The organism is Streptomyces sp. NPDC051243, assembly GCF_044455405.1.
GTDB lineage: Bacteria > Actinomycetota > Actinomycetes > Streptomycetales > Streptomycetaceae > Streptomyces.
In genome coordinates this window covers 136,964-193,864 of record NZ_JBITES010000003.1, presented here as the reverse complement: position 1 = coordinate 193,864, position 56,901 = coordinate 136,964, and the positions used below count along the sequence as shown (strand labels likewise).

General features: G+C 70.9%; 48 protein-coding genes (1 of these 48 running past the window's edge). 24 read left to right on the top strand and 24 right to left on the bottom strand.

Going from position 1 to position 56,901, the window contains the following annotated elements; translation table 11 throughout:
- A protein-coding gene (locus ACIBAG_RS08195) for a serine/threonine-protein kinase (protein WP_399102327.1) crosses the window boundary here: on the bottom strand, nucleotides 1-2,009 show its 5' portion. It extends 118 nt beyond the left edge of the window; only the first 2,009 of its 2,127 coding nucleotides appear in the window; it begins with the start codon at nucleotides 2,007-2,009; the stop codon falls past the left edge of the window.
- A gap of 90 nt (nucleotides 2,010-2,099) precedes the next feature.
- Complete coding sequence (locus tag ACIBAG_RS08190) at nucleotides 2,100-2,294, bottom strand: hypothetical protein (protein ID WP_004001285.1); 195 nt, start codon at nucleotides 2,292-2,294, stop codon at nucleotides 2,100-2,102.
- 550 nt (nucleotides 2,295-2,844) lie between these two features.
- Here ACIBAG_RS08190 and ACIBAG_RS08185 point away from each other — a divergent pair.
- Nucleotides 2,845-4,047, top strand: a complete 1,203-nt coding sequence (locus ACIBAG_RS08185) for an acyltransferase family protein (protein WP_399102325.1) — start codon at nucleotides 2,845-2,847, stop codon at nucleotides 4,045-4,047.
- Between the two features lie 30 nt (nucleotides 4,048-4,077).
- On the opposite strand, the gene ACIBAG_RS08180 is transcribed toward ACIBAG_RS08185, so the two are convergent.
- Complete coding sequence (locus ACIBAG_RS08180) at nucleotides 4,078-4,542, bottom strand: HD domain-containing protein (protein WP_399102323.1); 465 nt, start codon at nucleotides 4,540-4,542, stop codon at nucleotides 4,078-4,080.
- Nucleotides 4,543-5,023: 481 nt separating this feature from the next.
- On the bottom strand, nucleotides 5,024-6,202 hold the full coding sequence (locus ACIBAG_RS08175) for a PP2C family protein-serine/threonine phosphatase (protein ID WP_399102321.1): 1,179 nt from the start codon (nucleotides 6,200-6,202) through the stop codon (nucleotides 5,024-5,026).
- Nucleotides 6,203-6,365: 163 nt separating this feature from the next.
- Between ACIBAG_RS08175 and ACIBAG_RS08170 the strand changes: the two genes are divergently transcribed.
- Nucleotides 6,366-7,622: a GNAT family N-acetyltransferase gene (locus tag ACIBAG_RS08170; protein ID WP_399102319.1), complete on the top strand. Its 1,257-nt coding sequence runs from the start codon at nucleotides 6,366-6,368 to the stop codon at nucleotides 7,620-7,622.
- Between the two features lie 67 nt (nucleotides 7,623-7,689).
- On the opposite strand, the gene ACIBAG_RS08165 is transcribed toward ACIBAG_RS08170, so the two are convergent.
- Both ACIBAG_RS08165 and ACIBAG_RS08160 read right to left on the bottom strand, forming a co-directional pair.
- Nucleotides 7,690-8,505, bottom strand: a complete 816-nt coding sequence (locus ACIBAG_RS08165; RefSeq protein WP_399102317.1) for an Fpg/Nei family DNA glycosylase — start codon at nucleotides 8,503-8,505, stop codon at nucleotides 7,690-7,692.
- A gap of 258 nt (nucleotides 8,506-8,763) precedes the next feature.
- A complete protein-coding gene (locus tag ACIBAG_RS08160; protein WP_399102315.1) occupies nucleotides 8,764-9,249 on the bottom strand; it encodes a ribose-5-phosphate isomerase in 486 nt (161 codons plus the stop codon).
- 217 nt (nucleotides 9,250-9,466) lie between these two features.
- Here ACIBAG_RS08160 and ACIBAG_RS08155 point away from each other — a divergent pair, with 217 nt between their 5' ends.
- Nucleotides 9,467-10,960, top strand: coding sequence for an amino acid permease (locus ACIBAG_RS08155; RefSeq protein ID WP_399102313.1), 1,494 nt, complete (start codon nucleotides 9,467-9,469; stop codon nucleotides 10,958-10,960).
- Nucleotides 10,961-11,084: 124 nt separating this feature from the next.
- Here ACIBAG_RS08155 and ACIBAG_RS08150 read toward each other — a convergent pair whose 3' ends face one another.
- A complete protein-coding gene (locus ACIBAG_RS08150; protein ID WP_399102310.1) occupies nucleotides 11,085-12,929 on the bottom strand; it encodes a protein kinase in 1,845 nt (614 codons plus the stop codon).
- Nucleotides 12,930-13,187: 258 nt separating this feature from the next.
- Here ACIBAG_RS08150 and ACIBAG_RS08145 point away from each other — a divergent pair, with 258 nt between their 5' ends.
- Entirely contained in the window at nucleotides 13,188-13,916 is a 729-nt protein-coding gene (locus tag ACIBAG_RS08145) for a hypothetical protein (protein ID WP_399102308.1), read from the top strand.
- A 100-nt stretch (nucleotides 13,917-14,016) separates the two neighbouring features.
- Here the strand turns inward: ACIBAG_RS08145 and ACIBAG_RS08140 are convergent, their stop codons facing one another.
- Nucleotides 14,017-14,598 carry a biotin transporter BioY gene (locus ACIBAG_RS08140; protein WP_399102306.1) on the bottom strand — a complete coding sequence of 194 codons (582 nt, stop codon included), beginning with the start codon at nucleotides 14,596-14,598 and terminating at the stop codon, nucleotides 14,017-14,019.
- A 314-nt stretch (nucleotides 14,599-14,912) separates the two neighbouring features.
- Here ACIBAG_RS08140 and ACIBAG_RS08135 point away from each other — a divergent pair, with 314 nt between their 5' ends.
- Entirely contained in the window at nucleotides 14,913-16,307 is a 1,395-nt protein-coding gene (locus ACIBAG_RS08135; RefSeq protein ID WP_399102304.1) for an amino acid permease, read from the top strand.
- A 116-nt stretch (nucleotides 16,308-16,423) separates the two neighbouring features.
- A complete protein-coding gene (locus ACIBAG_RS08130) occupies nucleotides 16,424-17,065 on the top strand; it encodes a superoxide dismutase (RefSeq protein ID WP_399102302.1) in 642 nt (213 codons plus the stop codon).
- A gap of 133 nt (nucleotides 17,066-17,198) precedes the next feature.
- On the opposite strand, the gene ACIBAG_RS08125 is transcribed toward ACIBAG_RS08130, so the two are convergent.
- The 3 genes from ACIBAG_RS08125 to ACIBAG_RS08115 all read right to left on the bottom strand — a co-directional run bounded on the left by ACIBAG_RS08125 (nucleotide 17,199) and on the right by ACIBAG_RS08115 (nucleotide 20,327).
- Nucleotides 17,199-17,978, bottom strand: coding sequence for an SAM-dependent methyltransferase (locus ACIBAG_RS08125; protein WP_399102300.1), 780 nt, complete (start codon nucleotides 17,976-17,978; stop codon nucleotides 17,199-17,201).
- A gap of 12 nt (nucleotides 17,979-17,990) precedes the next feature.
- Complete coding sequence (locus ACIBAG_RS08120) at nucleotides 17,991-18,620, bottom strand: histidine phosphatase family protein (protein ID WP_399102298.1); 630 nt, start codon at nucleotides 18,618-18,620, stop codon at nucleotides 17,991-17,993.
- Nucleotides 18,621-18,866: 246 nt separating this feature from the next.
- Nucleotides 18,867-20,327, bottom strand: a complete 1,461-nt coding sequence (locus tag ACIBAG_RS08115) for an FGGY-family carbohydrate kinase (protein WP_399102296.1) — start codon at nucleotides 20,325-20,327, stop codon at nucleotides 18,867-18,869.
- A 165-nt stretch (nucleotides 20,328-20,492) separates the two neighbouring features.
- On the opposite strand from ACIBAG_RS08115, the gene ACIBAG_RS08110 reads away from it, so the two are divergent.
- The 10 genes from ACIBAG_RS08110 to ACIBAG_RS08065 are packed head-to-tail and all read left to right on the top strand — an operon-like array spanning nucleotide 20,493 to nucleotide 30,418.
- Nucleotides 20,493-21,914, top strand: a complete 1,422-nt coding sequence (locus ACIBAG_RS08110) for an ABC transporter substrate-binding protein (protein WP_399102294.1) — start codon at nucleotides 20,493-20,495, stop codon at nucleotides 21,912-21,914.
- A gap of 4 nt (nucleotides 21,915-21,918) precedes the next feature.
- Nucleotides 21,919-22,806, top strand: coding sequence for a carbohydrate ABC transporter permease (locus ACIBAG_RS08105; RefSeq protein ID WP_399102292.1), 888 nt, complete (start codon nucleotides 21,919-21,921; stop codon nucleotides 22,804-22,806).
- Nucleotides 22,803-23,633, top strand: coding sequence for a carbohydrate ABC transporter permease (locus tag ACIBAG_RS08100; protein ID WP_399102290.1), 831 nt, complete (start codon nucleotides 22,803-22,805; stop codon nucleotides 23,631-23,633). The genes ACIBAG_RS08105 and ACIBAG_RS08100 overlap by 4 nt, the downstream gene beginning before the upstream one ends.
- On the top strand, nucleotides 23,630-24,715 hold the full coding sequence (locus ACIBAG_RS08095; protein ID WP_399102288.1) for an ABC transporter ATP-binding protein: 1,086 nt from the start codon (nucleotides 23,630-23,632) through the stop codon (nucleotides 24,713-24,715). Before ACIBAG_RS08100 ends, ACIBAG_RS08095 begins: the two co-directional genes overlap by 4 nt.
- 8 nt (nucleotides 24,716-24,723) lie before the next feature.
- Nucleotides 24,724-25,539, top strand: a complete 816-nt coding sequence (locus ACIBAG_RS08090) for a DeoR/GlpR family DNA-binding transcription regulator (protein WP_399102286.1) — start codon at nucleotides 24,724-24,726, stop codon at nucleotides 25,537-25,539.
- The gene (locus ACIBAG_RS08085; RefSeq protein WP_399102284.1) at nucleotides 25,517-26,599 is read left to right on the top strand and encodes an ABC transporter ATP-binding protein; all 1,083 of its coding nucleotides are present in this window, start codon (nucleotides 25,517-25,519) and stop codon (nucleotides 26,597-26,599) included. The genes ACIBAG_RS08090 and ACIBAG_RS08085 overlap by 23 nt, the downstream gene beginning before the upstream one ends.
- On the top strand, nucleotides 26,596-27,624 hold the full coding sequence (locus ACIBAG_RS08080) for a 2-hydroxyacid dehydrogenase (protein WP_399102282.1): 1,029 nt from the start codon (nucleotides 26,596-26,598) through the stop codon (nucleotides 27,622-27,624). The genes ACIBAG_RS08085 and ACIBAG_RS08080 overlap by 4 nt, the downstream gene beginning before the upstream one ends.
- Nucleotides 27,625-27,643: 19 nt before the next feature.
- Nucleotides 27,644-29,068 carry an FGGY family carbohydrate kinase gene (locus ACIBAG_RS08075; protein ID WP_399102280.1) on the top strand — a complete coding sequence of 475 codons (1,425 nt, stop codon included), beginning with the start codon at nucleotides 27,644-27,646 and terminating at the stop codon, nucleotides 29,066-29,068.
- Between the two features lie 58 nt (nucleotides 29,069-29,126).
- On the top strand, nucleotides 29,127-30,185 hold the full coding sequence (locus tag ACIBAG_RS08070) for a glycerophosphodiester phosphodiesterase family protein (protein ID WP_399102278.1): 1,059 nt from the start codon (nucleotides 29,127-29,129) through the stop codon (nucleotides 30,183-30,185).
- Nucleotides 30,185-30,418, top strand: coding sequence for a hypothetical protein (locus ACIBAG_RS08065; RefSeq protein ID WP_399102276.1), 234 nt, complete (start codon nucleotides 30,185-30,187; stop codon nucleotides 30,416-30,418). Before ACIBAG_RS08070 ends, ACIBAG_RS08065 begins: the two co-directional genes overlap by 1 nt.
- 3 nt (nucleotides 30,419-30,421) lie before the next feature.
- On the opposite strand, the gene ACIBAG_RS08060 is transcribed toward ACIBAG_RS08065, so the two are convergent.
- A complete protein-coding gene (locus tag ACIBAG_RS08060; protein ID WP_399102274.1) occupies nucleotides 30,422-31,078 on the bottom strand; it encodes a DsbA family protein in 657 nt (218 codons plus the stop codon).
- A gap of 138 nt (nucleotides 31,079-31,216) precedes the next feature.
- On the opposite strand from ACIBAG_RS08060, the gene pepN (ACIBAG_RS08055) reads away from it, so the two are divergent.
- A complete protein-coding gene (gene pepN, locus ACIBAG_RS08055; protein WP_399102272.1) occupies nucleotides 31,217-33,799 on the top strand; it encodes an aminopeptidase N in 2,583 nt (860 codons plus the stop codon).
- A gap of 209 nt (nucleotides 33,800-34,008) precedes the next feature.
- A complete protein-coding gene (locus tag ACIBAG_RS08050; RefSeq protein ID WP_399102270.1) occupies nucleotides 34,009-35,070 on the top strand; it encodes a hypothetical protein in 1,062 nt (353 codons plus the stop codon).
- Between the two features lie 93 nt (nucleotides 35,071-35,163).
- On the opposite strand, the gene ACIBAG_RS08045 is transcribed toward ACIBAG_RS08050, so the two are convergent.
- The gene (locus ACIBAG_RS08045; protein WP_399102268.1) at nucleotides 35,164-35,391 is read right to left on the bottom strand and encodes a hypothetical protein; all 228 of its coding nucleotides are present in this window, start codon (nucleotides 35,389-35,391) and stop codon (nucleotides 35,164-35,166) included.
- 99 nt (nucleotides 35,392-35,490) lie between these two features.
- Here ACIBAG_RS08045 and ACIBAG_RS08040 point away from each other — a divergent pair, with 99 nt between their 5' ends.
- Nucleotides 35,491-36,900: a PLP-dependent aminotransferase family protein gene (locus tag ACIBAG_RS08040; protein ID WP_399102266.1), complete on the top strand. Its 1,410-nt coding sequence runs from the start codon at nucleotides 35,491-35,493 to the stop codon at nucleotides 36,898-36,900.
- 100 nt (nucleotides 36,901-37,000) lie between these two features.
- Here the strand turns inward: ACIBAG_RS08040 and ACIBAG_RS08035 are convergent, their stop codons facing one another.
- The 5 genes from ACIBAG_RS08035 to ACIBAG_RS08015 form a co-directional block, all read right to left on the bottom strand.
- Nucleotides 37,001-38,173: a glycosyltransferase gene (locus ACIBAG_RS08035; protein WP_399103271.1), complete on the bottom strand. Its 1,173-nt coding sequence runs from the start codon at nucleotides 38,171-38,173 to the stop codon at nucleotides 37,001-37,003.
- A 100-nt stretch (nucleotides 38,174-38,273) separates the two neighbouring features.
- Nucleotides 38,274-39,467 carry a serine hydrolase domain-containing protein gene (locus ACIBAG_RS08030; RefSeq protein WP_399102264.1) on the bottom strand — a complete coding sequence of 398 codons (1,194 nt, stop codon included), beginning with the start codon at nucleotides 39,465-39,467 and terminating at the stop codon, nucleotides 38,274-38,276.
- A 102-nt stretch (nucleotides 39,468-39,569) separates the two neighbouring features.
- Nucleotides 39,570-39,791, bottom strand: coding sequence for a hypothetical protein (locus ACIBAG_RS08025; protein ID WP_399102262.1), 222 nt, complete (start codon nucleotides 39,789-39,791; stop codon nucleotides 39,570-39,572).
- 49 nt (nucleotides 39,792-39,840) lie between these two features.
- On the bottom strand, nucleotides 39,841-42,351 hold the full coding sequence (locus ACIBAG_RS08020) for an ATP-binding protein (protein ID WP_399102260.1): 2,511 nt from the start codon (nucleotides 42,349-42,351) through the stop codon (nucleotides 39,841-39,843).
- A gap of 173 nt (nucleotides 42,352-42,524) precedes the next feature.
- A complete protein-coding gene (locus ACIBAG_RS08015) occupies nucleotides 42,525-43,253 on the bottom strand; it encodes a Crp/Fnr family transcriptional regulator (protein ID WP_399102258.1) in 729 nt (242 codons plus the stop codon).
- Nucleotides 43,254-43,488: 235 nt separating this feature from the next.
- On the opposite strand from ACIBAG_RS08015, the gene ACIBAG_RS08010 reads away from it, so the two are divergent.
- Together ACIBAG_RS08010 and ACIBAG_RS08005 are read left to right on the top strand one after the other, a co-directional pair.
- Nucleotides 43,489-44,232 (top strand): hypothetical protein, encoded by a 744-nt coding sequence (locus tag ACIBAG_RS08010; RefSeq protein WP_399102256.1) that lies wholly within the window; start codon nucleotides 43,489-43,491, stop codon nucleotides 44,230-44,232.
- A gap of 10 nt (nucleotides 44,233-44,242) precedes the next feature.
- Nucleotides 44,243-44,671 carry a hypothetical protein gene (locus ACIBAG_RS08005; RefSeq protein ID WP_399102254.1) on the top strand — a complete coding sequence of 143 codons (429 nt, stop codon included), beginning with the start codon at nucleotides 44,243-44,245 and terminating at the stop codon, nucleotides 44,669-44,671.
- A gap of 22 nt (nucleotides 44,672-44,693) precedes the next feature.
- Here ACIBAG_RS08005 and ACIBAG_RS08000 read toward each other — a convergent pair whose 3' ends face one another.
- Together ACIBAG_RS08000 and ACIBAG_RS07995 are read right to left on the bottom strand one after the other, a co-directional pair.
- A complete protein-coding gene (locus ACIBAG_RS08000; RefSeq protein ID WP_399102252.1) occupies nucleotides 44,694-46,484 on the bottom strand; it encodes a TIGR03767 family metallophosphoesterase in 1,791 nt (596 codons plus the stop codon).
- A gap of 226 nt (nucleotides 46,485-46,710) precedes the next feature.
- Entirely contained in the window at nucleotides 46,711-47,175 is a 465-nt protein-coding gene (locus tag ACIBAG_RS07995; RefSeq protein ID WP_399102250.1) for an NUDIX hydrolase, read from the bottom strand.
- Between the two features lie 227 nt (nucleotides 47,176-47,402).
- Here ACIBAG_RS07995 and ACIBAG_RS07990 point away from each other — a divergent pair, with 227 nt between their 5' ends.
- Nucleotides 47,403-50,687, top strand: coding sequence for a S8 family serine peptidase (locus ACIBAG_RS07990; RefSeq protein WP_399102248.1), 3,285 nt, complete (start codon nucleotides 47,403-47,405; stop codon nucleotides 50,685-50,687).
- Nucleotides 50,688-50,740: 53 nt separating this feature from the next.
- On the opposite strand, the gene ACIBAG_RS07985 is transcribed toward ACIBAG_RS07990, so the two are convergent.
- Together ACIBAG_RS07985 and ACIBAG_RS07980 are read right to left on the bottom strand one after the other, a co-directional pair.
- A complete protein-coding gene (locus ACIBAG_RS07985; RefSeq protein WP_399102246.1) occupies nucleotides 50,741-51,481 on the bottom strand; it encodes a hypothetical protein in 741 nt (246 codons plus the stop codon).
- Nucleotide 51,482: 1 nt separating this feature from the next.
- The gene (locus ACIBAG_RS07980; RefSeq protein ID WP_399102244.1) at nucleotides 51,483-52,031 is read right to left on the bottom strand and encodes an RNA polymerase sigma factor; all 549 of its coding nucleotides are present in this window, start codon (nucleotides 52,029-52,031) and stop codon (nucleotides 51,483-51,485) included.
- Between the two features lie 340 nt (nucleotides 52,032-52,371).
- Here ACIBAG_RS07980 and ACIBAG_RS07975 point away from each other — a divergent pair, with 340 nt between their 5' ends.
- On the top strand, nucleotides 52,372-53,388 hold the full coding sequence (locus tag ACIBAG_RS07975) for an aspartate-semialdehyde dehydrogenase (protein WP_399102242.1): 1,017 nt from the start codon (nucleotides 52,372-52,374) through the stop codon (nucleotides 53,386-53,388).
- Nucleotides 53,389-53,449: 61 nt separating this feature from the next.
- Here ACIBAG_RS07975 and ACIBAG_RS07970 read toward each other — a convergent pair whose 3' ends face one another.
- Complete coding sequence (locus tag ACIBAG_RS07970) at nucleotides 53,450-53,797, bottom strand: type II toxin-antitoxin system PemK/MazF family toxin (RefSeq protein ID WP_399102239.1); 348 nt, start codon at nucleotides 53,795-53,797, stop codon at nucleotides 53,450-53,452.
- On the bottom strand, nucleotides 53,784-54,014 hold the full coding sequence (locus ACIBAG_RS07965; RefSeq protein ID WP_399102237.1) for a ribbon-helix-helix domain-containing protein: 231 nt from the start codon (nucleotides 54,012-54,014) through the stop codon (nucleotides 53,784-53,786). The genes ACIBAG_RS07970 and ACIBAG_RS07965 overlap by 14 nt, the downstream gene beginning before the upstream one ends.
- Before the next feature lie 199 nt (nucleotides 54,015-54,213).
- Between ACIBAG_RS07965 and pepN (ACIBAG_RS07960) the strand changes: the two genes are divergently transcribed.
- Complete coding sequence (gene pepN, locus ACIBAG_RS07960; RefSeq protein WP_399102235.1) at nucleotides 54,214-56,790, top strand: aminopeptidase N; 2,577 nt, start codon at nucleotides 54,214-54,216, stop codon at nucleotides 56,788-56,790.
- Nucleotides 56,791-56,901 lie beyond the last annotated feature (111 nt).

Sequence of the window (56,901 nt, the reverse complement as noted above, 5' to 3'; positions counted from 1 at the left end):
GGGCGGGCGTCGCGTTCCGTGCCGGTGGCGCGGTCCAGGGCGGCCAGGCGGCCGCCGGGTGAGGCGATGAAGACGTGGGTGCCGAAGGCGAGCGGGGGGCCGGGACTCTCGACGGAGGAACGGGAGTCCCACAGGCGGCGGCCGGTGCGCGGATCCACCGCCTGGACGCGTCCGCTGGGATTGGTGAAGAAGACCGTGCCGCCGCTGACGATGCCCGTGTTCTCGCCGGACACCGGGCGGGCCAGGCGCACGGTGCTCCGGGTGTGGTCGGCGATGTCGATCGTGGTGAGGGTGCGGTACTCCTCGCCGCCGTCGTCGACGAACAGCAGGCGGCCGTAGGCCTGCCCCACCAGCGTCAGCGTGCTGGGAACGGCGACCGTCCAGCGAAGTGCGCCGGTGGCGGGGTCGATACGCATGACCCTGACCTTCTCGTCGCCGGCGTCGGAGCACAGGAGGTAGCCGTTCCCGCCGAGGGCGCGCAGGTCGCACATGTCGGCCTTGGGCAGCGCGCGCCGCCAGAGCGGCTTGCCGGTGTAGGCGCCGAGGAGGGTGTACGACGACCACTTGACCTGGTCGAGGGTCAGGACCCCCTGCGGGACCACCCCGACGTTCGCCTGGACGCCGCCCCTGCCGGTGCTGGGGGCGCTCACCTCGGCGCCCTGCCACACACGCCGCGACCAGACGACGGAGCCTGTGCGGGCGTCGAGGGCCTGGATCGAGTAGTCGTGGATCATCGAGTCCGCGTTCTTCTTGTCCGGGACCTCGTTGTTCTCGTAGACGAAGACGCGGTCACCCTTGGTGCCGAGCACCTCGCCGTCGGAGTTGCCCGATTCGTCCGGGGTGGGATCCACGGAGTGGCTCCACGTGACCTTGCCGGTGGCGAGCTCGAAGCGCGCCGCCTTGATGTCGTCGCCCGCACAGACGAGGCCGCCGCCGACGACGGCGCAGTTCGCGAAGGAGCCCGCTTCGAGGCCGTCGGCGTTGTGGGTGTCCTTGGCCTGCCAGGCGCGCCAGCCGGCGGGGAGGTCTCGGGCGGCGGGGGTCGGCTCGGCGTTGACCGCCACGACGGTGACCGTCGTCGCGGCGGCCAGCAGCAGGGCGCTCACCGCGGAGGCGATCAGCAGTCGGCGGCGCCGGCGCGGCCTGGGCCGCTCGTCGGCCGCGGTTGCGTGGTCCGGTTCCGGGCGCGGGGCGGGCAGACGGCCGTCGCGCAGGAGGGTGAGGAGTTCGCCTGTCGTGGGGCGGGACTTCGGGTGCTTTTCCAGGCAGAGGCGGATGAAAGGGAGCAATTCGTCCGGTACGCCGTCGAGTTCCGCGTCGCCGTCGACGACCCGTACGGCCGTCTCGTAGGGGCTCGGGCTGTCGAAGGGGCCGCGACCGGTGGCGGCGTAGGCGAGGACGGAGCCGAGGGAGAAGACGTCGGCCGCGGGCCCGACGTCCTGCGGGCAGGAGAACTGCTCGGGGGACATGAAGGGCGGGGTGCCCATCACGCGGCCGGTCTGGGTGAGGACGTCGGAGGCCGCGAACTCGGCGGCGCGGGAGATGCCGAAGTCGATGACGCGGGGGCCGTCCTCGGCGAGCATCACATTGGCCGGTTTCAGGTCCCGGTGGACCATTCCGGCACGGTGGATGTCGCGCAGCGCCTCCGAGAGCCCTGCGGCGAGTTCGCGCAACTTCGGCAGCGGCAACGGGCCGTGGCGGCGGACGTGGGTGCCGAGGTCCTCGCCCGGGATGTAGAGCGTGGCCATCCAGGGGCGCGGCGCGTCGGCGTCGGCGTCCACGACGGGGGCTGTGAAGGCGCCGCTGACCTGACGGGCGGCGGCCACCTCGCGGCGGAAGCGGATGCGGAACTCGTCGTCGTCGGCGTACTGCGCGTGCACGACCTTGAGGGCGAGGCGGCGGCCGGAGGCGGAGCGGGCCAGGTACACCACACCCATGCCGCCGGAGCCGAGGCGGTCCTCGATCCGGTAGCCGCCCACTTCCGCCGGGTCGGTCTCGCGCAGCGCCATCCCGTACGTCCCCCGTTCCGCACCGCCGTTTCGCATGTTCGACGATCACGAACGAGGGTATCCGTACCCTTCCGGGCGGCCCAGCGGGCCCTAGAACTGGATCGAGTTGATGGTCTCGGCTATCGAGTTGAGGAACCGCTGGATGTCGTCGGCCATCCCGGTCGAGGCCAGGAAGAAGCCGAACAGCACGGCGACGACGGCGGGGCCGGCCTTCAGGGATCCGCCACGGATCAGCACCACCAAGACGATCGCCAACAGCAGCACCACTGACAGCGAAATGGCCACAACAGATCACACCCTCGGTCGGTCCGCTCTCCCGGCCCGGGGACGCGACCCCGCGCACCCCCGCCAGAACCATCGTGCCACCAACCGGGCCCCGCTATGCGGCACGTGACGTTTCGTTCGCCACACCTGTGCCGGATCTGTGCGGGTCGCGAGCGCTCCGGACCATGCGTCATGCGCCCGTACCGCTTTTCGACCGGACACCCGCACAGGGAATTCGACGGGATCGTTTCCATCGGCACACAACGTGTTCGCGGGCATTTCGAATTCTCGACGCGATGATCATTCAATGATCATTGAGCCCGAGGCAATTCCTGACCATATGCACCTTTTAGTCAGGATGAATCCGGACAAGACAGGTGGCCAACAGGTGTCCGACAGGTACATGTTCGCTGTACATGCGTCATCGAGCGCAATAACCACGAACGACCTCGGGGGTTTTACGAAATCACACAGACAACGCTAGGGTGCCTCAGATGTTCCACGCTGTCTCGTCCCCCGCATGCGCAGCGAGGTCCTGGATCGACTCCCCCGGATTCCCGCGGGAGGGTCTGTGACGAACTCGCTGCGACCGCACGGCCACAACAGGGCGCCCCTTCCCCCGGCACAGTCGTCGGCGGACGGCGTGCCGAGTCCGCGCTCACCGCAGAGCCGGCAGGCTCAGGCGGACAACAGACCCGCGTCCGGCGGTGCCAAGCAGCGCGACGCGTTCTTCGACAACGCCAAGTACCTGGCGATCGTCCTGGTCGCCATAGGACACGCCTGGGAGCCGATCAAGGGCGACAGCCGGATCCTGGAGGCCGTGTACACCGTCGTGTACACCTTCCACATGCCGGCGTTCATCATCATCTCCGGCTTCTTCTCGCGCAGTTTCGACGCGACCCCCAGCCGGCTCAAGCGGCTGATCACCGGTGTCGCCGTGCCGTACATCGTCTTCGAGACGGCCTATCCGCTCTTCAAGCGCTGGATCGACGAGGACCCGAGCCAGGAGATCAGCCTCCTGGACCCGTGGTACCTGACCTGGTTCCTGTGCGCGCTGTTCATCTGGCGGATGACGACCCCCATCTGGAAGATGGTGCGCTGGCCGCTGCCGGTCGCGCTCGGCCTCGCCATGGCGGCCACGGTCACCCCGGAGATCGGCGACGACCTGGACCTGCAGCGGGTGCTGCAGTTCCTGCCGTACTTCGTGCTGGGTCTGGTCATGAAGCCCGAGCACTTCCACATGGTGCGTACGCGTACGGTGCGGATCCTGTCCGTGCCGGTGTTCGCGGTGGCGCTGGCCTTCGGGTGGTGGGCGGTGCCGCGGATGAACACCGCGTGGTTCTACCACCGGGACGCCGCGCAGGAGCTGGCCGCGCCGTGGTGGACCGGGCCGGTGATGGTGCTGGCGATGTTCGGCTGCTCGCTGCTGTTGACGGCCTGCTTCTTCGCCTGGGTGCCGCGCCGCCACATGTGGTTCACGGCGCTCGGCGCGGGCACGCTGTACGGCTATCTGCTGCACGGCTTCGTCGTGAAGGCCGGTGACTACCAGGGCTGGTTCGACCACGCGTGGCTGCAGCGCCCGCTCGGCGAGATCTTCGTCACTGTCTGCGCGGCGATCGGCGTCACGCTGCTGTGCACCAAGCCGGTGCAGCGGGTGTTCCGGTTCGCGATGGAGCCCAAGATGGAGTGGGCGTTCAAGCGGGATGCGGCGCAGCTGGCGCGTGAGCGCGAGAAGCGCGAAGGCTCGGCCGCTCGGGAGAAGGTCAACGCCTGACCGGAATGCCCCGGTTCCCTTGAGGGGCCGTCACTCGCCGACCAGACCGAGAAGTGCGCGCATCCGTGCGTACTTCTCGGTCAGTCGTTTCCGGGTCTGCTCGTCGAGGAGGGCGAGGCGTGCGGGGTCCGCGTTGTGGGCCAGGTCGGACTGTTTGACCAGGAGCGCGCCGTCGGTGGTGAGGACGCGTTGTGCGTACGTCTCCGGGGGTTCTCCGTCCCGCTTGGTGAGCGCGAGCACGATGGCCTTGGTACGGGGGCTCAGGGCGGCCTGTGCCAGCCAGCGTTCGTCGAGGGCGTCGTCCTCGACGGCGTCGTGGAGCCAGGCCGCGGCGATCTGCTCGTCGTCGCCGCCGCGGGTGCGTACGCCGTCGGCTACGGCCCTCAGGTGCTCGGCGTAGGGGCGTCCGGCCTTGTCGGTCTGGCCCTGGTGGGCGGCGCGGGCGATGGCCTCCACGTCGGCGAGGGACAGCTGGGTGCGGGGTGTCTCGGTCACCGGTCCAGTGTCCCGCCCCCGCCGCCCCTACCCGTCCCATCCCCAGGGGCGCCGCCCCTTCGACCCCGACCCGCCCTGGGGGCTGCCGCCCCCAGACCCCCGCTTCGGCCCTTAAGGGGCCTCGTCCTCAAACGCCGGACGGGCTGGAAGTACGCCGGCCGGCGCCGAGAAGTCATCCCTGCCCGAAGAAGCCGCCCCTGCGGGTGGGTGGGGGCTTGGGATGGCAACGGCCTCGTCCGCAAACGCCGGACGGACAGAAAGGACGCCGGCCAGCGCCCAGAAGTCACCCCCGCCCGAACAAGCCACCCCTGCCGGTGGATGAGGGCCAGGGATGGCAACGGCCCCCTCCTCAAACACCGGACGGACAAAAAGAACGCCAGCCAGCGCCTTCTCCAGTGAAGGACCAGCCGAAAGACGCCGGCCGGCGCCGCGAAGTCGCCGCCGTCCGAAGAAGACGTCCCACGCGTGCGTGGCGCGAGGGTCAGCGGGGCGTCGTCGTTGTCGGGCCCTCGCGGCAGATCAGGAGGAGCGCCCGGTCGTCGTTGACGTCCTTTGCCACTGCCTCGATGAGGTGCCAGGCGGCGCCGTGGAAGCCGCCTGCGACGTAGCGGTCGGCCTCGCCGGTGAGGCGGTCTATGCCCTCGACGATGTCGCGGTCGGAGGTTTCCACCAGGCCGTCGGTGAAGAGCATGAGGACGTCGCCGGGGCGCAGGGAGCCCTTGACCGGGTCGAACTGGGCGCCGTCGTAGACGCCGAGCAGGGGGCCCTCGGCCGCCTTCTCCTCCCAGCGGCCGCTGCCCGCACTGAGCTGGAGACCCGGTGGGTGGCCCGCCGAGTACAGCTCGTAGTCGCCCGAGTCCAGGTCCAGGACCAGGTGGATCGAGGTCGCGAAGCCCTCGTCCCAGTCCTGGCGGAGCAGGTAGCCGTTCGCCGCCGGCAGGAACGCGTGCGGGGGCAGGCTGCCCAGGAGGCCGCCGAAGGCGCCCGAGAGGAGCAGGGCGCGTGAGCCCGCGTCCATGCCCTTGCCCGACACGTCCGTCAGGACGACCTCCAGTGTGCGGCCGCCGTTCGTGCGGGCCGCGACGACGAAGTCGCCGGAGAAGGACTGGCCGCCGGCCGGGCGCAGGGCCATCTCGCGATGCCAACCGTGCGGCAGCTGCGGCAGCTTGCTCTGCACGCGGATGCGTTCGCGCAGGTCGAAGAGCATCGTGCCGCCACGCCGCCAGGGCACGCCCACGCGGCTGCGGAACTGGGCGATGAGGAGTCCGAAGAAGCCGCACGCCGCCACCACCAGGACCACGCCGGGGGTCACGCGGGACGGGCCCTCCGTGTACGGCCCGAGCTGCACCGACTCCACGATCAGTGCGGTGGCCGCCGCCGCGTACAGGCCCAGCAGGCTCGCCGGGCGCAGCAGAAGACCGCCGGCGACGATGGGGAGGACCAGCGCGGCCGGTGAGAACCAGACCGGGTTGGCCATCGTCACGGCGCAGATGAGCGGCACGGTCAGGAGCAGGCCGGCCAGTGCGATCCAGTCCGAGCCGTCGCCGCGGAAGTAGTCCACGGCGCTTCTGCGCACGCCGACGCGGGCCCGGTGCCACTGCATCCTCAACCGGGCCGTGAACGTCTCGGCCGCCGTGCGCCGCTCTCGTCCTGCTGCCATTAGTTCGGGACCCTATCCATCGGACCAGCTGCTTGGCACGGGAGGTCCCACTTGTCCCCCGTCCGAGGTTCAACTTCACAGTGAACTTCACGAAAAGCCGTCTCGCCGCCGCCAACGAGAAATTCCCTCGCTCGTCCCGCAATGCCCTGGTAGGGATTGGTTCATGGCGAAAGACAGTGCTAGTGAGACCGGTCGTCCCGAGCTTCGGGTACTGCGGCAGGACAAGTGGGACGTCTGGTACGACACGCTCGTCCGCGCCTTCGGCGGCGTCCCGGAGGCGGCCGAGGAGCGGGAGTTGTGGAACGCGCTCACCGAGATCGACCGTTCCATCGGCGCCTGGGACGGGGACGCGTGCGTGGGGACGGCCGGTGCGTTCAGCTTCCGGCTCACCGTGCCCGGCGGGGCCGCCGTACCCGCCGCCGGGGTCACGATGGTCAGCGTCGCCGCCACCCACCGCCGGCGCGGGGTGCTGACGTCGATGATGCGGCGGCAGCTGGACGATGTGCGCGAGTGGGGTTGGCCGCTGGCGGTGCTCACCGCCTCCGAGCCGGAGATCTACGGCCGGTTCGGCTACGGCGTCGGCACCTTCCAGGTGAGCACCGAGATCGACACGACACGGGTGCGGCTGTCGGTGCCGCCCGGCACCGATGACGTACGGCTGCGCTACGCCGTACCGGCCGACGTCCTCGACGTCTGCGAGGCCCTGTACGCGCGCAAGGTGACCGAGCGGCCGGGGATGATCGCCCGGCTGCCCGGCTGGGAGCGGCTCGGGGTGCACGATCCGGAGAGCGAGCGGGAGGGGGCTTCGCCGCTGCAGTGCGTGCTGGCGGAACGCGATGGTGAGGTCGTCGGGTACGCGCGCTTCCATGTCAAGCCGGAGTGGGACGGCAACGGGCCCAAGGGCGCGGTGCGGTTGCGGGACGTGCAGGCCCTCGACCCCGCGGCGCAGGCGGCACTGTGGCGGTTCCTGTTCGGCATCGACCTGACGTCCACGGTGAAGGCGTACGCGCGGCCGGTCGACGAGGCGTGGCAGTACCAGGTGTCCGACATCCGGCGGTGTGCCGTGCGGGTGCGGGACGCGCTTCATGTACGGCTGGTGGACGTCGGGGCCGCTCTGGCGGCGCGGACGTATCAGGCGCCGGTGGATGTGGTGTTCGACGTGGAGGACGCCTTCTGCCCCTGGAACACCGGGCGTTGGCGGCTGAGCGGGGATGCCAAGGGTGCGTCGTGCGAGCGTACGGCGGATGCGGCCGATCTTTCGTTGTCCATACGGGAGTTGGGGGCGGCCTACCTCGGTGGCGTGAGCCTCGCGGCGCTGGGGGCGGCCGGGCGGGTACGGGAGTTGCGGCAGGGAGCGCTGGGTGAGGCGTCGGTGGGGTTCGCCTCGGCTGTGGCGCCGTGGCTGCCGCACGGGTTCTGAGGCGGGGTGAATTGCCCTGGGGCGGCGGCGTCCGATCCCCCTGGGGCGGCGTCCGAATGCCCTGGCGCTATGGCGTCTGGCAGTCCGGGCACCAGAACAGATTGCGGGCGGCGAGGTCGGCGGTGCGGATTTCGCCGCCACAGATGTGGCAGGGCAGGTTGGCCCGGCGGTAGACGTAGACCTCGCCGCCGTGGTCGTCGACGCGCGGCGGGCGGCCCATCGCCTCGGGGGTGTGCTCGGGGCGGACGGTGTCGATGCGGTTGTTGCGGACGCCCTCGCGCATCAGCTCGACGAGGTCCGTCCAGATCGCGTCCCACTGCACGGGGGTGATGTCCCTGCCCGCGCGGTACGGGTCGATGCGGTGCCGGAAGAGGACCTCGGCACGGTAGACGTTGCCCACACCCGCGATGACCTTCTGGTCCATGAGCAGCGCGGCGATGGTCGTACGGCTGCGGGAGATCCGTCGGTATGCCAGGTGCGGGTCGGCGTCGGTGTCCGCGCGGAGGGGGTCGGGGCCCAGGCGGTCGTGTATCGCCTGCTTCTCGGAGTGCGTGATCAGGGCGCACGTGGTGGGGCCGCGGAGGTCGACGTATGCGGTGGCGTTGGCCAGGCGGAGGCGGACGGTGTCCGTGGGTGGGGGTGCGGGGGCGTCGCCGAAGTTGACCTTGCCGAAGAGGCCGAGGTGGATGTGGATCCAGTCGGTGTCGCGGAACCCGAGGAAGAGGTGTTTGCCGTGGGCCTCGGTGTGGGTGAGTTCGGCGCCGTCGAGGAGGGCCGCGGCGTCGGAGAACTTGCCCTGGGGGCTGGTGACGTGCACTGCCGTGCCGGCGAACCGGCTCGCGTAGTCCTGGGCGAGCCGGTGGATCGTGTGCCCTTCCGGCACGGTTGCGGTCCCTTCGTGTGCCTCTGCTGCGTCGGCTGACGCCGGGAGATTCTCGCCCCCGCCGCCCCTACCCGTCCCGTCCCGTCCCCCCAGGGGCGCTGCCCCTTCGACCCTCGGTCATTCTGGGGGCTGCCGCCCCCAGACCCCGCTTCGGCCCCTAAAGGGCCTCGTCCTCAAACTCCCCCAAGCTCTTCGAGCAGGGGGGACCCCCAGACGGGCTGAAAGACCGGACCGGCGTTCAGAGGTGACCTGCGGAAGCTACTGCTGCGGGTGGTGCGCCGGGATCGGGGGCAGGTCGCCTGTCGTCTCGTAGGACGCGAGCATGTCGATGCGGCGGGTGTGACGCTCGTCACCGGAGTACGGCGTACCCAGGAACGTCTCGACGAACTTCGTCGCCTCCTCCGTCGTGTGCATGCGCGCACCCACCGCGACGACGTTGGCGTTGTTGTGCTGGCGGCCCAGCGCGGCCGTCTCCTCGCTCCAGGCCAGCGCCGCGCGGACGCCCTTCACCTTGTTCGCGGCGATCTGCTCGCCGTTGCCGGAGCCGCCGATCACGATGCCGAGGGAGTCGGCGTCCGCGGCCGTCCGCTCCGCCGCGCGGAGGCAGAAGGGCGGGTAGTCGTCCTGGGCGTCGTAGATGTGAGGGCCGCAGTCGACCGGCTCGTGGCCGGCCGCTTTCAGCCACTCGACGAGGTGGTTCTTGAGTTCGAAGCCCGCATGGTCGGAGCCGAGATACACGCGCATGGAACGAGTGTGACACGGCTGTTTCCGGGCAGCAGCGTCGGGTGTCGATCGCGTCAAATGTGACGCACGCAATGGAAGCTCAAGGAAACCTCAAGTAACAATCCCGAATCAAAGGTTCCCGAATCAGTTCTCCTCCGATTCACTGGTCCGACTCGTACACCGCTCGTTCACCACCCGTACGAGAACCGCTCCCCACGGCGCAAAGGAAATCCGTTCCATGACTTCGCAGCCGACCCAGAAGACGGCCGGATCGGCCGGACCGGCCGGATCCGCTCCCGGCGGTCACGGTGGTCACGGCCTACAGGCCGGGCTCAAGAACCGCCATCTCTCCATGATCGCCATCGGCGGTGTCATCGGCGCCGGACTCTTCGTCGGGTCCAGCTCCGGTATCGCCACCGCCGGCCCCGGCATCCTCCTCTCCTACGCCCTCGTCGGCACGCTCGTGGTGCTGGTGATGCGGATGCTGGGTGAGATGTCCGCGGCCAACCCGACCTCCGGGTCGTTCTCCGCCCACGCCGACCGGGCGCTCGGGCGCTGGGCCGGGTTCTCCATCGGCTGGCTGTACTGGTTCTTCTGGGTCGTCGTGCTGGCGGTCGAGGCGACCGCCGGTGCGGTGATCCTGGAGGGCTGGATTCCGGCCGTGCCGCAGTGGGCCTGGGCGCTCATCGTGATGGTGGTGCTGACCGCCACCAACCTCGTCTCCGTCGGGTCCTACGGCGAGTTCGAGTTCTGGTTCGCCGGGATCAAGGTCGTCGCGATCGCCGCGTTCATCGTCATCGGCGGTCTGGCCGTCTTCGGGCTGCTGCCGGGCGTCGACAGCGACCAGGCCGGAATCAGCAACCTCACCGAACACGGCGGCTTCCTGCCGAACGGCGCCGGAGCCATCCTCACCGGTGTACTGCTCGTCGTCTTCTCCTTCATGGGCAGCGAGATCGCCACCCTGGCCGCCGGTGAGTCCGAGAACCCGCAGCAGGCCGTCACCAAGGCCACCAACAGCATCATCTGGCGAGTCGCCGTCTTCTACCTCGGCTCGATCTTCGTCGTGGTGTCCCTGCTGCCGTGGGACAGCAAGTCCATCGCCAAGGACGGCTCGTACGTCGCCGCGCTCGACTCCCTCGGTATCCCGCACGCCGGTCAGATCATGAACTTCATCGTGCTGACCTCGGTGCTGTCCTGCCTGAACTCCGGCCTCTACACCGCCTCCCGCATGGCCTTCTCCCTCGGCGAGCGCGGTGACGCCCCGAAGGCCTTCGCCCGCACGACCGGCAACGGCGTACCGCGCACGGCGATCCTGGCCTCCGTCGTCTTCGGGTTCGTGGCGGTGTTCTTCAACTACGCCTACCCGGACTCCGTCTTCCTCTTCCTCGTCAACTCCTCCGGCGCGGTCGCCCTGTTCGTCTGGCTGGTCATCTGCTTCTCGCAGCTGCGCATGCGCAAGATCATCCAGGCCGAGGCGCCGGAGAAGCTGGTCGTGAAGATGTGGCTGTACCCGTACCTGACCTGGGCCACGGCCGCGCTGATCGTCTTCGTCCTCGGCTACATGCTCACCGACACCGAGCACGACGGCCGCAAGACCGTACTGCTGTCGCTTCTCGTGGCGGCGCTCGTGCTGGTGACCGCCTTCGTGAAGGAGAAGGTCGGCCGTGGGCGCGCGGCGCAGGTCGAGGTGACCGCCTCGGCCGCACCGCGCGACGAGGTCAAGACCGGCTGAGTCCCGGCTCAGGCCGCGGCTGAGGCCGTCGACTGCCTGTGGAGGGGGGGGGGGGGGGGGGGGGGGGGGGGGGGGGGGCGCCGCCCCCCCCCCCCCCCCCTCCCTTTTTCCCCTACGGTTACGGTCACAGCACCGTGAAGCCGTCCTTCACCTTCTCGTAGGTCCGCAGGGCCTCGGTCTCGATGTCCGGCTGGTACCAGGTGTTGATCTGGTACGACGTGGCGTCCACGGTGAAGCCCAGCAGCCGGGCGTGCCAGGGGACGCCCTGCAGCGTGAAGGTGTACTCCCAGACGACCGCCGGATGCCCGCGGAACGTCGTCCGCTCCAGACGGATCTTGCGGTACTGCTGCCCCTGCTGGGCGTTCTTCTCCGACTTCTGCCAGGAGTCCATCAGGTCGTCGCGGGCCAGGGACGACTTGGCGGCGAGTTCCTGCTTGGCGTCCGGTGACGTGTAGTGCACCTCCGACCCGGTCTTGACGTCCCGCCGCCAGCCCTCGGGCGGCACCCACGCGAACCCGCCCGCCTCCCGGCGCGACCCCGGCGGCAGGCTCTGCGGCCTGGACGTGCCCTCGACCGTGGACGACGGGCCGGCGCCCGGGGAGGACTCCGCCGAGGCGGACGCCGAGGATCCGGCTTCCTTGCCTCCCGGCGACCCCAAGTCGGTCGCCAGGACGACCGCCACGACAGCGCCCGCCGCGACGACACCGACGGCGATACGGCCCGTATGACGCCGCCCACGCCGGGGTGCGGCCGGCACCGGCGGGCCGGGGAGCTCTCCGGGCGGCATCGGGTTGTACGGCCGTGCGGCGCCGGGCGAGAACTCCGGCTCCGGGGCCGGCCGCCGCTCGGTCACCGCTTCGGCTCGGGACAGGGAAACACCGGCACGGCGGGGGATGGGAGTCCCGGGCGGAGCGAGGGCGGACGAGGCAGATGTGGCTGAGGAGGAAGCTGTGGCCGAAGAAGAGTCGGTGGGCGTTGGGGCCGGCTCGGTGCTCGAGGGCTGCGGGGGTATCGCGTCCTGTACGGCGGCGTCCGGTACGGCGGCGGCGTCCGGTCCCCGGGGGTCGCGCGGGATGGCATCCGGCGTCGGCTCGGGTTCGACCACCGGCATCACCGGCATCACCGGCATCACCGCCATCGTCGGCACGGGCGGCGTCGGAAAGGCCACCGGCTGCAGTGCCGTCTCCAGATCGTCCAGGCCGGGCCGGGCCGACGGGTCCTTCTCCAGGAGGGCGGCGAGTATGTCCCTCAACGGCCCCGCCGTCGGTGGCAGTTCGGGCTCCTCGTACAGGACCGCGTGCAGGGTTGCCAGGGTCGTGTCGCGGGAGAACGGGGAGCGTCCGGCCAGGGCCGCGCTCAGCGTGGCGCCCAGGGACCAGATGTCGGACGGTGGGCCCTGGGGGCGGCCGGAGACCCGCTCGGGGGCCATGTAGTCCGGCGATCCGACCAGCATGCCGACCATGGTGAGGGCCTTCGCGTCCTGGATCGCCGCGATGCCGAAGTCCGTCAGCACCACCCGCCCCCGCCCGCTCGGCCCCTGCGCCTCGGCCTCCACCAGGACGTTGCCCGGCTTGATGTCCCGGTGCAGGACGCCGCGGGCGTGGACCTGGCGCAGTGCCGCCACCAGGCCCACGCCGAGCCGGGCCGTTTCGCAGGCGCCGAGAGGGCCCTCCTCCGCCACGATCCGTTCCAGGGAGCGGCCGGCCACCAACTCCATGACGATCCACAGGCGTTCGCCCTCGTCGACCACGTCGTAGACCCGCACGACGTTGGGGTGGTCGATCCGCGCCGTCGCCCGCGCCTCGCGCAGGGTGCGTTCACGGCGGGTGCGGGTGTCCTCCGGGTCGAGGCCGTCGATGCGCATCTCCTTGACGGCGACCAGCCGATCGAGCATTTCGTCGACGGCTCGCCACACACGCCCCATTCCCCCCTGGCCGATACTCTCGACCAACCGGTAGCGCCCGGTCACCAATAACCCCGGAAGCCCGCCGCTTCTCGTATTCCCCGAGGTTCCCGCATCACCCGCGTCACCCGCATTACCCGCGGCTCCCGCGTTTCCCGCATTTCCCGTGTTCCCCGGCAATCCACTGCACCCCCTCGAAGCCGCATCGGACTTCCGCCATTGAAACACAATGGTCACACTTCGTGCCGTACCAGCATAGTGCGGAGAAATCTTGTGGTAGCTCTTCAAGTACTGCGAATTCAGGCGCAGGCAAGGGGGGCGAACATGAGTTCTCGTCGCACGACGGCCATCGCGGGATCGCTGGTCGTGGCATCTTTCTCGGCAGTGCTGATTCTTTCCGCCACTGCCGGCGCGGACGACCAGGGACCCGGCAGCAGCAAGGGCGGAAAGGTCATCGACGAGGCGCCGGCCGGTGTGGAACTGACCACTGAGCTGCCCGAAAAAATCTCGGTGGACAACAGTTCGCAAGAAACCGACATCACCGCCACGGTGAAGAACGAAGGGACCAAGGACAGCGGAGAGATCAGGCTTCTGGTCGTCGGATTCGACGGCCTCACCGTCAAGAATGTCGAGGGCTGTTCAGCGATCGAGGAAAGCGGTCTTCCGGAGGGCTCGAACAGCGGATTCAGCTGCCCCATCGACAATCTCCCCGCCGGTGAGTCGAAGTCGTACGCCGTCGACGCGACGTACGACCTGAGCAAGACCGGCAAGATCTGCCTTCCCGTCCAGACCGGTGACGGCAAGAAGACGTACTGGCAGCAGGGCCCGGTGCCGTTCGGTACGACGAACCCGTCGCCCGACGCCCCGGCCACCCCGCTGCTCCTCGGCACCGACAACAAGCCGGTCGCGCCGGGCGCCGACGAGCTGCCCAAGACCGGCCTCGGCCGTGACGTCCTGCCACTGGGCGCGGCCGGAGCGGCGCTGATCGCGGCGGGCGCGGCCGGACTGTGGTGGTCGCAGCTGCGGCGGCCGAGGAAGCCGCAGGAAGGCTGAGCGGCAGCACCACCGCAACACCAAGAGGCTCGCCGGGGCTGCGGCAGCAGCGGAACCGGCGAGCCTCTTGGGCGAGAACCAGGCGAGAACCAGGCGAGAACTAGCGGTTGGCCAGCTTCCACGCGGTGGGCAGCGCGCCCATCGCCAGAGCCGCCTTCAGGGCGTCGCCGATCAGGAACGGGGTGAGGCCTGCCGCGACGGCCGCGGAGGCCGACATGCCGGTGGCGAGGGCCAGGTAGGGGACGCCGACGGCGTAGATGATCGCCTCGCCGAGCAGCATCGCGCCGGCCGTGCGCAGCACCGTGCGGTCGGCGCCGCGGCGGGCCAGGGCGCCGACGACGGTGGAGGCGAGGATCATGCCGAGGATGTAGCCGAAGGACGGGGCCGTGGCGCCGGAGGTGCCGTCCGCGAACCACGGCACGCCCGCGATGCCCGCCAGCGCGTACAGCGCGAGGGAGAGGAAGCCGCGGCCGGCGCCGAGGGCCGTACCGACCAGCAGCACCGCGAGGGTCTGGCCGGTCACCGGCACCGGGGAGCCCGGCACGGGCACGGAGATCTGGGCGGCGAGGCCGGTGAGCGCGGCACCGCCGACGACCAGCGCGATGTCGCGGACTCGGGAGGCCGGGAGCAGGTCGGCGAGGACCTGCCCGGTGCGGGCGGGGGCGGCGGCAGCGGTGCTCATGGGGACTCCGCGGATCGGTGATGTGGGCAGGCTGGGACCCGTTGACGCTATCCCAGGCCGTTGCGCCCGATCACCGTCAGTAGTCAACAAAGGGGGAGTCGCGCACTTGGTGTGCTCCGTACAAAGACTGCCGGTAACACCGAGCCCGGGGTGATACCGGTCACGGCGACAGGGAGGCCTGACTCACGCCCGACAGGGCCGTCACACAGCGTATGCGCAGTGTCCGGATAGTGGACGTCCGCCGCCTCTGAGCGGGGAGGACAACCAGACTGTGGGCGTTTTTGCCCATCTCACGCATTGGACGAGCCGCGCCCATGCAGAACAGCTCCACAGAGACGCCCCCCGAGGCGGAAGCCGTCTCCCCCGGACTGAACCACGGCCTCAAGCAGCGCCATCTGTCGATGATCGCCCTGGGCGGTGTCATCGGCGCGGGCCTGTTCGTGGGGTCCGGTGCCGGAATCGCCGCCGCCGGGCCCTCGATCGTCGTCGCCTACATCCTCTCCGGCCTCCTGGTGATGCTGGTGATGCGGATGCTCGGCGAGATGTCGGCCGCGTACCCCTCGTCCGGTTCCTTCTCGGCGCATGCCGAGCGGGCCATCGGCCCCTGGGCGGGCTTCACGGCCGGCTGGTCGTTCTGGGTACTGCTCTGTACGGCCGTCGGCCTGGAGGGCATCGGCGCCGCGAAGATCGTCACGACCTGGCTGCCGCACACGCCGGAGTGGGCGTGGGTGGCGCTGTTCATGGTCGTCTTCTGCGGCGCGAACCTGGCCGCCGTCAAGAACTTCGGCGAGTTCGAGTTCTGGTTCGCCGCGCTGAAGGTCGGCGCGATCACGCTGTTCCTGGTGCTGGGCGGGCTGGCGATCGCCGGTGTGCTGCCGGGCACGGACGCGCCGGGGGTCACGAACCTCACCGGTGAGGGCGGTTTCCTGCCCAATGGCAGCGAGGGCCTGATCATCGGCTTGCTGGCCTCCGTCTTCGCCTACGGCGGCATGGAGACGGTCACCATCGCGGCGGCCGAGTCGGAGAATCCGGTCAGCGGTGTGGCGAGCGCGGTGCGCACGGCCATGTGGCGCATCGCCCTCTTCTACATCGGCTCGATGGCGGTGGTCGTCACCCTCGTCCCCTGGGACTCGAAGGAGATCGTCGAGAAGGGCCCGTACGTCGCCGCCCTCGACCACCTCGGCATCCCCGGCGCCGGCCAGCTCATGAACGTGGTGGTCCTGGTGGCCCTGCTGAGCGCCATGAACGCCAACATCTACGGCTCCTCGCGCATCGCGTACTCCCTCGTCCAGCGCGGGCAGGGGCCGAAGGCGCTGGGCCGGGTGTCGGGCGGGGTGCCGCGGATCGCCGTCCTCGCGTCCTCGGTGTTCGGCTTCGTGTGCGTGGTGCTGAGCTACTGGCGGCCGGACGACGTCTTCCCCTGGCTGCTGAACATGATCGGCGCGGTGATCCTGGTCGTCTGGATCTTCATCGCCGTCTCCCAGCTGCGGCTGCGCCGCCGGCTGGAGCGGGAGGCACCGGAGAAGCTGGTCGTGCGGATGTGGGCGTTCCCGGTGCTGACGTGGGTCGCGCTGGCGGGGATGGTGGCGATCTTCGTCCTCATGGCCCGGGAGCCGGACACCCGGGTGCAGCTGTACTCGACGGGTGGGATGACGCTGTTCCTGGCGGTCGTCGGGTACGCCTGGCAGAAGACGCGCGCCAAGAGCTGAGGCGCCGCGACGCCGCTCCTACGGCACCAAAGCCCCCGTGTGATCCACACGGGGGCTTTTTGCTGTTAGCTTGTTGTTGCAAGTTACTTGCAATAAGAGCTCTGAGGGGACCCTTCATGCCCGTCTACACACTCCCTGAACTGCCCTACGACTACTCCGCGCTCGCGCCCGTGATCAGCCCCGAGATCATCGAGCTGCACCACGACAAGCACCACGCGGCCTATGTGAAGGGCGCCAACGACACCCTGGAGCAGCTCGCGGAGGCGCGGGACAAGGAGCAGTGGGGCGCGATCAACGGCCTGGAGAAGAACCTGGCCTTCCATCTGTCCGGGCACATCCTGCACAGCATCTACTGGCACAACATGACCGGTGACGGCGGCGGCGAGCCGCTCGCCGCGGACGGGGTGGGCGAGCTGGCGGACGCCATCGCCGAGTCCTTCGGGTCGTACGCCCATTTCAAGGCGCAGCTGTCCAAGGCCGCCGCGACCACGCAGGGTTCGGGCTGGGGTGTACTCGCGTACGAGCCGCTGAGCGGGCGGCTGATCGTCGAGCAGGTCTACGACCACCAGGGCAACGTCGGGCAGGGCGCCACCCCGATCCTCGTCTTCGACGCCTGGGAGCACGCCTTCTACCTGCAGTACCGCAACCAGAAGGTCGACTTCATCGAGGCCATGTGGCAGGTCGTCAACTGGCAGGACGTCGCCCGTCGTTACGAGGCCGCCAAGTCCCGTACCGATGTGCTGCTGCTCGCCCCTTGAGCCGCCCTTGAGCCGTCCGTGAGTCGTCCTGCCTCGTGATCGTCTTCTCACCCTTCACGAACGGCAGGCGGAAAGAAGGAAGCCCCCGCGAGGACCTGACTCGCGGGGGCTTCCCGTTGCCGGGAGGCGGGTGTCAGGGCTTGCGGCCCAGGCCGCCGTGCTGGCCGATCGGGCGGGGCTCCTCGTCGCCCGCCTCGGGATGCCAGAGGGGGACGGAGACGATGCCCGGGTCCACCAGCTCCAGGCCCTCGAAGTAACCGGCGATCTGGTCGACCGGGCGCAGGAAGTACGGGACGGCGCCGGTCTCGTTGTAGGCGTCCTGGGCCTGCTCGTAGGCCGGGTCGGTGCCTCGGGAGCCCTCGTTGAGGGAGAGGTAGCTGCCCGCGGGCAGGCCGGCCAGGAGGCCGCGGACGATGTCGCGGGCCTGGTCGTAGTCGGCGACGTGGCCGAGGATGCCGCTGAGGATCAGGGCCGTGGGGCGGGAGAGGTCGAGGGTGCGCGAGGCCGCTTCCAGGATCTTCTCCGGCTCGTAGAGGCTCAGGTCCTCGTACGCCGTCACGCCCTCCGGCGTGGAGGTGAGCAGGGCGCGGGCGTGCGCCAGGACCAGGGGGTCGTTGTCGACGTAGACGATCCTCGACTCGGGGGCGATGCGCTGGGCCACCTCGTGCGTGTTGTCGACGGTCGGCAGGCCCGTGCCGACGTCGAGGAACTGCCGTACGCCCGCCTCCGACACCAGGTACCGGATGCTGCGGCCCAGGAAGGCCCGGCTGCTGCGGGCGATGGTGACGATGCCGGGGAAGACGGCGGTGTAGGCGTCGCCCGCCGCCTCGTCCACGGGGTAGTTGTCCTTGCCGCCCAGCCAGTAGTTCCAGATGCGGGCCGAGTGCGGTACCGAGGTGTCGATCTCCGTCATGCGCCCATGGTGCTACGGCAGATCGGGCTCGCAGGGCACATTGAGGGAGAGAAGTGCGGCGGATCCATCGGTTTTTACGAGGAGTTCGCTGATCGCGGCGTTGCGCAACCGGGGGAACACTCTGCGGTACTCCCCGGCGGGGATCGACAGCAGCGTGCACAGCACCAGGCGGAAGAGGGTGTTGTGGGCGACCACGAGGACGCGCTCACCCGGGTGGGCGGCGGCGATGCGACGCAGGGCGGCGGCACCGCGTTCGGCGGCGGCGACGGGGTTCTCGGCCGCCGGGAACGGGTTGGCCACCGGGTCCGCGCGGAACGCCTCCGCGGCCGCCGGGTTCTCGGCCTCGAACTCCGCGAGCGTACGGCCCTCCAGCACGCCGAAGTCGCATTCGCGGAGGTCGGGTTCGCGGTGCGGGGTGAGGCCGAGGGCCCGGCAGGCGGGTTCTGCGGTGGCGACGGCACGGGAGAGGGGCGAGGTCCAGATCGCGTCGACCGGGTGGGCGGCGGCCCAGCGGGCGAGGGCGTCGGCCTGGGCTCGGCCGGTGGCGGTGAGGGGGATGTCGCTGATGCCGGCGTAGCGGTTCTCGGCGTGCCAGGTGGTTTGGCCGTGGCGGGCGAGGAGGAGGGTCGTGGCTGTGGTCATGGGCGGTCCAGAGGTGCTCGGTGGGTGGGGCTGAGGTCGGGGGGTGCGCAGCCCGGCGCGACGGGGTGCCGCCTGCGCCCACCCGTGTCGCCCCAGCGGCACGACTGCCCGCAGGCTGGGCGGGACGCCTGGCTGAAGGCTGGCGGCACTGCAACCCCCTAGGGGCGCGGGGAACTGCGCGACCGGCCACAACGAGCCCGCAGCCGCCGTCGAACCCAAGGCCCCGAGCTCGTGGGCTGGGTACGTTCATGAAGCAGAAGTATCCACCTCCAGGCGCGCGTGGGCGTGCGCGGCGACCAGTGGCGGCAGCCAGCCCCGAGCCGTCAGTTCGTCGATCAGGCGGGCGTACGGTTCCGCGAAGCGGGCGGTGCGGTCGGGGCGGGGTTCGACCGTCGTGCCGACGCGGACCATACCTTCCGCGGCCTCCGCGAGATGCGGCGCCGCGCCCGTGCCGTACGCCGCCAGCGCGGCCATCCCCAGGGCCGGTTCCGTCTGCTGCGGTACGCGGGCCGGGCGGCCCAGGACGTCGGCGCGCAGTTGGTTCCAGTACGGGCTGCGGGCGGCGCCGCCCGTGAAGGTGAGGGAGCCGTCGAGGGGGGCGCCGAGGTGGTGCAGGTAGTCCAGGCACAGGCGTTCGGTGAAGGCGACGCCCTGCAGGAGCGCGGCCCACAGGTCGGCGTCCGACTCCGGTTCGCCCAGGACGAGTGCGCAGGCATCGGGGGCCAGGAACGGGAAGCGTTCCCCGGGTGACACCAGGGGGTACGCGATCGCGCCCGACGGCTCGTACGCGGCGGCCCGCGCGTCCATGGCCGAAGGATCCGCGCCCGGGAACGCCGCCGTGAGCACGCCCGCGCCCACGCTGGAGGCGCCGCCGGGCAGCCAACTGCCGTCCGGGGCACGGTGGTTGTAGACCACGCCGGTCGGGTCCCGGACCGGGGCCGGGGCCGCGCCCTTGAGGACCAGCGTGGTGCCGAGCACCGAGTTCCAGGAGCCGGGGCGCAGGGCGGCGGAGGCGATCTGGGCCGCGCAGCCGTCGGTCATGCCGGCGATGACGGGGGTGCCGGCGGGGATGCCGGTGGCCTCGGCGGCGGTCGCGGAGACCTCGCCGAGCGGGGTGCCGGGGCGGACGACGTCCGGGATCGCCGTGTCGGACAGGCCGAGGCGGGGCAGCATGGCAGGCCAGGCGTCGCGCTCCAGGTCGTAGCCGGTCTTGAGGGCGTGGCTGGAGTCGGCCGGGGGCAGCTCGCCGGTGAGGAGGGAGACGATCAGGTCCGGCTGGTGGGTGACCCGGCCGTGGCCGAAGTTCTCGGTCAGCCAGAGCAGCTTGGGCAGCGCCCAGGTGTCCTGCACGCCGATCCCCGCCATCCGCGCCCGCGCCGCCTGAGCCGTCGCGCGCCCGTCGTCGTACATCAACGCGGGGCTCATCGGCCGCCCCGCCCCGTCCGTCAGCAGCACGGTCCCGGACGTCCCGCACACCGCGAGCCCGCCGACCCGCACGCCCCGCAAGGAGCCGAGAGCGGACCGGGACGCCGCGCACAGCCCGTCCCACCACTCGGCCGGATCCTGCTCGTGCCGCACGCCGTCCCGCCGCCCGCCGAGGGGCGCCGAGCCGCTGCCGAGGACCGTGCCGTCCTCGGTGACCAGCAGTACGCGGACGCTCTGGGTGCCCAGGTCGATCCCGAGCCATGCCTCCTGCTCCTGCTCCATCCGGACCTCCCGCACATCTCGATCCGTGAACTTCACACTCTGCCCTGAGATTTTCCCCTGCGCGAGGGATTGACGCCCAACTTCCGCCGTTCCACCCTCTGTTAGCGAGTCGACTCGCCGTGTTAACCCCCGAGCACCGGACCCAGCCCCACGTGGAGGTCACGGATGGACACGCACGTGCACGACCGCCGACGTTTCCTGGCACTGAGCGCCGCCCTGGCCGCCACGCCCGTCCTCTCCGCCTGCGGTGCCGGGTTCGGCGGTGACGACGGCAAGAGCGACGGCTCGGCCGCGGACGACGTCACCGGCTCCTTCGACTGGAAGCGCGAGAAGGGCACGACCGTCAAGGCACTGCTCAACAAGCACCCGTACACGGACGCCCTGGTCGCCGACCTGAAGGCCTTCACCGAGAAGACCGGCATCAAGGTCGAGTACGACGTCTTCCCCGAGGACAACTACTTCGACAAACTCACCGTCGACCTGTCCAGCGGACGCGCCTCGTACGACGTCTTCATGCTCGGCGCGTACATGGTCTGGCAGTACGGACCGCCGGGCTGGCTCGAGGACCTCGGGCCCTGGATGCGCAACTCCTCGGCCACCGGCGCCGAATGGGACCAGGCCGACTTCTTCCCGAACCTCCTCCAGGCCGACCAGTGGTCCCTCAAGGCCGGCGCACCACTCGGGCAGGGCGGGCAGTACGCGCTGCCGTGGGGCTGGGAGACCAACGTCGTCGCCTACAACACGGACGTCTTCAAGCGGCTCGGGCTGAAGCCCGCCGAGACCTTCGACGAGCTGCGCGACATCGCCGGCGTCATCAAGCGGAAAGCTACCGGTGCCGGTTTCGACGGCATGTACGGGATCGCCGTACGGGGATCGAGGAGCTGGGCCACCATCCACCCCGGCTTCATGACCATGTACGCCCGCAACGGGCTCAAGGACTTCACGGTCTCCGGCGGGAAGCTCACACCCGCCATGAACACCCCGGAGGCCGTCGCCTTCACCGAGGACTGGGCCGGCATGGTCAAGCAGGGCGGGCCGCCGTCCTGGACGTCGTACACCTGGTACCAGTGCTCCAGCGACCTCGGCGCGAAGAAGGCCGGGATGCTGTTCGACGCGGACACGGCGGCCTACTTCCAGGCGGTGGAGGGGGCGAGTCCCGCCTCCGGGAAGATCGCCTTCCATCCCGGGCCGAAGGGGCCCGACGGGTCGCTCGCCACCAACATGTGGATCTGGTCGCTCGGCATGAACGCCAAGAGCAAGAAGAAGAGCGCCAGTTGGCTGTTCCTGCAGTGGGCGACCGGCAAGGAGCACCTGCGCAGGAGCGCGATCACGCACAACCACATCGACCCGGTGCGCAAGTCGATCGCCGACGACGCCGCCTACAAGGACAAGATGAGGAACCTGCCCGGCTTCATCGAGACCTTCGAGACCGTCGTCGACCAGACGAAGATCCAGTTCACCCCGCAGGCGCAGTTCTTCGACGCGACCACCAGCTGGGCGGCGGCCCTGCAGGAGATCTACGGCGGCAAGGGCGCCGAGTCGGTCCTCGACGGGCTGGCGGGCGACCTCGCCGACAAGGTGGGCTAGCGCGATGGGATGGCGGCTCGCCCTGCGCCCGTACGTCCTGATCGTCCCCGCCCTGCTTCTGACCTGCGGGATCCTCTATCCCTTCGGGCTCGGCCTCTACTACACCCTGTTCGACTTCTCGGCGAGCAAGCCGCAGCCGGACATGGTGCGGTTCGAGAACTACGAGGCCGTCTTCACACAGGAGGCCTTCTGGAACTCGGCGTGGGTGACGGTGCTGTACGCGGTGGGGGCGGCCGTCGTGGAGACGGTGCTGGGTGTGGCCGTGGCGCTGCTGCTGCACCGGTCGACGATCGTGGGGCGGGTGCTGGAGAAGATCCTGATCCTGCCGCTGATGATCGCGCCGGTGATCGCGGCGATCATCTGGAAGCTGATGCTCCAGCCGTCGGTGGGGGTGGTGAACTACCTGCTCAAGCCCCTCGGGCTCGGTGGCGTGCAGTGGACGGACACCCCGACCGGCGCCCTGCTGTCGTCCATCGCCGTGGACGTGTGGGTCTACACGCCGTTCGTGGCGATCCTCGCCCTCGCCGGGCTGCGTTCGCTGCCCATCTCGCCCTTCGAGGCGGCGGCCGTCGACGGGGCGGGCTGGTGGTACACCTTCCGGCGGCTGACGCTGCCCATGCTGTGGCCGTACGTCCTCGTCGCGGTGATCTTCCGGTTCATGGACTCGCTGAAGGTGTTCGACATCATCTACGCCCTGACGGAGGGCGGCCCGGGGGACTCGACCGTCGTCCTGCAGATCCGGGCCTATCTGGAGGCGATCCGCTTCCAGCGGTACTCGTTCGGCATCAGCTACACGATCGTGCTCTGGGCCGTCGTGTATCTCGCCGCGATGGTGCTGGTGAAGCACCTGGGGAAGATCCAGCGGAAGGCGGCGGAGGTGGCTGCCAAGTGACCGTCAGGAAGCGTCTGCTGGGGTGGCTGGCCGATGCCGCCCTCATCCTCTACTTCGTCTTCGCGCTGTTCCCGATCGCCTGGATGGTGATCCTGTCGCTGAAGCCGGCGAACGAACTCTTCTCCACCTACTTCTCCTTCTCCCCCACCCTCGACGGCTACCGCACCGTCCTCGGCGACAGCGAGGGCATCCCGTTCGTGCGGTTCTTCGTCAACAGCCTGGTGGTGTCGCTGGGCGCGGTGGCCCTGTCGCTCCTCGTGGGGCTGCCGGCGGCGTACGCCTCGGCGCGCTGGCGGTTCAAGGGCTCGGAGAACCTGATGTTCACGCTCCTGTCGTTCCGGTTCGCGCCCGAACTGACCGTGATCATCCCGCTGTTCGTGCTGTACCAGAAGCTGGGGCTCTTCGACACGTACGTCGGCATGGTCTGGGTGCTCCAGCTGGTGACCCTCCCGCTGATCGTGTGGATCATGCGGTCGTACTTCGCCGACCTCACGCCGGAGCTGGAGCAGGCGGCGCTCCTTGACGGCTACACCCGCAAGCAGGCGTTCGTGAGGGTGGCGCTGCCGCTGGTCAAGCCGGGGGTGGCGGCCGTGTCGCTGCTCGCCTTCATCTTCGCCTGGAACAACTTCGTCTTCCCCCTCATCCTGACCTCCAACGAGGCCCAGACCGTGACCGTGGGCGCGCTGTCCTTCCTCGGCGGGGACCGGCCCAAGTACAACCTGACGGCGGCCGCCGCGCTGGTCTCCGTCGTACCGCCGCTGCTGCTGGCCCTCACCATCCAGCGGTATCTGGTGCGGGGCCTGTCGTTCGGGGCGGTGAAGTCATGATCCGTCTGTCGGGCGTCCGCAAGACCTACGGCAAGGTCACCGCACTCGACGACCTGGAACTGGACGTCCGGGAAGGCGAGTTCTTCTGCCTGCTCGGTCCCTCGGGCGCCGGCAAGACCACCACCCTGAAGACCGTCGCCGGGCTGGAGACCCCAGACGCCGGCACGGTCGAACTCGGCGGAAAGGACATGCGCGGCGTCGAGCCGTACGACCGTGGCGTCGCGATGTGCTTCGAGAGCTACGCCCTCTATCCGCACAAGTCGGCCTACGACAACCTGGCCTCGCCGCTGCGCTCCCCACGCCACCGCCTCCCCGCCGCGCAGGCGCGGGAGCGGATCGGCGAGATCGCCGAACTCCTCGGCATCTCGGCCCTGCTGGACCGCCCGGTCGGCCGGCTGTCCAACGGCCAGCGCCAGCGCGTCGCCCTCGGCCGGGTCCTGGTCCGCCCCGCCCGCGCCTTCCTCCTCGACGAACCCCTCTCCCACCTGGACGCCAAACTGCGCCAGCAGATGCGGGCCGAGCTGAAGGCGATCGGCGCGGTGCGGCGCACGACCACCCTCTACGTCACCCACGACTCCGTGGAGGCACTGGCGCTCGGCGACCGGATCGGGGTGATCCGGGACGGGCGGATCGTGCAGACGGGAACGCGGGAGGAGATCTGGTACCGGCCGTACGACACGGAGGTGGCGCGGGCCTTCGGGCGGCCCCGGATCAACCTGCTCCCGGGGACGATCGCGCCCGACGGCGGCTTCCGCTCCTCGGACGGCGAGGTCGAGCTGCCGATCCGTGCCGAGGCGGCCCCCGGTACGCAGGTCCTGATCGGCGTACGGCCCCGCGACCTCACCCTCGGCGAGAGCTCCGGCCACGAACTCACCGGGACCGTCTACGTCACCGAGGTGCTCGGCCGGTCCGTCGAGGTCACCGTCCGGCTCGGTGAGCGGCAGGTGTCCCTGGTCGCCCCGCGCGGCGACACGGCGGGGCTGCGTCCCGACGATCCGGTACGGCTGTCGGTCCGGCCTGAGAGCCTGCTCCTGTTCGAGGCCGACCGGCCGGAGCGTCCAGGACGAAGGATCGGACAGTGAACCGGGCAATGAACAGCGCACAGCAGGGCCCCGCCGCCCGCCAGGCCGCCATGGCCGAACAGGTCCTCGCCGAGGGGTCGGCGACGGCCGCCGAGCTGGCCGAGCGGTTCGGGGTGAGCCTGATGACCATCCACCGGGATCTCGACGAGCTCGAACGGCAGGGCATCGTCAGGAAGTTCAGGGGCGGGGTGACGGCACAGCCCTCCGGGGTCTTCGAGTCGAACGTGCAGTACCGGCTGAAGACCATGCGCGCCGAGAAGGCCGCCGTCGCCGACCGCGCCCTGAAGCTGATCGAGCCCGGCATGGCGATCATGCTGGACGACTCCACCTCCACCCTGGAGATAGCCCGCAGGCTGCGGCTCGGCGAGGTGACCCCCCTGACGGTCGTCACCAACTTCCTGGAGGCGATCAATCTCCTCTCCGACCAGCGCGGCATCCACCTCATGGCCCTCGGCGGCGACTACGACCCGCTGCACTCCTCCTTCCTCGGTGTGTCCTGTGTGGAGGCGATAGAGCAGCTGCGGGTGGATGTGTGCTTCGCGTCCACGTCGGCCGTGCGCGGGGGTTACGCCTACCACCAGGAGCAGCACATCGTGTCGGTGAAGCGGGCCATGCTCGACGCGGCCGCCCGCAACATCCTGCTGATCGACCACACCAAGCTCGCCCGGGTCGCCCTGCACCGGGTGGTCCCGCTCTCCCGCTTCGACCTGCTCCTGGTGGACGACGGGGCCTCGGCGGAGGCGCTGCGGGACCTGGACGAGCACAAGGTCCGTTATGAGGTTTGCTCGACGAAGGGCAGCGATGACCGAGCTGGAGCTACGTGATCTGCGCAAGACCTATCGTGCGCGGGGCCGCCCGGCGGTGGACGCGGTGCGCGGTATCGACCTGGCCCTGCGCTCAGGGGAGTTGCTGGGGCTGCTGGGGCCCTCGGGCTGCGGGAAGTCCACCACCCTGCGGCTGATCGCGGGGCTGGAGACGGTGACCGGCGGGGACATCCTCGTGGACGGCTCATCGGTGATCGCACGACCGGCCCAGCAGCGCAACATCGGGGTCGCCTTCGAGAACTACGCCCTGTACCCGCCGCTGACGGTGGCGGAGAACCTGGCGTTCGGGCTGAGGGCGCGCAGCCGGGCCGACCGGGGCGACGTCGACCGCAAGGTCAAGGAGATCGCCGAACGGGTCGACCTCACCGCCATCCTCGACGCCCGCCCGGCCGGCCTCTCCAGCGGCCAGAAGCAGCGCGTCTCCCTCGCCCGCGCCCTGATCCGGGAACCGGACGTCCTCCTCCTCGACGAGCCCCTCTCCCACCTGGACGCGGCCCAGCGCGACACGACCCGCCGCGAACTCAAACGCATCCAGCGCGACCTGGGCCACACGACCATCCTCGTCACCCACGACCAGGAGGAGGCCCTCTCCCTCGCCGACCGGATCGCCGTGATGAAGGACGGCGTGATCCAGCAGCTCGGCACCCCGTACGAGATCTACGACAGCCCCGCCAACGTCTTCGTCGCGGACTTCGTGGGCGAGCCCGCGATCAACCTCCTCCCCGGCACCGCGGACGCGGACGGCCACGCCCGGCTCTCCCCCACCGTGCGGATCGCGCTGCCGGTGCCGGTGACGGCGGGCCGGGAGGTGGTGGTCGGCATCCGCCCGGAGGACCTGACGCTGACCGGCGAGGACGGCGGCCTCGCCGCCCGCGTGGTGGCCCACGAACCGCTCCTGGAGTCGGGCATCGCCACCCTCGCCCTCGACGGCGTCGAGCGCCCCCTCGTCGTCCTCACGGACCCCGAGGTCCGCCTCGCCCACGACGACCGCGTCCACGTCACCGCCGACCCTGACCTCACCCATGTCTTCGACGCCGAAACGGGAGACTCCCTCAGATGACCAACGGGAACCGCGTGCGTGTGGTGGCCGCCGGAGACCACTTCATCCTGCCGTCGCTCATCAGGGAGGCGCTGGACCACGAACTCGCGTGCGAGGTACGCGAACTGCGGCTCGGCTGGCCGCTGGAGCCCTTCGGTCCGGTGGCCGAGGTGACGGAGGCGAGCGACGCCGAGGACGAGCTGATCGACGCGCTGACGGGAGCGCGGGTGCTGGTCACCCAGATGGGCCCGGTGACGGAACGCGTCCTCGACGCCTGCCCCGGGCTGCGGCTGGTGGTCGTGTGCCGGGGCGGCCCGGTCAACGTCAACCTGGACGCGGCCAAGCGGCACGACGTCCGCGTGTGCTACGCGCCCGGCCGCAACGCCGCCGCCACCGCCGAGTTCACGGTCGCTCTGATGCTGGCGGCCCTGCGGCGCATTCCGCAGGCCCATGAACTCCTCGCCCGGCACGGGAGCTGGGAGGGGGCGACGTACTACACGTACGAGCACAGCGGACTGGAGCTGGAGGACCTGCCGGTCGGGTTGGTCGGCTACGGGGCCGTGGGCAGCCGGGTCGCGCGGGTGCTGTGCGCGTTCGGGGCGCGGGTCATGGTCTTCGACCCGTATGTGCACGGCGAGATCCACGGACTGCGGGTCGCCTCGCTCGACGAACTGCTGCGGAAGTCCCGGGTGATCAGCCTGCACGCCCGGCTCACCACGGAGACCCGAGGCCTGATCGGCGCCCGCGAACTCGCGCTGCTGCCGGAGGGCGCGGTGGTGGTGAACGTGGCCCGGGGGCCGCTGCTGGACGAGGACGCGCTGTGCGACGCGCTGGAGAGCGGGCGGCTGTCGGCGGCGGCCCTCGACACCTACGCACACGAGCCGCTCCCGCCCGACTCGCGCCTGCACGCCCTCGCCGAACGCGTCGTCCTGACCCCGCACTTGGGCGGGGCGTCGCGGGCGGTGGCGGAGAAGGCGGCACGGATCGCCGCCGAAGAGGTGGGCCGCTGGGTGCGTGGGGAGCCGCTCGCACACTGTCTGACCTGACGTCCGGGAGGAGTGGGGCATGTACGTCGGTATAGATGTCGGCACGTCCACGGTGAAGGCCGCCGCCTTCGACGCCACCGGCGGTGAACTGGCCGTCGCGTCCCGGCCGGTGCGCCTCAGCCTGCACGGCGGGCTCGTCGAGCAGGACATGGAGGAGGTGTACGGGGCGGTCGTCGCCGTGCTCGAAGAGGTCACCGGGCGGGTCCCGGAGCCCGTGGAACTGGCCGGGCTCACCGGGCAGGGCGACGGGGTGTGGCTGGTCGACGCCGAGGGGCGGCCGGTGCGGGCGGCGGCCTCCTGGATGGACGGGCGGGCACACGAACTGGTCGACCGCTGGCTGGCGGACGGCACGTTCGAAACGGTGTTCCGGCGGACGGGCAGCGCGATGTTCCCGGGGTGTCCGGGCCCGCTGCTGGCCTGGCTGGACAGTCACGAACCGAAGGCACTCGACGCCGCGACCACCGCCCTGTACTGCAAGGACATGGTGTTCCAGCGGCTCACGGGCGCCGGCCCGACGACGGATGTGTCGGATGCGTCGATGCCCTTCCTGGACCCGCGGACCCGGACGTACGACAACGGGGTCGTCGAGTTGCTCGGACTGACCCACCGGCGCGGACTCCTCGCCCCGGTCAGCGACCCGGTCTCGACGGCCCGGACGCGCGGCGAGGGACTCCCGCCCGGGACGCGGATCGCGAACGGGCCGTACGACCTGCCGGCGTGCGCGCTGGGCGCGGGGGTGACGTCCCCCGGGGACGGTCTCCTCATCGTCGGCACCTGTCTGGCCAGCCTGGTCGCCACGACCGACCTCGACCTGACCGGCGAACCGGCCGGCCTGTACATCAGCACCGACCGGCCCGGGCACTGGCTGCGCGCGATGCCCGCGATGGTCGGTACGGCCGCGCTGGACTGGGTGCTGTCGACGACCGGCGTACGGCACGAGGAGGTCGACGGGCTGCTGGCCGAGACCCCGCCGGGAGCGCATGGCGTCCGCGTACTGCCGTACTTCGCGCCCTCCGGCGAACGCGCACCCTTCGTCGAACCACGGCTGCGCGCCGAACTGACCGGCTTCTCCCTGGAGTCGACCCGCGCCGACCTGGTCCGGGCGACCTGCGAGGGCATCGGCTATGCCGCCCGGCACTGTCTGCAGGCCGCCGGGCTCACCGGGACGCTGGCCGTGTGCGGCGGCGGTACCCGCAGCCCGGCCTGGATGCGGCTGCTCGCCGATGTGCTCGGGCGGCCGCTCAGGGTCGTCGAGGGCGAGGTGGGCGCGCGGGGCGCGGTGCTGGCGGCGGCCGAGCGGTACGGGGTGGCGCTGGACGCCCAGGTGTGGACACGGCCGACCGCGGTCGTCGAGCCGGAAGCCGGGCGGGCCGCGTACTACGCGACGGGGTACGAGGAACACCTGGCCCGGCTGAGGGAGGCACGCGAGCGGGCACGCGCCTGACGAGCCCGTACGTCATACGCCGTATGCCCTGATACGCCCTGCGACGAAAGGGAGTTGTATGCACCCGAGACGTAGATCCCTGCTGCTCGCGGCCGCCGGCACCACGGCGGCCGCAGCCGTGCCCACGACGGCGACCGCTTCGGAAGCCGCCGGCTCCCGGCCGCCGGGCCCGATCGTCATCGGTCATCGCGGCGCGGCCGGCTGGCGCCCCGAGCACACGGCGTCCTCGTACACGTACGCCGTGCAGACCGGCGCCGACTGGATCGAGCCGGACCTGGTGCCGACGAAGGACCACGTGCTGGTCGTGCGGCACGAGAACGAGATCTCGCAGACGACGGACGTGGCCGCGCACCCGGAGTTCGCGGCCCGGCGTACGACGAAGACGGTGGACGGGCGGGCGGTGACCGGTTGGTTCACGGAGGACTTCACGCTGGCGGAACTGAAGACGCTGCGGGCGGTGGAACGCCTCCCCCTGGTCCGCAACCGCAACACGGTCTTCGACGGCCGGGAGCAGATCCTCACCTTCCAGGAGGTGGTGGACCTGGCGCGCAGGCTGTCCAGGACCTGCGGCCGTACGATCGCCGTCTTCCCGGAGACCAAGCATCCGACGTACTTCCGCTCGATCGGTCTGCCGCTGGAGCCGAGGCTGGCGTCCGCGGTCCGCCGTAACCGGCTCGGTCCGCGCGAGTGCGTCCTGCAGTCCTTCGAGCCGACCAGCCTGCAGCGCATGACCGGTCTGGGCGTGCCGCTGTGGCAGGCGCTGGGGACGACGGGCGGGCCGTACGACCTGGTCTCCGCCGGTGATCCGACGACGTACCGGGACATGATGACCCCGGCGGGGCTGGCGCGGATCGCCGGGTACGCGGACTGGATCGGGCCGGACAAGTCGTCGCTCGTCGGCACGTCGGTCCTCGCGCACGCCCACGCGGCGGGCCTGCGGGTGGGGCCGTACACCTTCCGGGCGGAGAACCAGTTCCTGCCGGCGGAGTTGCGCCGGGGTACCGGAGCGACCGATTTCGGGGACGCGTTCGCGGAATACGCGCTGTACTTCGGGATGGGGGTCGACGCCGTGGTGACCGACTTCCCGGATCTGGCGGTGATGGCGAGGAGGGATTGATGGGGACGCGCGTACTGGACTGCCCGAAGTGCGGCACCATGCAGGTCTTCCGGGAACTCAACAAGGAGGAGCGGGCGGCGGTCCGTGCGGAGATGAAGAATCCCCGCTACTACGTGGACAACCTCTGGCGCTGCACCGCCAAGGGCTGTCGGACGTACTTCCCCCAGTTCCACAAGGCCGGCTACGGCCTCCTCCCCGAAGAGTTCGGTGACGAGGCCGCCGCCGGGAAGTGACCCCTACAGGTTGCTGAAGTCCGGGCCCTTGGTCCGCGTCCGCTTGATCTCGTAGAAGCCCGGCACGGAGGCCACGGCGAGGGTGCCGTCCCACAGCCTCGCGGCGTCCTCGCCCTTGGGGGCCGGGGTGACGACCGGGCCGAAGAAGGCGATCTGCTCGCCGTCGTCGCCGGGGACGGCGATGACCGGGGTGCCGACCTCCTGGCCGACCTTGTCGATGCCCTCCTTGTGGGAGGCGCGCAGCTGCGGCTCGTACTCGGTGCCGTCCCAGTGCTCCATGAGGGACTCGGGCAGGCCGACGTCCTTCAGGGCGGCGGCGACCGTCTCCTTCTCGGGGCCCTCGCCCTTGTTGTGGATGCGGGTGCCGAGCGCGGTGTAGAGGTCGCCGAGCACCTCGGCGCCGTGCTCCTCCTGCGCGGCGATGACGACCCGGACCGGGCCCCACGCCTTGGTCTCGAGCAGCTCGCGGTACTGCTCGGGCAGGTCGTCGAGCTTGTCCTCGTTGAGGACGGCGAGGCTCATCAGATGCCAACGGACCTCTATGTCGCGGACCTTCTCCACCTCCAGCACCCAGCGGGAGGTCATCCAGGCCCACGGGCACAGCGGGTCGAACCAGAAGTCGACGGGGGTCTTCGTGGAGGTGGTCGCGCTCTCGGACATGGCTCTCCTCTGGATACGGTCGTTTGAAAGCGCAACAAGCACCGTCCGCACGTCATTCCCTGCTGCCCGGCGTCAGGAGCACATGGCAGGATCAGTGCTGTCCGCATACTGAACACCACCCCCGAGGGAGTGCCACCCGTGCCCGGTGAGAATCTGTCCCGCGACGAGGCCCGGGAGCGGGCCGCCCTGCTGTCCGTCGACGGGTACGACGTGTCCCTCGACGTGCGGTCCGCCGTCGGTGAGGCCGGGGAGGGCGAGCCGCGCACCTTCCGCTCGGTCACCACGATCCGCTTCCGCTGCAACGAGCCCGGCGCCACCAGCTTCGCGGACCTGATCGCGCCGAGCGTGACCGCCGTCTCCCTCAACGGCAAGGACCTGGACCCGAGCGAGGTCTTCGACGGCTCGCGGATCACCCTGGAGGACCTGGCCGCCGACAACGAGCTCGTCGTCGACGCCCAGTGCGCCTACTCCCGCACCGGCGAGGGCCTGCACCGCTTCGTCGACCCGGAGGACGGCGAGGTCTACCTCTACACGCAGTACGAGCCGGCCGACTCCCGCCGCGTCTTCGCGAACTTCGAGCAGCCGGACCTCAAGGCCCCGTTCCGCTTCGAGGTGCGGGCGCCTGAGGGGTGGACGGTGTGGAGCAACGGAGCCGGTGAACTCGTCGACGGGACCTGGAGGTTCGCCGAGACGAAGGTGATCTCGACGTACATCACGTGTGTGGTGGCGGGCCCGTACCACTACGTCACGGACTCCTACGAGCGCACCTTCGCCGACGGCACGACGCTGCGGATCCCCCTGGGCGCGATGTGCCGCAAGGGCCTCGCCCCGTACTTCGACGCCGACGACGTCTTCCTGGTCACCAAGCAGGGCCTGGACTTCTTCCACGACCACTTCGACTACCCGTACCCCTTCGGGAAGTACGACCAGGCGTTCGTGCCCGAGTACAACCTCGGCGCGATGGAGAACCCGGGGATGGTGACCTTCCGGGAGGAGTACATCTTCCGCGGCAAGGTGACGCGGGCGTCGTACGAGGGCCGGGCGAACGTCGTCCTGCACGAGATGGCGCACATGTGGTTCGGCGACCTGGTCACCATGGTGTGGTGGGACGACCTGTGGCTGAAGGAGTCCTTCGCGGACTTCATGGGGACGTTCGCGAACGTCGGCGCGACCCGCTTCAAGGACGCCTGGATCACCTTCGCCAACCGCCGCAAGGCGTGGGCGTACCGCGCCGACCAGCTGCCCTCCACGCATCCCATCACGGCGGACATCCGTGACCTGCAGGACGCGAAGCTGAACTTCGACGGCATCACCTACGCCAAGGGCGCGTCCGTCCTGAAGCAGCTCGTGGCGTACGTCGGCCAGGACGCGTTCCTGGAGGGCGCGCGGCGCTACTTCAAGCGGCACGCGTACGGCAACACGCGCCTCGGTGACCTGCTGTCGGTGCTGGAGGAGACCAGCGGGCGGGACATGGGCGCGTGGGCGCGGTCCTGGCTGCAGACGGCCGGGGTGAACTCGCTGACCCCGCAGGTGCTGCTGGACGGCGAGGGGCGGGTGAGTGAGCTGGCGGTGCTGCAGGAGGCCGCCGAGTCGTACCCGGAGCTGCGCCCGCACCGGATCGCGGTGGGCCTGTACCGGCGGGGCTCGGACGGGGCGCTGGAGCGGTACGCCCAGGCCGAGGTGGACGTCGACGGGCCCCGGACGGTCGTGGCGGAGCTGGCGGGCGCGCACGCGCCGGAGCTGGTGCTGGTCAACGACGACGACCTGACGTACTGCAAGACCCGCTTCGACGAGACGTCGCTGGCGGCGCTGCGTTCCGCGCTGGGCGACATGACCGACCCGCTGGCCCGTGCCCTGTGCTGGTCGGCGCTGTGGAACATGACGCGGGACGCGCTGCTGCCGGCGCGGGAGTTCGTGGACCTGGTGCTGCGGTTCGCGGGACGCGAGTCCGACATCGGCGTGCTGCAGATGCTGCACGCGTGGGCGAACTCGTCGCTGGTCCACTATGTGGCGCCCGAGTGGCGCCCGACCGGCGAACGGCTGCTCGCCGAGGGCGCGCTGCGGGAGCTGCGGGCCGCCGAGCCGGGCAGCGAGCAGCAGCTGGCGTGGGCGCGGTTCTTCGCGTCGGTGGCGTCGGAGCCGGCGGACCTCGGGTTGCTGCGGGGGCTGCTGGAGGGCACGGAGAAGGTCGAGGGGCTGGACGTGGACCAGGAGCTGCGCTGGGCGTTCCTGGAGCCGCTGGCCGCGCACGGGGTGATCGACGGATCGGCGCTGATGGCCGAACTGGCCCGGGACGACACGGCGTCCGGCAAGCGCCACCAGGTCCGCTGCCTCGCCGCGCGGCCGTCGGAGGCGGTGAAGGCGCAGGCATGGGCGCAGGTCGTCGAGTCGGACGTGCTGTCCAACGCGCTGGTCGAGGCGACCATCGCGGGCTTCGGCCAGCCGTCGCAGCGGGAGCTGCTCGCGCCGTACGCCGACAAGTACTTCGCGGCGATCGAGCGGCTGTGGAACGAGCGGTCGATCCAGATCGGCATGGACGTGGTCCGGGGCCTGTTCCCGGCGCTGCAGCAGTCGCGGGCCACGCTGGAGGCGACGGACGCGTGGCTGGCGGCCCACGAGGACGCGGCGCCGGCGCTGCGGCGGCTGGTGCTGGAGGCGCGGGACGATCTGGCGCGGGGGCTGCGGGGGCAGGAGTGTGACGCGGCGGCGTCAACCAACTAACACCTTTGGCCAAAGGTCTCGGCCCTCCGTGACCGTTACGGAATTCAGGCAATAGCAGCCGTAACCCCTGGTCCAACCCGAACGGACCAGGGGTTTTCCATGCCTACTCGGCATCCGAACATCCGTCCTTTAGTGCTAGGTTGTCCGCTTTTGTCGACGGACGTGTAACAGCGGTTAGCGAGCCGATCGGACGCGGGAACCTCCGGGTCATGAACCACAACACCCCGGTCCCCCCGCTCTCCCCCCGCCCCCTGCGCCATCTCTCCGAGGTGCACCGCCGTGTCATGACGGCCGCCCAGCTGAAGTCGCACGGCATCTCGACCGCCGAGATGAACGACCAGTGCCGCCCCGGCGGGCCCTGGCAGCAGTTCCTCCCCGGCGTCTTCCTGCTCCACCCCGGCCCGCCCACCAGCGAGGAGCGCCTGCACGCGGTGCTGATGTACGCGGCGCGGGAGCGGACGGCCGGGGTGCCGTCCCAGCCGAACGCGGGCGAGGGACACACCGCCCCGGTCTACGGCGAGGCGATGATCACGGGCCTCGCGGCGCTGACCCTGTACGGCTTCTCGGCCACGCCGCCGCTGACCGCGCTGGACACGATCGACGTCCTGGTCCCGCGCCTGCGCCGGCTGCGCTCCACGGGCTGCGTCCGCGTCCTGCGCACCCCCGCGCTGCCCACCCCCCAGCAGGTGACGGGCCTCCCGGTGGCCCCGGTGCCGCGCGCCCTGGCCGACGCGGTCGCCGAACTGACGGACGCGGGCGCCGTACGGCGCCTGCTGACGGAGGCCGTCCGCGCCGGGCACTGCGAACCGGCTCCGGTGGTACGGGAGTTGAACCAGGCGAAGCTGCTGAGCCGCCCGCACGTCGTGGACGCGGTGGACTCCCTGCTCGCCGAGGGCCGCGCGATCGCCGAGGACCGCCTGTACGAGATGGTCCACGACTTCGCCCTCCCCGACCCGGTCTGGAACGTCGACCTGCGGCTGCCCGGCGGCCCCCACCTCGGCGGCCTGGACGCCTACTGGCCGGAGCAGGCGGTGGCGGTGGAACTGGACACCCGGGCACCGCGCCAGGGCGACCGGCAGGACGACGACGCGCTCTGGTCCGAATACGCCCGCAAGCGCGAGCACTTGGAGCGCCTGGGCATCACGGTCGTCTACATCACCCCGAAGAAGCTGCGGGACTCGATGGAGCAGCAGGCGGCGGTGGTCCGTACGGCGCTGATGGCGGCGGCGGACCGCGATCCGGCCGCGTATGTCGTGGTGCTGCCCCGGTAGTGACGGACCGGGATGCGCGGCACCAGGAGGGGAGAGGAGGGGCCGCCGGGCCTGGCACCGGCGGCCCCTCTTCATGCGTCTGCGCCCACCGCGTCATCCTGTCGACCAGTCGACGGCGACGGCCCGGCGAGCCGCCTCGGTGCGTGCGAAGCGGGCCCGCAGCCGACGCCACGCGATCCGCCCCCGCCGGGGCCGGTGCGGTACGACCGGTGCGTTCGGCAGCGCCGACACGGCACCGGAACTGGTCTGCCAGTCGTCGAACACACCGCGGAAGATCTGGTGTTGGTCCTGGAGCGGCACCGAGCGCCTCACTGTGGCCACGACGGCCTCCTTCACATCCCACGTGCACACCCGCACGCTCTCGCTCTCGTCGGTGATCCGAAGGTAGCGAGCAATGGCTCGCTGCTACCGTCCAATGGCATGCGGGAATCACAGACCAATCTGGCGGGCGATCTTCTGCTGCACCTGGCCCGGCCCGGCGACGGGCCGCTGCACGAGCGGGTGAAGCGGGCGCTGCGCGCGGCGATCCGGGACGGCCGGATCGAGGTCGGCACCGCCCTGCCGCCGAGCCGTCAGCTCGCCACCGACCTGGGCTGTTCGCGCTGGGCGGTGACGGAGGCCTACAGCCAGCTCGTCGCCGAGGGATACCTGGAGGCGCGGACCGGCTCGGCCACGCGGGTGCGCTGGACCAACGCCCCCGACGCCGCCTCCGGGCGCCACGCACCGCGCCCGGCGCACGAGGCCCGCTTCGACCTCGGGCCGGGTCTGCCGGACCTGCGCGCGTTTCCGCGCCGCCGGTGGGCGGAGGCCGTACGGGCCCAGGTGACGACCACGGCGTTCACGGAGTTCGGGTATCCGCCGGCCGGCGGTCACCCGCGGCTGCGCCGGCTGCTCGTCGAGTACCTGGCCCGTTCCCGCGGCGTCTCCGCGGCCCCGGAGGACGTGACGGTGTGCACCAGCGTGACCGACGGGGTACGGCGCGTCTGCCACGGCCTGCGTGCGGAGGGCATCACCGCGGTGGGCTGCGAGGAGCCGGGCTGGACCCGGCTGCGGGACGTGATCCGGGCCGCGGGCCTGGAGCCGGTGCCCGTGCGCACGGACGGCGCGGGCCTGCGCGTCGACGACCTCGCCGGACACCCCGGTCTGCGGGCCGTGCTGACCTCCCCGGCGCACCAGTTCCCGCTGGGCACCGTGCTCGCCCCCGAGCGGCGCGCCGCCCTGCTGGGGTGGGCGCGCCAGGTGGACGGCGTCGTCCTGGAGGACGACTACGACGCGGAGTTCCGCTACGACCGCCGCCCGGTCGCGGCGCTGCAGGGCATGGACCCGTCCCGTGTCGTCCTGTTCAAGTCGCTGAGCAAGATACTGTCGCCGGCGCTCGGCATCGGCTGGATCGTGGCGCCGCCGCGCTGGACCCGGCACCTGCACCGGTCCGACCAGACGGCGACGCAGCCCCCGACCCTCGACCAGCTGGCCTTCGCCACGCTCCTGGAGTCGGGCGCGTACGACCGCCACCTGCGCGCCTGCCGGAAGCGGTACCGCGACCGCCGCGACGCGCTGGTGCGAGCCCTCGCCGAGCAGCTGCCGGGCGCCCCGGTCTCCGGCATCGCGGCCGGCCTCCACCTCATCCTCCGGCTGCCCGCCGACACGGACTCCGCCGCCGTGGTCGGCGCGGCGACCGCCCGCTCGCTGCGCATCGCCGACCTCACGGCCTATCACGCCACCGAGGACCGCGCCGATCACGGCCTGGTCCTCGGGTACGGGAATCTGGCGGATGGGGCGGTGGGGGAGGCCGTGCGGCTTCTGCGCGAGGCGATCGAAGACGTGGGGTAGCGAGCGCCGTATCGAGACATCCTCGCCCCTGAGGGCTCTCAGCTCGCCGGCAGCAGCGAACCGGCCGGGCCGACGGCGAGTCGGGCGCCCCCGGTGCCCCTCAGAGCGGCTTCGGCAGCGTCCGGCGGGCCGCCCCCGCGTGCAGCCGGTCGATGAGGGCCGCGTAGGAGGCGATCATGCGGGTGCGGCTGAAGAGTTCGCGGCTCGCCGCGAGGGCCGGGGCGTACGCGGCGCGCTCGGCGACCGCGGTCGTCCAGGCGCCGGCGATCTCCTCGGGGTTCGGTGCCGTGACGATGCCGCGGCCGGCGACGATGGCCGCGCTGTCGCCGACGTCGGTGGTCACGGGCACGGCCCCGCACATCATGCCCTCGATCAGGCACAGGGGCGCCGCCTCGCCCCAGGTCGAGGTGAGGGCGACCACGTCGGCGGCGGCGTAGACGGTCTCCATGTCGTGCCGGACGCCCAGGAGGTGCAGACGGCGCCGGTCGGGCCCGACGGCGGCCTCGATGTCGGCGTCGAGCGCGGGGTTGGCGGCCGTCATGCCGGCGCCGCACATCAGGACGTGCCCGCCCGGGGTGCGGCGCAGCCAGGCGGCCGCGGCCCGGAGGAAGAGGGGGACGTTCTTCATCGCGTCGTAGCGGGCGGCGTAGACCACGACCGGCGCCGGGTGGTCGACGCCGAGTTCCGTCCGCAGGGCGAGCCGGCGTGCCGGGTCGGGGCGGAAGCGGAGCAGGTCGACTCCGTTCGGGATGACGTGGAGCAGGTCGGACGGGATGCCCGCCGCCTCGTACGCGGCCCGCGTCGACTCGGCGCAGCAGACGCAGGCCGCCACCGTGCCGTCGGCGATGGCGGCCTTGAGCTCGTCCAGGGCCCGGCCCTGGTTCTGCGGGTCGGAGCGGTGCAGGGAGACGAGGATCGGGCGGCGGGGCAGGCCCGCCTGGTTGAGCAGGGCGAGCGGCTGCTCCTTGAGGGAGAGGATCACGTCGGCCCCGGCCATGGCCCGGGCGGTTTCGGCCAGCTCCGGCCCAGTGAAAGTGGCCGGATCATGACCCGCTCCCTGGACCCGGCCCAGCGAGGTGACGCCCGCCCCGGCCGCGGTCAGCGACCGGTAGCAGGCGTCGTCCTCCATGCGCTGCCGGGTCGCCTCCCGGTGCACCTCGCCGTGAATGCTCAGCACCCGGTGGTGCTGGCCGCCCTCCATGAGCCCCAGCACCACATCGCTGTGCACGATCCTGGCCCCGCCGGAGAAGAAACCGTCGTAGACCGACAGCACACGCAGTCCGTTTTCCGCGCGCACACGATCACCCGCCTTGCACACAAATCAAGCCATCCCCCGTGAAGTGCGGGTTAGCCGATATGAGGCGGTACGGACATTACGGGCGCATGAACAGGGTGCTTCGTATCCGAGTCGGCTCGATTTCCTGGCCCTTTCCGCAGAACTCGGCCTCGATCACCGCCGCCATGTTCCCCGACCAGTCGCCGTTGAGGTTGAAGGCGAGGGCATGGCGCCCGTCCCTCGTCGTGACCCCTTCGGACAGGGAGCCGTGGATGCCACCGCCATGGCCCCAGACGGTGACGCCGCAGGTCAGCTCGGTCTTCATCAGGCCGAGGCCGTAGCCGTTGGCTTCGTCGACGGGGACCGTCGTGGTCATCTCGGTCAACTGCTCACGCGGAAGGAGCCTGCCGCGCAGCAGGGCGCTGTAGAAGCGGTTGAGGTCGGTGGAGTTGGAGATCATCTCGCCGGCCGAGTAGGCGATCGACGGGTTGATCTTCGTGACGTCGTACGTCGGTCCCGTCGCCGTCTCCGCCAGCTTGGAGTAGGCACGGCTGCTGGGCTGCGGAACGGTCACCCGGGTGCCCGGGACGGAGGTGGCCGTCAGCCGCAGCGGCTTGATGATCCGCTCACGGATCGCCTCACCGTACGGGCGTCCGGTGGCCTTCTCGATCACCATCCCGGCGATCACGTAGTTGGTGTTCGAGTAGTTCCAGGACGTCCCCGGCTGGAAGTCCGGCTTGTGGGTCATGGCGAGCGCGACGAGTTCCTCGGGCTTTTTCGTGTCGTAGCGGTGCTCGAAGAACCCGTCCTTCAGAAAGTACGTGCGCCCGAAGTCCTCGTCCGCCGTGTAGTTGAAGATGCCGCTGGTGTGGTTGAGGAGCTGGCGGAGGGTGACCCGGCCGCCGTCGTGGCCGTTGCCCCGGACCAGCCCCGGCAGCCACTCCTCCACGGTGTCGTCCAGCGACAGCCGGCCCTCCGCCTCCAGTTGGAGCAGCACCGTGGCGACGAACGTCTTGGTGATGCTGCCGACCCGGTAGCGGTCGTCCGCCGAACGCGGCTCGCCCGTCTTGAGGTTGCCGACACCCGCCGTCGCCGACCAGGTGCCGCGGCCGTCCTTCGCCGTCACCGTGACACCGGGAACCCCGTCCTTGACCGCGGCCTCGACGGCCTGACGGGTCGCCTCATGGCCGGTCCCGGCGGGCGCCGCCGCCATCGCGGGAGCCGCGAGAGCGACGGAGAGCGCCACCGCCGTGGCCGCCACCAGGGCCGTGCGGGTCCTGCGTACGTTCATGTCTTTCTCCCCCTTCCGCCCGCTCACGTCGAGCGGGGTCGGGGGAAGAGACCCGGGGTGCGGGCGTGAAGGTTGAGGCCTGGTGCGGTGGTTGACTCCGTTTCAGACTTCTTCCGGGTCGCCGCCCGGCTCCGCGTCGTCGTGGTGGATGTGGATGTCGCCGTTGGCGGCGGCGTAGACGGTGCCGTCGTCCTTCGCCGTGCTGGTCTGGTTCGTCTCGGCGGGCTGGCTCACCTTCACGGTGATGCGCTCGCCGGCCACGACGGGGCCGGAGGCGTTGCCGCCGATGTGGATCTTGTTCTGACTGGAGGGCTTGTTCGCCATGGGGAACTCCTCAGGTGAGGTGGGGTGGGGTGAGGTGGTCGGGCGTCGGCTATGCCACGCGGGTCAGGGTGAAGGGGGTGCAGCTGTAGCAGGTCACCGTGTCGTCGATGGCGTACGTCATCTCGCGGGTGACCTCGGCGGTGTCGCCGTCCGGGCCGATGGTGATCGTCGTGGTGACCTCACCGAGCACGGCTCCGCATGAGCCGGTGGACATGTCGTACGCCGGCGCGGTGGTGCTGTAGGTGTCGCCGCTCCCGGTGAATTCGGCGTTGATCGTGTTTCCGCAGATGTCCTGTGTCATCGCTGTGTAGGACCCGGGTCCCGCCTCGACGAACTCGATCCCGCCGCCTTCGCTGCTCTCCCACACGCCCGCCAGGCCGGTCGGCTCCGGCTCGGGTTCCGGCTCGACGTACTCCGTTTCCACGGGATCCGGCGTGTAGTCGTACTCGAGATCCGGCGTGGTGACGGCGACGGCCGGAGTGTCCGGGACCGGGTCCGACGAGTTCTGGTTCTGCCCGATGGCCACGGCACCGATGGCGATGGCGGCGATCACCGCGGCCACCTTGAGGGCCGCCGCGGCTCCGGTTCCGGCCGCCGCTCCCCCTCCGGAGGAGGCCATGGCGCTGCCGCCTTCCGCGAGGCCGGGCGGCGGGACCGCCGCATGGGACGCCACCGGTCCGGGATCGACGGGCATGCCGGTTCCCGGCGAGGTCGCACTCTGCACCGACGTCAGATCCGGCACCGCGGAGCTCACGTCCTGCACAGGCGTCGGATCAGGCGCCACCGAACCACTCACGTCCTGCACAGGCGTCGGATCAGGCGCCACCGAACCACTCACGTCCTGCACAGGCGTCACGTCGACCTGTGAAGGACCGACATCCTGAACCGGCGTCGGATCAACCCCCGAAGAACCCCCGTCCGACCCAGGCGCCGATTCTCCCCCCGGCGGCGAGCCGCTCACGTCCGGCGACGCGCCCCCGTCGCCCTGAACCGACACACCCCCGTCACCCTGCACGTCCGCCCCCGACCCCGCGTCAGCGGGCGGCACCTGCTCCGGAACGTACTGCTGCGCCGCCGACGCCGCCTCCGCCCCCTGCGTATCCCCCAACTGCCGCCACAGCACCCCCGCCTGCACCAGCAGTACCGCTGCCAGGGCGCGGTCGCCGGTCAGGATGTTCCGGATGCCCCGCTCGTGCGTGAAGTACGCCTCGGCCTGCCGGTCCCCCGCCCGCTGGGCGGCCGGCAGTCCCTGGTCGAGGAGGCGCCCCCAGACGCCGAGGCGCAGGGAACGGGCGAGGGCGGGCGAGGCGGCCCGTACCACCTGGACCGCAAGGTCGGCCCGTCCGGACCGCTCGGCCAGCTCCGCAACTACCTCCAACGCCCTTGCGTGGTCGGCGACTTCGGCTGCCGGAGTATCAGGACGCGCCGCCCACCGAGCGAAGTAGTCGCACAGCCGCTCCAGCGAGTACGGCACCAGTCCCGCACGTTGCCGCAACGCCTCGACGACGTCCTCGGCCACGCGATAGCCCCGTTCCGTCTCCTGGGCCAGGCCCAGCTCCGCCAGGCCCTCGCACAGCGACGCCGGATCCGAGGTCTCGCTCAGGGCTCCGACGTGCACCGGGGCGAGCTCGGCGTCGCCGAAGGTGGCCAGGAGGTGCAGGGCGCGCAGCGAGGCGTCCTCGAGCCGGTCGAACAGCGGGGGCAGCAGTTCCCGCACCGCGCCGGGCTTGGGCAGTACGGCCTCGCCCGACGGGTCCAGCCGGGCGACGGCCGCCGCGCGCAGGAGCAGCAGCGGCATGCCGGACGAGGTCTCCCACAGTGCGGTGGCGGCGTCCTGTTCGCCCGCCTCCGCGACCGGACGGCCCAGTTCCCGTGCCAGCAACTCCATCGCGGCTGCCCGGTCGATGCCCTGAAGGCACAGCGCCCTGCCGTCGGAGCCCACCAGCGAACTCCTGCGCGCGGCGAAGACGAAGGTCGCGTCCGGGGCCGCGTCCATGACCGTGCGCAGTTGTTCCGCGGTGTAGTCGGCGTTGTCGACGTACACCGTCACCTCCATGCCCGCCATGAGGCGGCGCAGTTCGGTGCGGGACGGGGCGTAGCCGTGGGTCTCGTGACAGGCTTCGAAGATGTCCTGGGCCAGGTCCTCGGGCTCGCGCCGGGCGGCGTCCAGGAACAGCTTCCCGTGGCTTCCCGCGTCGAGGGTGCGGGCCGCGTGTCGCAGGAGTGCGCTCTTGCCTATGCCGGGCGGCCCCCACAGCTGGACCGTGTCGCCGCTCCGGAGCGCGGCGGCGATCGACTCGAGGTCGGCGGCGCGGCCCAGCGGGGCGCTCTGCCGCCGAGGGGGCAGCTCGACCCGTTCACGGCGTTTCGGCTGCGGTCGTTCGCCCTCCACCAGCACGTTCACCGTGGAGCCGTGCTGTGCGCCGATGTACGCGATGTGGTTCCCGGCGATCACGGGCCCGGTGGCATCCCCGCCGATCCTGATCTGGTTACCCGTCGGCTGATCGTCCGTCCGTCCGCCGCCGGTTCGCTCGTTGCCGTCTTGGTCGTTACTCGCCATGGCTACCCCGTTGTAGTGACCGCACCCGTCTGTGCAGGCGTCACGCTAGCCACAGGCTCACACCGCTCCACCATCAAAATACGGTTTTGTGACGGGCCCATTCATGTTCGTCACCCGACTCACACAACTGACCCCAACTCCCCTGTGCGGCAAGGGACTTGCTGCAAGGGACTTCACCGATCCGCATACCCGATCGACCTCAGCCGCGCGAGCCCGTCGACCCGGATGGAGCGGTAGCCCGTGGTGACGACTCCCTCGCCCCGGAGCCTGCGCAGGGCCTTCTGCACGCTGGGCTCGGACGCGCCCGCCAGGGTCGCGAGTTCGGGCTGCGTGATCGGCCAGCGGATCACCGCGCTGTCGCCGTCCCGCTCCCCGTAGGTCATCGCGAGATGGTGCAGCACGCGGGCCAGCCGGGTCGCGGCGTCGCAGCCGACGAAGTTGACGCGGTGGGTGTTGGCGGCGCGCAGCTTGGCCACGACGGACTGGTTGACGGCGTGCGCGATCTGGGGCCGGTCGCGCAGACACGCGAGGAAGTCCGCCCGGGTCACGCTCCGCGTGACGACAGGGCCGCAGGTGGTCACCGTTGCCGAGCGCGGCTGTCCGTCCAGCGCGGCGAGTTCGCCGAGCAGGTCTCCGCGCATGCGTACGGCCAGCAGGGCCTCGCGGTCGTCGTCGGCGTGGCCGGTGACCTTGACCAGACCGTGGAGCAGGACCAGCACGTGGTCCGTGCGCTCCGCCTCCCACATGAGCACCTGATCGGCCGGGTACGGCACCCGCGCCCCCAGCGCGAGCAGATGGTCGCGGTCGGCCGGGCCGAGACGGCCCAGCAGGCTCGACGCGGGCCAGCCCCGCTCCTCATGCGTCCGCGCGTCCTCCGTACGACCGCCATGTGCGCCGTCCATGGCCCCACCTCTCCCCCGCGTCCCGTCACTTCGCCCGGACTCAGTGTCGCCCCGGGGCCCCGTCAGGTCGGCTCACTCACACCGATCGCACGCGCCCTCCCACCGAACCCTGTATTCCTACGAGTTGTCCGCCGTACACCGGGGGCACAGTGGAGGAGGGGGAGCGGCGGCGCGGAGCCCGCACACCCGCGCTCCGCGCCGCACCGCGTCCGCCGCCGAGTCGAAGAAGGGCCGTATGGAAGCACAGTGGGAGTACCGGGCCGTCCTGGCCGTGGACATCGAGAAGTCGTCCGGGCGGGGAAACGTGGCGCTGGTGCGCAACCGGCAGACGCTGAGGACCGTGCTCGGTACGGCGTTCGCGCGCAGCGGCGTCGACTGGGACGCCTGCGTGCGGGAGGACCTGGGCGACGGTCTGCGCGTGACCGCGCCCACCGGGACCCGCAAGGCGAGTCTCGTCCACCCGCTCGTCCACGAGCTGGCCGAGCTGTTGCGCGACCACAACACCCGCACCCCGGACCCGTCGACCCGGATCCGGGTCCGCGCCGCGCTGCACGCCGGCGAGGTCTGCCTGATGCCGACCGGCGAGGTCGCCGGAGCCCCGCTGGAGACGCTGGCCCGGCTGCTCGACGCCCCTCCCGCGCGCAAGGCCCTGGCCGGAGCGCCCGACACGGTGCCCCTCTCGCTGCTGATGTCGCAGCACTTCTACGACGACACGGTGCGGCACGGCTACGAGGGCATCGACGCGGCCGCCTTCCACAAGGTGGGCTTCACGGTGAAGGAACTCACCGCCGACGCCTGGCTCCACACACCCGGGTGGACGCCGCCGCCGGAACCGAAGGCGCCCACCGGCAAAGCGGCCACCAGGAAGCGTGACCGGTCGCGCGGCGACTCCAAGCAGGTCAGCAAGGCTTCGGGGAACGGTGTCATCTACGCCACGCAGAACGGCGACATGCACATCCGCGTCGTCAAAGGATCGTGAAGGAGCCCGGATGAACGACGAGTTGACCCTCCTCGCGCAGGCGGGCGCCGCAGCGCTGGTCACGGCGATGGCCACGGACGCGTGGCAGGAGACGAGGGGCGCGATCACCGGCCTGTTCCGCCGCGGCCGCCGGGCGGCGCTGGAGGCCCAGCTCGACGGCAACGCCGAGCTGGTACGGGACTCCCCCCATCCCGACGACGTACGGCGGGCGCTGCTCGGCTACTGGACCCAGGAGCTGGCGGCACTGCTGCGCGAGGACCCCGCGGGCCGGGATCCGCTCGCCCGCCTCGTGGACTCGTTCGGCGGCACCCTGGCGGACGGCGCCCGAGCGGGCACGCTGACGCAGACGAACACGGCCCGGGATTCCGCGACCGTGTTCGCCGTGCAGCACGGCTCCCAGCACGTCCACGGCCGGCAGGCCCCGGCAGCGGAGAACTGACCGCCACCGCACTCGGGCCGGGTCAGCCCTTCTTCAGCACCAGCTCCGTGTTCCGGTCCTTGCGCTCGCCCGCCAGCGTCGTACGCGCGCCGGGCGCGTTGAGGGACAGCTCCCGGTAGAGGGCCGCCAGGCCCGTCTGGGAGAGGTCCGTGAAGCTGGTGCGGTGCGGGGCCGAGGACTCGATCAGTGTGGTGAACAGGGAGATCGTGCCGTCCTTGTTGTCCACCACCTCGATGATCCGGGCGAGTTGGGGGAAGTCGACGTGGGAGGCGGTGGAGATCTCCCAGAAGGAGTGGCCGCCGGAGCCGGAGTGCGGGGTGATGACGTTCTTGTGGATGTGGCCGTTCACCCAGGCGAGGACGTTGCGGTGGCCGCCGAGGAGCCGGAGCAGCTCCGCGCCGCCCACGCGCCGCTCGTTCGGGCGGGCCGGGTCGCGGCGGAGGTTGTCCATCGTCTCGCTGGTGTGATGGCTGAAGACGATCGCGTACGAGTCCTTGTTCTCGCGCAGCGTCCGGTCCAGCCATGTGAACTGGGCCGCCCCGATGGACCCTTCGTAGTGGCCGCCCGGGTCGGTCGTGTCGAGGCTGATGCCGATGACGTCGTCGGCGATCCGGAAGCTGTAGTACTGGGCGCCCGCGTCCAGGTTGGCCGTCGAGTAGCCGTGGCCGACCGGGCCGTGGCCGCGGTGAGCCGGGTTCAGATGGGCCTGCACGTACTCCTTCGGTGTGAAGGGCGCCCGGCTCTCGTCCGGTGTGACCGAGCGCATCGAGCGGGCGTGGGCCTTGAGGAACTCCTTGAAGACGGCGCCCCTCGGGTCCTTGTCCTGCTTGAGGGAGTCCTGGAGCTTCTTGGCGTCCGCGGCCGACACGTTCATCAGCTTCTTGCCGCCGACGGCGAGGTCGGTGAGGTAGGAGTCGCTGTGCGAGGCATAGGTGCCGAGCGGCATCGCGTCGTGGTTGCCGACCGTGGAGTACCACGGGATGTTCAGGCCGGGGCTGCGCAGCTCGCGGATCGCGGCGGCCAGATAGCCCTCGATGTGCGGGAAGCCGAGCTGCTTGTCGGCGTCGCGGACGCTGTCGTCGGCCTGCCAGTACAGCTTCAGGCCGCTGTTCTGGACGCCCTCGTACTGCCGCGGGTCACCGGTGTTCGGGGTGACGCGGCCACCGCTCATCACCGTCAGGAACCACTCCAGCTCGGACTTGCAGTTGTTGTCCGTGTTGTCGCCGGTGGTCATGGCGAAGTGGAGCGGGGCGCCGGTGACGGGGGCGCCGCGCAGCGCGTTGATCCGCTCGACGAGCGCCACCGCGCCCGGCACGGTCAGCGCCTCCTGCGGCCGCCACGCGTGCACGTCCGTGGAGCGCAGGTACTCCAGCCGGAGCGGGTGCTGGGCGTCGATCACGTGCAGGTCGGTGAGCTGGACGAACGCGGCGAGGGCCGTACGCCGGCTCTCGCGCCCCGGCTTGGCCGACGCCAGGTTCTCCCGGACGACCCGCTTCCAGCCGGGGCCGTCGCCGAGCCGGCGGTAGCCGGAGGTGCCGCGCGGGGTGGCGACGCTGGTGAGCGTGGTGCCCCGGGTGTACGGCGCGAGCGCGGCCGGCACCCTGCGGGAGGCGCCGACGGGGGCCTCGGCTGCGGCGTTGCCCGCGGCGGCGTTCGGTGCGCTCGCGGCGTTCGTGGTCGTGGCGGCCTGGCTGTCGGTGGGCCGCAGGGCATAGCCGACGCCCGCGGAGAGGGACACCGCTCCGGCGGCGGCGAGCAGGGTGCGGCGGTGGACCCCCAGCGCGGAGCTGGCGACAGAGCGTATGCGCGACATGCGCGATCTCCCCGAGTGCGAACGCGTCGGCAACAGGACACGAGCGTCCGCCTGACGCGAACGGCCCGCTCACTGTGGATCGTTGGCACCGGGGATGACCTGCGCATGAACAGGGCGGCAACGCGCAGCGCCGATCACCGTACGTGGATCTTCGCCCACCTTCCGCGTTCACGGCCGCTCCTCGAACGGCCGGAACGCGGTCACTCCCCGTTCATCTTCCGGGGTACTAGAGCTGTTTCCCGGCGGTCCGGACCCGGCCCGCGGCCGGCCGCTCCCGCCACAGCGCCAGCCCCTTGTCGACCATCGAGACCCGGGTCAGCCCGGCGACGTCGTCGAGCGGATGCCAGGCCGCCATGTCGGTGGAGCCGTTGGCCTCGAAGCGCAGCTCGCCGCCGGTGATCCGGGCCTCGTAGACGAGCCGTACGCCGTGATGGTCGACGTTCCGGCCGAAGCGGCCCGGGAAGAGGCGGCGGGAGGAGTCGATGCCCAGCAGACTCGTGGGCTCGACGAGGTAGCCGGTCTCCTCCACCAGCTCCCGCACGACCGTGTCGTAGGGATCCTCACCGTGCTCCATGCCACCGCCCGGCAGCACCCACTCGAAGCCCCCGCCGGGCGCCGGGGACCGGGCGAGCAGGAGCTGTCCGTCACGCACGCAAATGGCGTAGGCCGCCACCCTCAACTTCTTCCGCACATACGGACATTAGAGCGCCGGCACCGGATCGGCAGGTGAGTATTCGACTTGTGGGCGATGCGCCCCCTTTTCGCACCCTCTCGCCCCAAATGCACAGCGGGTTTCCCCCATCGCTCCATTTCGATTGGGTCAACTCTTCCCAAACATCCTTCCCTTGCGTAAGGCTGTGCGGTCGTCCGGGATCACATACCGGACGCCCGATGCTCCTTTACCAACAAGGGATGCCGATGACCCTCACCCCCCAGCGCGAACCGAAGCCGGGCCCGAGACGCGCGGCCCGCATAGCCGTGGCCGCCGGTCTCGTCGCCGCGCTCTCCGCGGCCGGGCCGATACCCATGGCCATGGCCGTGGGCCCCGCGCCCGCCGCGGCGGACCCCAGCATCAAGTCCGCGCACGACAAGCTCGGTTCGGACGACGCCGACCTGCTCGCCGAGGCCAAGGCCGACGGCGCCAAGAACGTCACGATGATGGTCGCGACCGCGCCCGGCCAGACCGAGAAGGTCGCCGGGCAGCTGGACGCGGTCGGCTCTGTGGGCCGTACCTACGACAAGCTCGGCTACGTCCGGGCCACCGTCCCCACCGGCAAGGCCGACTCGGCCATCGCCGCCGCCACGAAGCTCTCCTCGGTGCACAGCATCGACCTGCGCGAGGAGATACCCCTGGACGACCCCGCCGTCGACACTAAGGAGTCGTCGGCCGCCGCCACCGCGGCCTCCGCCCCGGGGAAGGACACCCCGGCGGAGAACCCGTACAACCCGTCCTTCGAGACGGGCGCCGTCGACTTCGTCGAGGACCACCCGAAGTCGGACGGCCGCGGCATCACCATCGGCATCCTCGACAGCGGCGTGGACCTCGGCCACCCGGCGCTGCAGAAGACCACCACCGGTGAGCGGAAGATCGTCGACTGGGTCACCGCCACCGACCCGATAGTCGACAGCGACCGCACCTGGCGGCCCATGGTCACGAACGTCTCCGGGCCGACCTTCACCTACGGCGGCAAGACCTGGACCGCGCCCGCCGGGTCGTACCAGGTGAGCACCTTCCTGGAGTCGTACACGACCGGCGGTGACGCGGCGGGCGACGCCAACCGCGACGGCGACAAGACCGACTCGTGGGGCGTCCTCTACGACGCCGCGGCCGGCACGGTCCGCGTCGACCTGAACAACAACAACGACTTCGGTGACGACACCCCGATGAAGCCGTACAAGGACGGCTTCCAGATCGGGTACTTCGGCACCGACAACCCGGCCACCGACGTCGCCGAGCGGCAGCCGTTCGTCGTGGAGATCCGCAAGGACGTCCCGATGGACCCCTTCGGCGGTGACTGGGTCGGGCAGAAGCGCGACTTCGTCAACATCGGCGTCATCGAGTCCGAGCACGGCACGCACGTCGCCGGCATCACCGCCGCGAACGGCCTGTTCGGCGGCGAGATGAACGGCGCGGCGCCGGGCGCGAAGCTCGTCTCCTCGCGCGCCTGCACCTGGACCGGCGGCTGCACCAACGTCGCGCTCACCGAGGGCATGATCGACCTCGTCGTCAACCGCGGCGTCGACATCGTCAACATGTCCATCGGCGGTCTCCCGGCGCTGAACGACGGCAACAACGCGCGCGCCGAGCTGTACACGCGCCTCATCGACACCTACGGCGTCCAGCTGGTGATCTCCGCGGGCAACTCCGGCCCCGGCGCCAACACCATCGGCGACCCGGCCCTGTCCAACAAGGTCATCTCGGTCGGCGCGACCATCTCCAGGGAGACCTGGGCCGCCAACTACGGCTCGGTCGTGTCGAAGCCGTACGCGATGATGCCGTTCTCCTCGCGCGGCCCGCGTGAGGACGGCGGCTTCACGCCGACCCTGGTCGCCCCGGGCGCGGCGATCAACACCATCCAGACCTGGCTGCCGGGCGCCCCGGTCGCCGAGGCGGGCTACACGCTCCCGGCCGGCTACGGCATGCTCCAGGGCACGTCGATGGCGTCCCCGCAGGCGGCGGGCGCGAGCGCGCTGCTCCTGTCGGCGGCCAAGCAGAAGGGCATCGCCCTCACCCCGGCGAAGCTGCGCACCGCGCTGACCTCGACCGCCGACCACATCAAGGGTGTCCAGGCGTACGAGGAAGGTGCCGGCCTCATCAACATCGAGGACGCCTGGGACTCCATCCGCGACGGCGCCAACGCCCACGAGTACTCGGTCAAGGCGCCGGTCGACACCGCGATCGACCAGTTCCTGAAGACCCCGGGCTACGGCACGGGCGTCTACGACCGCGAGGGCGGCCTGAAGGTCGGCCAGAAGAAGACGTACGACGTCACCATCACCCGTACGTCCGGCGCGGACAAGGCGATCCGGCACGAGCTGCACTTCGAGAACAACGCCGGTGACACCTTCCGCATCGTCGGCTCCGACGAGATCAGCCTCGGCCTGAACAAGCCGGTCACCGTCCAGGTCGCCGCGAAGCCGTCCTCGGCGGGCATCAAGAGCGCGATCCTGGAGGTCGACGACCCGCGCACCGAGGGCATCGACAAGCAGGTCCTCAACACGGTCGTGGTCTCGGCGCCGCTCAAGTACACCTACTCCGCGTCCGGTTCGGTGCAGCGCAACAGCACCAAGCACTACTTCGTGACCGTCCCCGAGGGCGCGAAGTCGCTGGAGGTCGCGATCGGCGGGCTGAAGGACAAGAGCCAGACCCGGTTCATCGCCATCCACCCGTACGGCGTCCCGTCCGACCCGACCGGCACGCCGAACTGCTACAACAACTACCTCGGCGGCAACGGCTGCAAGCCGGACGTGCGTTCCTACGCCGACCCGCAGCCCGGCGTCTGGGAGATCGAGGTCGAGTCGCGCCGCACGTCGCCGCTGCTCGACAACCCCTACAAGCTGGACGTCACCGTCCTCGGCGCGGCCTTCGACCCGGAGACCGTGACGGTCCCCGAGGCCAAGGTCGGCACCCCGGCCGCCGCCTCCTGGAAGGTGACCAACAACTACGCCGCGATCGACGGCAAGCTGGCCGGCGGCCCGCTCGGCTCGTCGAAGAACGCGCGTCCGACCATCGCCGAGGGCGCCACCCAGACCACCACGGTCGAGGTGCCCGCGGGCGCGACCTCGCTCGACGTCTCCATCGGCAACGTCTCCGACGCCGCCGCCGACCTCGACCTGGTCGTCCACGACGCGGCCGGCAACGAGGTGGGCAGCTCCGCCGACGGTGACTCGGAGGAGGCGGTCTCGGTCGCGAACCCGGCCGCCGGGACGTACACGATCGACGTCATCGGCTACGCGGTGCCGGCCGGCTCGACCGCGTACGACTACCTGGACGTGTTCTTCTCCGCCGCGCTCGGCACCGTCACGGTCGACGAGTCCCCGGTGAAGCTGGGCACGGGTGGCTCGGCCACGGTCGCCGGCAGCGTCACCGCGCAGGCGGCCGCTCCGGAGGGCCGTGAGTTCTTCGGCCAGGTCCGGCTGGTGAACGCGCGCGGCACGGTCGCGGGCGTGGGCAACGTGAAGATCGAGAAGGTCACGCCGTAGCCGATACGGCTCCTGGGGCGGGCGTCCGGTGACGGGCGCCCGCCCCTTGTCGTTCATTCACAGGTGATCGCCTGCGACTCGGGCAGCGAACGGGTGATCCACTCCCGTTCGCGGGCGATGTCCGCCTCGCCGACCTGCCAGAAGTCGGGCTGCCGGGCACCCTTCGGGATGCCGATCAGCACCTGGTCGCCCTCCCGGACGGGAGCGACGTTCTCGTCGACGACGAAGGCGAGCTCGGCCTCGCCCTTCTCCGGCGGGCCGGGCTTGTAGTAGCGGGTCATGTGGAGGGTGACGCGCAGAGACGTGGTGCCCGGGAGCCGTTCCACGGCGGTGGCCCTGCCCTCGGCGACGAGGCGGGCACACGCGAGGTAGCGGGGGCTGCCGAAGAGCTTGCCGGCCGCCGCCTCGGGTGCCGCCTGGTCGGCGCTGCTCGCCCCCGCGTCCGCGTCGCCGCCCCCGCTCTGGCTCACCAGCCAGCCCAGGCCCACCAGCACGGACGCGGCGGCGGCCACGGCGAGGGAGCCGAGGGCGACGCTGAACACGCGGCGCCGGACGCGGGAGGGCTGCCGTACGGGAGCGGGGACGGGAGCGGGCTCGGGCACAGGGGCCGGTGCCTCGGCGAGCGCGTGCCCGATGATCCCGAGCTGTTCCCTCAGCAGCGCCACATCGGCGGCGGCCGACCGGTGCTCGGCCATGAAGGCGGCGTCCGCCCGTGCCTCCTCCGTGAGCGGCTCGTCGGTGATCGCGGCCATCAGCGCGTCAGCGCGGGTACGGCCTTCGTTCTCGGCGGTCACGTCACACCACCTCGTCCTTGTGCAGGCGGGCGCGCAGGGCCCGTACCGCCGTGTGCAGCCTGCTCTTGACCGTGCCCTCCGGGATGCCGAGCTGTTCGGCGATGCCGCGCACGGACAGGTCGGCGTAGAAGCGCAGGACGAGGACCTGACGCTGGGCGTCGGGCAGTTCGTCCAGGCCCTGGGCGACGGCGAGGGAGAGCAGGCTGGTGTCCTCGCCGGAGGGGTGGGCCGGTTCGCGCAGGGCGGCGAGCCGTTCGCCGAGCCGCTCCTGGCGTTTCTTGGCCCGGTGCCAGTCCATGGCGAGGTTGGAGGCGACCACCGCCGCCCACGCCGACACGTCCCGCGGCGCCTCCTGGCCGCTCGCGGCCCGCTCCAGCAGCCGCAGGCGGACCTGCTGTACCCCGTCCAGCAGGTCCGCCTGCGGCACCCCGCCCAGCGCGAGCACCGCCCGCACCCGGCGCTCCTGGGCCGCGTCCAGCGGATCGTCCAGTACGTCCTGGACGGCGCCGCCCCCCTGGCCGCGGCGGGCCTTTCTGCGCAGCACAGCCACCCCTCCCCTCGCCGTGTTGTGCCTATGACGCCGGGACGGGCCAAAACGTTCGGCCGGATTTTCCGGCGGGCCACAGAGGCGTACGTCACACCGCCGCGTAGCCCGGTGGCGGGTGGGCAGGCGAGCTTGCGGCGCGGGGCCGCCGTGGGATGAATTTCTCCAGCTCAGACGGGGTGGGAGCCGTAGAACCGGAACCGGGGCCGGCATCCGTCGCGTCCCATGGTTCGGGCATCCCGGTCAAAGAATTGGACAGGCGGGCCGAGGCTGGCCGCATGATGGAAACGCCTCGGCCATGCAGCAGACACACACAAGCCACGCAGAACACGCAGAAGGAGTCGCCGTGAGGGTCGGAATCGTCGGAGCCACCGGTCAGGTCGGCACGGTCATGCGCAGGATCCTCAAGGAGCGCGACTTCCCGGTCACCGAGCTGCGCCTGTTCGCCTCGGCCCGCTCGGCGGGGACGGTCCTGGACGGCGTGACGGTGGAGGACGCCACCACGGCCGACTACACCGGCCTGGACATCGTGCTGTTCTCGGCGGGCGGCTCGACCTCGAAGGCGCTGGCGCCGAAGGTCGCCTCGCAGGGCGCCGTGGTGATCGACAACTCCTCCGCCTGGCGCCGCGACCCCGAGGTCCCGCTGGTCGTCTCCGAGGTGAACCCGCACGCCATCGCCGACCGCCCCAAGGGCATCATCGCCAACCCGAACTGCACCACGATGGCCGCGATGCCGGTGCTGAAGCCGCTGCACGCCGAGGCCGGTCTGGAGGCGCTGGTCGTCGCCACCTACCAGGCGGTGTCGGGCTCGGGTCTCGCGGGCGTGGACGAGCTGTTCGAGCAGATCAAGAAGGTCGGCGACGACGCGCCCAAGCTGACCCACGACGGCTCGGCGGCGGAGTTCCCCGCGCCGAACAAGTACGTCGCGCCGATCGCGTACAACGTCCTGCCCATGGCCGGCTCCATCGTCGACGACGGCCTGCACGAGACCGACGAGGAGCAGAAGCTCCGCCACGAGTCCCGCAAGATCCTGGAGATCCCCGGTCTGAAGGTCTCCGGCACCTGCGTGCGCGTCCCGGTCTTCTCCGGCCACTCCCTCCAGGTCAACGCCCGCTTCGCCCGCCCGCTCAGCGTGGAGCGCGCCAGGGAGCTGCTGGCCGGCGCCCCCGGCGTGGCCCTCACCGACGTCCCGACCCCGCTCCAGGCGGCCGGCCAGGACCCGTCGTACGTCGGCCGCATTCGCAGCGACGAGACGGTCGAGCACGGTCTCGCCCTGTTCGTCTCCAGCGACAACCTCCGCAAGGGCGCCGCGCTGAACGCGGTGCAGATCGCGGAGCTGGTGGCGGCGGAACTGAAGGGCTGACGCGGCCGCACGCATGCGGAAGGGGCGCCCACCGGTGGACGGTGGGCGCCCCTTCGTGTCCTCAGAGCGCCAGATGCCGCCGCAGCGCCACGTCGATCTCGGCCATGCGCTGGCGGGGCACGGAGCCGATCGGCCGCAGCAGCCGCTCCAGGGCGAGAGCACGCACCTGCTCACACTGCACCTTGGAGTCCTTCAGAAGACCGCACTCCCCTCCGGGAAGCAGCACTTGGAACGGATAGACGCGGGCCGTGTTCGTCGTCAGGGGAACGAGTGTGACGACGCCTCGCCCCGTTCGCTCCACCGCGGCGTTGGCACCGTCGTTCGAGACGATCACCGCCGGACGGGCTTTGTTGGCCTCACTGCCACGCGTCGGCTCATAGTCGACCAGGTAGATGTCACCGCGCTTCATCAGTCAGCCCGTCCCCGGAGAACTGGTCCCAGAACTCCGCGTCCTCGCTGCCATCCCACTCGGCGAAAGCCTCCGTGTACTCCTGCACCAACTGAGCCTGGCGCAGCAGCTCGATGGCGTCATGTATCACGGCCGATCTGGAGTCGGCATCGGTACGCGCGGCGTACTCGTCGACGAAGGTGACGTCCTCCTGCGGCAGGCTCACACTGATCTTCATACCCCCAGGGTAGCAAGGTATGACCACCTTGGCTACTTATCGAACTACCAGTGGGTAGCCAACCCTTGCGTACCTCGTGAACGAACATCGCGGTAGAGGGCTTTCCCTAGGGCGGAGCCGCAAGGGCCCCTGGACGTCGCCTCCCCCGCAGGCGCCATGGAAGGATGACCGAACCCACACATATCGAGGAGATGACCGCGTGCCTGGCACAAACCTGACTCGCGAAGAGGCGCAGCACCGGGCGAAGCTGCTCACCGTTGACTCGTACGAGGTAGATCTCGACCTCTCCGGCGCGCAGGAGGGCGGCACCTACCGGTCCGTGACCACGGTGCGCTTCGACGTCGCCGAGAACGGTGCCGAATCCTTCATCGACCTGGTGGCCCCGACCGTCCACGAGGTCACCCTCAACGGCGACCCGCTCGACGTGAGCGAGGTCTTCAAGGACTCCCGGATCGCGCTGCCGGGCCTCCTGGAGGGCCGCAACGTGCTGCGGGTCGTCGCCGACTGCGCGTACACCAACACGGGCGAGGGCCTGCACCGCTTCGTCGACCCGGTCGACCAGCAGGCGTACCTGTACACCCAGTTCGAGGTCCCGGACGCCCGCCGCGTGTTCGCGTCCTTCGAGCAGCCCGACCTGAAGGCGACCTTCCAGTTCACCGTGAAGGCCCCGGAGGGCTGGACGGTCATCTCCAACTCGCCCACCCCGGAGCCCAAGGACAGCGTCTGGTCCTTCGAGCCGACGCCGCGCATCTCGACGTACATCACGGCGCTCATCGTCGGCCCGTACCACTCCGTGCACAGCGTCTACGAGAAGGACGGCCAGAGCGTGCCGCTGGGCATCTACTGCCGTCCCTCGCTCGCCGAGTTCCTCGACTCGGACGCGATCTTCGAGGTGACCCGGCAGGGCTTCGACTGGTTCCAGGAGAAGTTCGACTACGCGTACCCGTTCAAGAAGTACGACCAGCTGTTCGTGCCGGAGTTCAACGCGGGCGCGATGGAGAACGCGGGCGCGGTGACCATCCGCGACCAGTACGTCTTCCGGTCGAAGGTGACGAACGCGGCGTACGAGGCGCGCGCGGAGACCATCCTGCACGAGCTGGCCCACATGTGGTTCGGCGACCTGGTCACCATGGAGTGGTGGAACGACCTGTGGCTGAACGAGTCGTTCGCCACCTACACCTCCGTCGCCTGCCAGGCGCACGCCCCCGAGTCCCGCTGGCCGCAGGCGTGGACCACTTTCGCCAACCAGATGAAGACGTGGGCGTACCGCCAGGACCAGCTGCCCTCGACGCACCCGATCATGGCGGAGATCCGCGACCTCGACGACGTGCTCGTCAACTTCGACGGCATCACCTACGCCAAGGGCGCCTCGGTCCTCAAGCAGCTCGTGGCGTACGTCGGCCAGGACGCGTTCTTCACGGGCGTCCAGGCGTACTTCAAGCGGCACGCGTTCGGCAACACGCGCCTGTCCGACCTGCTGGGCGCCCTGGAGGAGACCTCCGGACGTGACCTGAAGACCTGGTCGAAGCAGTGGCTGGAGACGGCGGGCATCAACATCCTGCGCCCCGAGATCGAGACGGACGCGGACGGCGTCATCACGTCCTTCGCGATCCGCCAGGAGGCCCCGGCGCTGCCCACGGGCGCGAAGGGCGAGCCCACGCTGCGCCCGCACCGTATCGCGGTGGGCCTCTACAACCTGGACGACGAGTCGGGCAAGCTGCGGCGCGACGAGCGCATCGAGCTGGACGTCGACGGCGAACTGACGGCCGTACCGCAGCTGTCGGGGCAGCGCCGCCCGGACGTCGTCCTCCTCAACGACGACGACCTGTCGTACGCGAAGGTCCGCCTGGACGAGGAGTCGCTGGCCTTCGTGAAGGACCACCTGGGCGACTTCGAGGCCTCGCTCCCCCGGGCCCTGTGCTGGGCGTCCTCCTGGGACATGGCGCGCGACGCCGAACTCGCCACCCGCGACTACCTCTCCCTGGTCCTGTCGGGCATCGGCAAGGAGTCCGACATCGGCGTCGTGCAGTCGCTGCAGCGCCAGGTGAAGCTGGCGATCGAGCTGTACGCCGCCCCGGCCGCCCGCGAGTCCCTGCTGAACCGCTGGACGGACGCCACCCTGGCCCACCTGCGCTCGGCCGAGCCGGGCGGCGACCACCAGCTGGCGTGGGCTCGGGCGTTCACTGCGACGGCCCGCACCCCGGAGCAGCTGGACCTCCTCGAGGGCCTGCTGGACGGCTCCCAGACGATCGAGGGACTGGTCGTCGACACGGAGCTGCGCTGGGCGTTCGTGCAGCGCCTGGCGGCGGTGGGCCGCTTCGACGAGGCGGAGATCGCGGGCGAGTACGAGCGGGACAAGACGGCCGCCGGCGAGCGCCACGCCGCCACGGCCCGCGCCGCCCGCCCGACCCCCGAGGCCAAGGCCGAGGCCTGGTCGTCGGTCATCGACTCCGACAAGCTCCCGAACGCCGTCCAGGAGGCGGTGATCGCGGGCTTCGTCCAGACCGACCAGCGCGAGCTCCTCGCCCCCTACACGGACAAGTTCTTCGAGGTCGTCAAGGACATCTGGGACACCCGCTCCCACGAGATCGCCCAGCAGATCGCGGTCGGCCTCTACCCGGCGATCCAGGTCTCCGAGGACACGCTCACCAAGACGGACGCCTGGCTGTCCGCGGCGGAACCGAACGCGGCCCTGCGCCGGCTGGTCTCGGAGTCCCGGGCGGGCGTCGACCGGGCGCTGAAGGCCCAGGCGGCGGACGCGGCGGCGGAGCGGTAGCCGTTCCGTAGGACGTACGTGGCGGGGGGGGGGGGGGGGCCCCCGGCCCCCCCCCCCCCCGCGGCGGGGGGGGGGGCCCCCCCCCCGGGCCCCCCCCCCCGCGCGGCCGCC

Excerpts from the sequence above, each read along its gene's own strand:
- ACIBAG_RS08175 (WP_399102321.1), bottom strand. The coding sequence starts at position 6,202 with ATGGCAGCAGGACGAGAGCGGCGCACGGCGGCCGAGACGTTCACGGCC.
- ACIBAG_RS08170 (WP_399102319.1), top strand. The coding sequence starts at position 6,366 with ATGGCGAAAGACAGTGCTAGTGAGACCGGTCGTCCCGAGCTTCGGGTA.
- ACIBAG_RS08160 (WP_399102315.1), bottom strand. The coding sequence starts at position 9,249 with ATGCGCGTGTATCTCGGCTCCGACCATGCGGGCTTCGAACTCAAGAAC.
- ACIBAG_RS08155 (WP_399102313.1), top strand. The coding sequence starts at position 9,467 with ATGACTTCGCAGCCGACCCAGAAGACGGCCGGATCGGCCGGACCGGCC.
- ACIBAG_RS08145 (WP_399102308.1), top strand. The coding sequence starts at position 13,188 with ATGAGTTCTCGTCGCACGACGGCCATCGCGGGATCGCTGGTCGTGGCA.
- ACIBAG_RS08140 (WP_399102306.1), bottom strand. The coding sequence starts at position 14,598 with ATGAGCACCGCTGCCGCCGCCCCCGCCCGCACCGGGCAGGTCCTCGCC.
- ACIBAG_RS08135 (WP_399102304.1), top strand. The coding sequence starts at position 14,913 with ATGCAGAACAGCTCCACAGAGACGCCCCCCGAGGCGGAAGCCGTCTCC.
- ACIBAG_RS08130 (WP_399102302.1), top strand. The coding sequence starts at position 16,424 with ATGCCCGTCTACACACTCCCTGAACTGCCCTACGACTACTCCGCGCTC.
- ACIBAG_RS08125 (WP_399102300.1), bottom strand. The coding sequence starts at position 17,978 with ATGACGGAGATCGACACCTCGGTACCGCACTCGGCCCGCATCTGGAAC.
- ACIBAG_RS08120 (WP_399102298.1), bottom strand. The coding sequence starts at position 18,620 with ATGACCACAGCCACGACCCTCCTCCTCGCCCGCCACGGCCAAACCACC.
- ACIBAG_RS08115 (WP_399102296.1), bottom strand. The coding sequence starts at position 20,327 with ATGGAGCAGGAGCAGGAGGCATGGCTCGGGATCGACCTGGGCACCCAG.
- ACIBAG_RS08110 (WP_399102294.1), top strand. The coding sequence starts at position 20,493 with ATGGACACGCACGTGCACGACCGCCGACGTTTCCTGGCACTGAGCGCC.
- ACIBAG_RS08105 (WP_399102292.1), top strand. The coding sequence starts at position 21,919 with ATGGGATGGCGGCTCGCCCTGCGCCCGTACGTCCTGATCGTCCCCGCC.
- ACIBAG_RS08095 (WP_399102288.1), top strand. The coding sequence starts at position 23,630 with ATGATCCGTCTGTCGGGCGTCCGCAAGACCTACGGCAAGGTCACCGCA.
- ACIBAG_RS08090 (WP_399102286.1), top strand. The coding sequence starts at position 24,724 with ATGAACAGCGCACAGCAGGGCCCCGCCGCCCGCCAGGCCGCCATGGCC.
- ACIBAG_RS08085 (WP_399102284.1), top strand. The coding sequence starts at position 25,517 with ATGACCGAGCTGGAGCTACGTGATCTGCGCAAGACCTATCGTGCGCGG.
- ACIBAG_RS08080 (WP_399102282.1), top strand. The coding sequence starts at position 26,596 with ATGACCAACGGGAACCGCGTGCGTGTGGTGGCCGCCGGAGACCACTTC.
- ACIBAG_RS08075 (WP_399102280.1), top strand. The coding sequence starts at position 27,644 with ATGTACGTCGGTATAGATGTCGGCACGTCCACGGTGAAGGCCGCCGCC.
- ACIBAG_RS08070 (WP_399102278.1), top strand. The coding sequence starts at position 29,127 with ATGCACCCGAGACGTAGATCCCTGCTGCTCGCGGCCGCCGGCACCACG.
- ACIBAG_RS08065 (WP_399102276.1), top strand. The coding sequence starts at position 30,185 with ATGGGGACGCGCGTACTGGACTGCCCGAAGTGCGGCACCATGCAGGTC.
- ACIBAG_RS08060 (WP_399102274.1), bottom strand. The coding sequence starts at position 31,078 with ATGTCCGAGAGCGCGACCACCTCCACGAAGACCCCCGTCGACTTCTGG.
- ACIBAG_RS08050 (WP_399102270.1), top strand. The coding sequence starts at position 34,009 with ATGAACCACAACACCCCGGTCCCCCCGCTCTCCCCCCGCCCCCTGCGC.
- ACIBAG_RS08040 (WP_399102266.1), top strand. The coding sequence starts at position 35,491 with ATGCGGGAATCACAGACCAATCTGGCGGGCGATCTTCTGCTGCACCTG.
- ACIBAG_RS08030 (WP_399102264.1), bottom strand. The coding sequence starts at position 39,467 with ATGAACGTACGCAGGACCCGCACGGCCCTGGTGGCGGCCACGGCGGTG.
- ACIBAG_RS08025 (WP_399102262.1), bottom strand. The coding sequence starts at position 39,791 with ATGGCGAACAAGCCCTCCAGTCAGAACAAGATCCACATCGGCGGCAAC.
- ACIBAG_RS08020 (WP_399102260.1), bottom strand. The coding sequence starts at position 42,351 with ATGGCGAGTAACGACCAAGACGGCAACGAGCGAACCGGCGGCGGACGG.
- ACIBAG_RS08015 (WP_399102258.1), bottom strand. The coding sequence starts at position 43,253 with ATGGACGGCGCACATGGCGGTCGTACGGAGGACGCGCGGACGCATGAG.
- ACIBAG_RS08010 (WP_399102256.1), top strand. The coding sequence starts at position 43,489 with ATGGAAGCACAGTGGGAGTACCGGGCCGTCCTGGCCGTGGACATCGAG.
- ACIBAG_RS08005 (WP_399102254.1), top strand. The coding sequence starts at position 44,243 with ATGAACGACGAGTTGACCCTCCTCGCGCAGGCGGGCGCCGCAGCGCTG.
- ACIBAG_RS08000 (WP_399102252.1), bottom strand. The coding sequence starts at position 46,484 with ATGTCGCGCATACGCTCTGTCGCCAGCTCCGCGCTGGGGGTCCACCGC.
- ACIBAG_RS07990 (WP_399102248.1), top strand. The coding sequence starts at position 47,403 with ATGACCCTCACCCCCCAGCGCGAACCGAAGCCGGGCCCGAGACGCGCG.
- ACIBAG_RS07970 (WP_399102239.1), bottom strand. The coding sequence starts at position 53,797 with ATGAAGCGCGGTGACATCTACCTGGTCGACTATGAGCCGACGCGTGGC.
- ACIBAG_RS07965 (WP_399102237.1), bottom strand. The coding sequence starts at position 54,014 with ATGAAGATCAGTGTGAGCCTGCCGCAGGAGGACGTCACCTTCGTCGAC.